This is a genomic window from Curtobacterium sp. 260, from assembly GCF_030803485.1.
GTDB lineage: Bacteria > Actinomycetota > Actinomycetes > Actinomycetales > Microbacteriaceae > Curtobacterium.
In genome coordinates this window covers 57,672-114,491 of sequence record NZ_JAURUY010000009.1, presented here as the reverse complement: position 1 = coordinate 114,491, position 56,820 = coordinate 57,672, and the positions used below count along the sequence as shown (strand labels likewise).

54 protein-coding genes and 2 tRNA genes (2 of these 56 running past the window's edge) are annotated in these 56,820 nt (G+C 73.0%); 41 read left to right on the top strand and 15 right to left on the bottom strand.

Annotated features, from left to right (window positions below):
* Window positions 1–467 carry the start of a hypothetical protein gene (locus J2X59_RS11670; RefSeq protein WP_326496777.1) on the bottom strand. The gene continues 1,753 nt to the left of window position 1, outside the view, so only the first 467 of its 2,220 coding nucleotides appear in the window; its start codon is at window positions 465–467; the stop codon falls past the left edge of the window.
* Between the two features lie 230 nt (window positions 468–697).
* Between J2X59_RS11670 and J2X59_RS11665 the strand changes: the two genes are divergently transcribed.
* The 3 genes from J2X59_RS11665 (at window position 698) to J2X59_RS11655 (ending at window position 4,324) form a co-directional block, all read left to right on the top strand.
* On the top strand, window positions 698–2,038 hold the full coding sequence (locus J2X59_RS11665) for a glycosyltransferase (RefSeq protein ID WP_326496776.1): 1,341 nt from the start codon (window positions 698–700) through the stop codon (window positions 2,036–2,038).
* A 502-nt stretch (window positions 2,039–2,540) separates the two neighbouring features.
* Window positions 2,541–3,368, top strand: coding sequence for a glycosyltransferase family 2 protein (locus tag J2X59_RS11660; protein WP_326496775.1), 828 nt, complete (start codon window positions 2,541–2,543; stop codon window positions 3,366–3,368).
* Window positions 3,365–4,324, top strand: coding sequence for a glycosyltransferase family 2 protein (locus tag J2X59_RS11655; protein WP_326496774.1), 960 nt, complete (start codon window positions 3,365–3,367; stop codon window positions 4,322–4,324). The genes J2X59_RS11660 and J2X59_RS11655 overlap by 4 nt, the downstream gene beginning before the upstream one ends.
* 91 nt (window positions 4,325–4,415) lie before the next feature.
* Here the strand turns inward: J2X59_RS11655 and J2X59_RS11650 are convergent, their stop codons facing one another.
* The 4 genes from J2X59_RS11650 to J2X59_RS11635 form a co-directional block, all read right to left on the bottom strand.
* Complete coding sequence (locus tag J2X59_RS11650; protein ID WP_326496773.1) at window positions 4,416–5,957, bottom strand: lipopolysaccharide biosynthesis protein; 1,542 nt, start codon at window positions 5,955–5,957, stop codon at window positions 4,416–4,418.
* A complete protein-coding gene (locus J2X59_RS11645; protein ID WP_066654888.1) occupies window positions 5,954–6,859 on the bottom strand; it encodes a beta-1,6-N-acetylglucosaminyltransferase in 906 nt (301 codons plus the stop codon). The genes J2X59_RS11650 and J2X59_RS11645 overlap by 4 nt, the downstream gene beginning before the upstream one ends.
* A 102-nt stretch (window positions 6,860–6,961) precedes the next feature.
* Complete coding sequence (locus J2X59_RS11640; protein ID WP_066654886.1) at window positions 6,962–7,165, bottom strand: hypothetical protein; 204 nt, start codon at window positions 7,163–7,165, stop codon at window positions 6,962–6,964.
* A gap of 75 nt (window positions 7,166–7,240) precedes the next feature.
* Complete coding sequence (locus J2X59_RS11635; protein ID WP_326496772.1) at window positions 7,241–8,587, bottom strand: glycosyltransferase; 1,347 nt, start codon at window positions 8,585–8,587, stop codon at window positions 7,241–7,243.
* A gap of 102 nt (window positions 8,588–8,689) precedes the next feature.
* Here J2X59_RS11635 and J2X59_RS11630 point away from each other — a divergent pair, with 102 nt between their 5' ends.
* From J2X59_RS11630 to J2X59_RS11620, 3 genes are all read left to right on the top strand, one after another.
* The gene (locus J2X59_RS11630; RefSeq protein ID WP_066654883.1) at window positions 8,690–9,322 is read left to right on the top strand and encodes an MBL fold metallo-hydrolase; all 633 of its coding nucleotides are present in this window, start codon (window positions 8,690–8,692) and stop codon (window positions 9,320–9,322) included.
* 98 nt (window positions 9,323–9,420) lie between these two features.
* Window positions 9,421–9,496: transfer RNA gene (locus tag J2X59_RS11625), tRNA-Glu, on the top strand.
* 58 nt (window positions 9,497–9,554) lie between these two features.
* Window positions 9,555–9,630, top strand: a tRNA-Glu gene (locus tag J2X59_RS11620).
* Between the two features lie 111 nt (window positions 9,631–9,741).
* Here the strand turns inward: J2X59_RS11620 and J2X59_RS11615 are convergent.
* Window positions 9,742–10,266, bottom strand: coding sequence for a MarR family winged helix-turn-helix transcriptional regulator (locus J2X59_RS11615; RefSeq protein ID WP_251155131.1), 525 nt, complete (start codon window positions 10,264–10,266; stop codon window positions 9,742–9,744).
* A gap of 85 nt (window positions 10,267–10,351) precedes the next feature.
* Here J2X59_RS11615 and J2X59_RS11610 point away from each other — a divergent pair, with 85 nt between their 5' ends.
* Window positions 10,352–11,557, top strand: coding sequence for an FAD-dependent monooxygenase (locus tag J2X59_RS11610; protein WP_326496771.1), 1,206 nt, complete (start codon window positions 10,352–10,354; stop codon window positions 11,555–11,557).
* Window positions 11,558–11,611: 54 nt separating this feature from the next.
* Here J2X59_RS11610 and J2X59_RS11605 read toward each other — a convergent pair whose 3' ends face one another.
* Window positions 11,612–12,733: an NAD(P)-binding domain-containing protein gene (locus tag J2X59_RS11605; RefSeq protein ID WP_442781432.1), complete on the bottom strand. Its 1,122-nt coding sequence runs from the start codon at window positions 12,731–12,733 to the stop codon at window positions 11,612–11,614.
* A gap of 200 nt (window positions 12,734–12,933) precedes the next feature.
* Here J2X59_RS11605 and J2X59_RS11600 point away from each other — a divergent pair, with 200 nt between their 5' ends.
* The 7 genes from J2X59_RS11600 to J2X59_RS11570 all read left to right on the top strand — a co-directional run bounded on the left by J2X59_RS11600 (window position 12,934) and on the right by J2X59_RS11570 (window position 20,206).
* A complete protein-coding gene (locus J2X59_RS11600) occupies window positions 12,934–14,433 on the top strand; it encodes a pyridoxal phosphate-dependent decarboxylase family protein (protein ID WP_326496769.1) in 1,500 nt (499 codons plus the stop codon).
* Entirely contained in the window at window positions 14,430–15,938 is a 1,509-nt protein-coding gene (locus tag J2X59_RS11595) for a lysine N(6)-hydroxylase/L-ornithine N(5)-oxygenase family protein (protein ID WP_326496768.1), read from the top strand. Before J2X59_RS11600 ends, J2X59_RS11595 begins: the two co-directional genes overlap by 4 nt.
* Window positions 15,935–18,271 carry a GNAT family N-acetyltransferase gene (locus J2X59_RS11590; RefSeq protein WP_326496767.1) on the top strand — a complete coding sequence of 779 codons (2,337 nt, stop codon included), beginning with the start codon at window positions 15,935–15,937 and terminating at the stop codon, window positions 18,269–18,271. The genes J2X59_RS11595 and J2X59_RS11590 overlap by 4 nt, the downstream gene beginning before the upstream one ends.
* 84 nt (window positions 18,272–18,355) lie before the next feature.
* Window positions 18,356–18,763, top strand: coding sequence for a RidA family protein (locus J2X59_RS11585; protein WP_066654877.1), 408 nt, complete (start codon window positions 18,356–18,358; stop codon window positions 18,761–18,763).
* A 5-nt stretch (window positions 18,764–18,768) separates the two neighbouring features.
* Window positions 18,769–19,218 (top strand): fluoride efflux transporter FluC, encoded by a 450-nt coding sequence (locus J2X59_RS11580; RefSeq protein ID WP_326496766.1) that lies wholly within the window; start codon window positions 18,769–18,771, stop codon window positions 19,216–19,218.
* Complete coding sequence (gene crcB / locus J2X59_RS11575; protein ID WP_209682187.1) at window positions 19,215–19,604, top strand: fluoride efflux transporter CrcB; 390 nt, start codon at window positions 19,215–19,217, stop codon at window positions 19,602–19,604. The genes J2X59_RS11580 and crcB overlap by 4 nt, the downstream gene beginning before the upstream one ends.
* Window positions 19,601–20,206 (top strand): histidine phosphatase family protein, encoded by a 606-nt coding sequence (locus J2X59_RS11570; RefSeq protein WP_326496765.1) that lies wholly within the window; start codon window positions 19,601–19,603, stop codon window positions 20,204–20,206. Before crcB ends, J2X59_RS11570 begins: the two co-directional genes overlap by 4 nt.
* 379 nt (window positions 20,207–20,585) lie before the next feature.
* On the opposite strand, the gene J2X59_RS11565 is transcribed toward J2X59_RS11570, so the two are convergent.
* Window positions 20,586–21,653: an FUSC family protein gene (locus J2X59_RS11565; RefSeq protein ID WP_066654869.1), complete on the bottom strand. Its 1,068-nt coding sequence runs from the start codon at window positions 21,651–21,653 to the stop codon at window positions 20,586–20,588.
* Between the two features lie 204 nt (window positions 21,654–21,857).
* On the opposite strand from J2X59_RS11565, the gene leuC reads away from it, so the two are divergent.
* The 6 genes from leuC to J2X59_RS11535 all read left to right on the top strand — a co-directional run bounded on the left by leuC (window position 21,858) and on the right by J2X59_RS11535 (window position 28,381).
* On the top strand, window positions 21,858–23,330 hold the full coding sequence (gene leuC, locus J2X59_RS11560) for a 3-isopropylmalate dehydratase large subunit (RefSeq protein ID WP_251159671.1): 1,473 nt from the start codon (window positions 21,858–21,860) through the stop codon (window positions 23,328–23,330).
* A complete protein-coding gene (leuD, locus tag J2X59_RS11555) occupies window positions 23,330–23,926 on the top strand; it encodes a 3-isopropylmalate dehydratase small subunit (protein WP_326496764.1) in 597 nt (198 codons plus the stop codon). The genes leuC and leuD overlap by 1 nt, the downstream gene beginning before the upstream one ends.
* Window positions 23,926–25,293 carry a UDP-N-acetylglucosamine 1-carboxyvinyltransferase gene (gene murA / locus J2X59_RS11550; protein WP_066654865.1) on the top strand — a complete coding sequence of 456 codons (1,368 nt, stop codon included), beginning with the start codon at window positions 23,926–23,928 and terminating at the stop codon, window positions 25,291–25,293. The genes leuD and murA overlap by 1 nt, the downstream gene beginning before the upstream one ends.
* A 4-nt stretch (window positions 25,294–25,297) precedes the next feature.
* On the top strand, window positions 25,298–26,146 hold the full coding sequence (locus J2X59_RS11545) for a lysophospholipid acyltransferase family protein (protein ID WP_326496763.1): 849 nt from the start codon (window positions 25,298–25,300) through the stop codon (window positions 26,144–26,146).
* A 91-nt stretch (window positions 26,147–26,237) separates the two neighbouring features.
* Window positions 26,238–27,251, top strand: coding sequence for an NAD(P)H-dependent glycerol-3-phosphate dehydrogenase (locus tag J2X59_RS11540; protein ID WP_066658371.1), 1,014 nt, complete (start codon window positions 26,238–26,240; stop codon window positions 27,249–27,251).
* A gap of 32 nt (window positions 27,252–27,283) precedes the next feature.
* Window positions 27,284–28,381 (top strand): D-alanine--D-alanine ligase family protein, encoded by a 1,098-nt coding sequence (locus J2X59_RS11535; RefSeq protein ID WP_066658373.1) that lies wholly within the window; start codon window positions 27,284–27,286, stop codon window positions 28,379–28,381.
* A gap of 45 nt (window positions 28,382–28,426) precedes the next feature.
* On the opposite strand, the gene J2X59_RS11530 is transcribed toward J2X59_RS11535, so the two are convergent.
* A complete protein-coding gene (locus J2X59_RS11530; protein WP_326496762.1) occupies window positions 28,427–28,912 on the bottom strand; it encodes a DUF3515 family protein in 486 nt (161 codons plus the stop codon).
* Window positions 28,913–28,946: 34 nt separating this feature from the next.
* Here J2X59_RS11530 and thiL point away from each other — a divergent pair, with 34 nt between their 5' ends.
* Window positions 28,947–29,939, top strand: coding sequence for a thiamine-phosphate kinase (thiL, locus tag J2X59_RS11525; protein ID WP_326496782.1), 993 nt, complete (start codon window positions 28,947–28,949; stop codon window positions 29,937–29,939).
* 65 nt (window positions 29,940–30,004) lie between these two features.
* On the opposite strand, the gene J2X59_RS11520 is transcribed toward thiL, so the two are convergent.
* On the bottom strand, window positions 30,005–30,565 hold the full coding sequence (locus tag J2X59_RS11520; protein ID WP_066654862.1) for an RsmD family RNA methyltransferase: 561 nt from the start codon (window positions 30,563–30,565) through the stop codon (window positions 30,005–30,007).
* Window positions 30,566–30,688: 123 nt separating this feature from the next.
* On the opposite strand from J2X59_RS11520, the gene J2X59_RS11515 reads away from it, so the two are divergent.
* The 7 genes from J2X59_RS11515 to J2X59_RS11485 all read left to right on the top strand — a co-directional run bounded on the left by J2X59_RS11515 (window position 30,689) and on the right by J2X59_RS11485 (window position 39,805).
* Window positions 30,689–32,881, top strand: coding sequence for an ATP-dependent DNA helicase RecG (locus tag J2X59_RS11515; protein WP_326496781.1), 2,193 nt, complete (start codon window positions 30,689–30,691; stop codon window positions 32,879–32,881).
* A 26-nt stretch (window positions 32,882–32,907) separates the two neighbouring features.
* Complete coding sequence (gene coaD / locus J2X59_RS11510) at window positions 32,908–33,402, top strand: pantetheine-phosphate adenylyltransferase (RefSeq protein WP_066654861.1); 495 nt, start codon at window positions 32,908–32,910, stop codon at window positions 33,400–33,402.
* Window positions 33,403–33,472: 70 nt separating this feature from the next.
* Window positions 33,473–34,048 carry a YceD family protein gene (locus J2X59_RS11505; protein ID WP_442781431.1) on the top strand — a complete coding sequence of 192 codons (576 nt, stop codon included), beginning with the start codon at window positions 33,473–33,475 and terminating at the stop codon, window positions 34,046–34,048.
* Between the two features lie 43 nt (window positions 34,049–34,091).
* A complete protein-coding gene (gene rpmF / locus J2X59_RS11500) occupies window positions 34,092–34,295 on the top strand; it encodes a 50S ribosomal protein L32 (RefSeq protein WP_058728177.1) in 204 nt (67 codons plus the stop codon).
* Window positions 34,296–34,309: 14 nt separating this feature from the next.
* The gene (gene rnc / locus J2X59_RS11495) at window positions 34,310–35,035 is read left to right on the top strand and encodes a ribonuclease III (RefSeq protein WP_066654858.1); all 726 of its coding nucleotides are present in this window, start codon (window positions 34,310–34,312) and stop codon (window positions 35,033–35,035) included.
* Between the two features lie 4 nt (window positions 35,036–35,039).
* Entirely contained in the window at window positions 35,040–36,011 is a 972-nt protein-coding gene (gene mutM / locus J2X59_RS11490) for a bifunctional DNA-formamidopyrimidine glycosylase/DNA-(apurinic or apyrimidinic site) lyase (RefSeq protein WP_326496760.1), read from the top strand.
* A 32-nt stretch (window positions 36,012–36,043) separates the two neighbouring features.
* On the top strand, window positions 36,044–39,805 hold the full coding sequence (locus J2X59_RS11485) for a chromosome segregation SMC family protein (RefSeq protein ID WP_326496759.1): 3,762 nt from the start codon (window positions 36,044–36,046) through the stop codon (window positions 39,803–39,805).
* A gap of 165 nt (window positions 39,806–39,970) precedes the next feature.
* Here the strand turns inward: J2X59_RS11485 and J2X59_RS11480 are convergent, their stop codons facing one another.
* Complete coding sequence (locus J2X59_RS11480; RefSeq protein ID WP_066654849.1) at window positions 39,971–40,996, bottom strand: TerC family protein; 1,026 nt, start codon at window positions 40,994–40,996, stop codon at window positions 39,971–39,973.
* A gap of 214 nt (window positions 40,997–41,210) precedes the next feature.
* On the opposite strand from J2X59_RS11480, the gene ftsY reads away from it, so the two are divergent.
* The 4 genes from ftsY (at window position 41,211) to J2X59_RS11460 (ending at window position 45,028) form a co-directional block, all read left to right on the top strand.
* On the top strand, window positions 41,211–42,080 hold the full coding sequence (gene ftsY, locus J2X59_RS11475) for a signal recognition particle-docking protein FtsY (RefSeq protein ID WP_058748735.1): 870 nt from the start codon (window positions 41,211–41,213) through the stop codon (window positions 42,078–42,080).
* A gap of 74 nt (window positions 42,081–42,154) precedes the next feature.
* Entirely contained in the window at window positions 42,155–43,447 is a 1,293-nt protein-coding gene (locus J2X59_RS11470) for a hypothetical protein (protein ID WP_326496758.1), read from the top strand.
* Entirely contained in the window at window positions 43,444–44,814 is a 1,371-nt protein-coding gene (locus J2X59_RS11465) for a hypothetical protein (RefSeq protein ID WP_326496757.1), read from the top strand. Before J2X59_RS11470 ends, J2X59_RS11465 begins: the two co-directional genes overlap by 4 nt.
* A gap of 55 nt (window positions 44,815–44,869) precedes the next feature.
* Window positions 44,870–45,028: a DUF4175 domain-containing protein gene (locus tag J2X59_RS11460; RefSeq protein WP_137767577.1), complete on the top strand. Its 159-nt coding sequence runs from the start codon at window positions 44,870–44,872 to the stop codon at window positions 45,026–45,028.
* Between the two features lie 98 nt (window positions 45,029–45,126).
* Here J2X59_RS11460 and lipA read toward each other — a convergent pair whose 3' ends face one another.
* A complete protein-coding gene (gene lipA / locus J2X59_RS11455) occupies window positions 45,127–46,110 on the bottom strand; it encodes a lipoyl synthase (protein WP_326496756.1) in 984 nt (327 codons plus the stop codon).
* On the bottom strand, window positions 46,107–46,790 hold the full coding sequence (lipB, locus tag J2X59_RS11450) for a lipoyl(octanoyl) transferase LipB (protein WP_374191712.1): 684 nt from the start codon (window positions 46,788–46,790) through the stop codon (window positions 46,107–46,109). Before lipB ends, lipA begins: the two co-directional genes overlap by 4 nt.
* Window positions 46,791–46,885: 95 nt before the next feature.
* Here lipB and ffh point away from each other — a divergent pair, with 95 nt between their 5' ends.
* Entirely contained in the window at window positions 46,886–48,442 is a 1,557-nt protein-coding gene (gene ffh / locus J2X59_RS11445) for a signal recognition particle protein (protein ID WP_326496755.1), read from the top strand.
* A 72-nt stretch (window positions 48,443–48,514) separates the two neighbouring features.
* On the opposite strand, the gene J2X59_RS11440 is transcribed toward ffh, so the two are convergent.
* Window positions 48,515–49,645, bottom strand: coding sequence for a glutamate--cysteine ligase (locus J2X59_RS11440; RefSeq protein ID WP_209682218.1), 1,131 nt, complete (start codon window positions 49,643–49,645; stop codon window positions 48,515–48,517).
* Between the two features lie 79 nt (window positions 49,646–49,724).
* Between J2X59_RS11440 and J2X59_RS11435 the strand changes: the two genes are divergently transcribed.
* From J2X59_RS11435 to trmD, 5 genes are all read left to right on the top strand, one after another.
* Complete coding sequence (locus tag J2X59_RS11435; protein ID WP_326496754.1) at window positions 49,725–51,875, top strand: oxidoreductase; 2,151 nt, start codon at window positions 49,725–49,727, stop codon at window positions 51,873–51,875.
* Between the two features lie 183 nt (window positions 51,876–52,058).
* The gene (gene rpsP, locus J2X59_RS11430) at window positions 52,059–52,475 is read left to right on the top strand and encodes a 30S ribosomal protein S16 (protein WP_066654835.1); all 417 of its coding nucleotides are present in this window, start codon (window positions 52,059–52,061) and stop codon (window positions 52,473–52,475) included.
* A gap of 4 nt (window positions 52,476–52,479) precedes the next feature.
* A complete protein-coding gene (locus J2X59_RS11425) occupies window positions 52,480–52,716 on the top strand; it encodes an RNA-binding protein (protein WP_058730104.1) in 237 nt (78 codons plus the stop codon).
* Between the two features lie 19 nt (window positions 52,717–52,735).
* Window positions 52,736–53,296, top strand: coding sequence for a ribosome maturation factor RimM (rimM, locus tag J2X59_RS11420; protein ID WP_307810335.1), 561 nt, complete (start codon window positions 52,736–52,738; stop codon window positions 53,294–53,296).
* A 2-nt stretch (window positions 53,297–53,298) separates the two neighbouring features.
* Window positions 53,299–53,991: a tRNA (guanosine(37)-N1)-methyltransferase TrmD gene (gene trmD, locus J2X59_RS11415; protein WP_326496753.1), complete on the top strand. Its 693-nt coding sequence runs from the start codon at window positions 53,299–53,301 to the stop codon at window positions 53,989–53,991.
* Between the two features lie 255 nt (window positions 53,992–54,246).
* Here trmD and map read toward each other — a convergent pair whose 3' ends face one another.
* Window positions 54,247–55,038 carry a type I methionyl aminopeptidase gene (gene map / locus J2X59_RS11410; RefSeq protein WP_326496752.1) on the bottom strand — a complete coding sequence of 264 codons (792 nt, stop codon included), beginning with the start codon at window positions 55,036–55,038 and terminating at the stop codon, window positions 54,247–54,249.
* Window positions 55,039–55,202: 164 nt separating this feature from the next.
* On the opposite strand from map, the gene rplS reads away from it, so the two are divergent.
* The 3 genes from rplS to J2X59_RS11395 form a co-directional block, all read left to right on the top strand.
* Complete coding sequence (gene rplS, locus J2X59_RS11405) at window positions 55,203–55,556, top strand: 50S ribosomal protein L19 (RefSeq protein ID WP_058730094.1); 354 nt, start codon at window positions 55,203–55,205, stop codon at window positions 55,554–55,556.
* A 183-nt stretch (window positions 55,557–55,739) separates the two neighbouring features.
* Window positions 55,740–56,483: a signal peptidase I gene (lepB, locus tag J2X59_RS11400; RefSeq protein ID WP_066654826.1), complete on the top strand. Its 744-nt coding sequence runs from the start codon at window positions 55,740–55,742 to the stop codon at window positions 56,481–56,483.
* A protein-coding gene (locus tag J2X59_RS11395) for a ribonuclease HII (protein ID WP_326496751.1) crosses the window boundary here: on the top strand, window positions 56,480–56,820 show its beginning. The gene runs 364 nt beyond the window's last position; 341 of the gene's 705 nt are visible here — the first part of the coding sequence; its start codon is at window positions 56,480–56,482; the stop codon falls past the right edge of the window. Before lepB ends, J2X59_RS11395 begins: the two co-directional genes overlap by 4 nt.

Sequence of the window (56,820 nt, the reverse complement as noted above, 5' to 3'; positions counted from 1 at the left end):
CCGCCGACCGCGAGCCGGACGAGCGTACCGTCGCGGCGTGCTGTCCAGGCGGAGCGGACGGCGTGCTGCACCGACGCCCGGTCGGACGACCGGGCCGTGACGACCCCGTGCGCCATCGCCGCCCAGCCGCTGACGACGAGGACGAGGCCCGCCGCCGGGACGGGGGCCCAGCGCTGGGTCCAGACCATGGCGAGGGCGACGACGGTGTCGACCGCGGCGCCGGCGACGAGGACGAGCGCCGCCCGGCTCACCGGCTCGGTCAGACGGAGGGGCCGGACGACGGCGGTCCCGGGCACGACGAGGAGCGCCGTCAGGACCACGGCGGTCTGCACCGGACCGGTCGTCCCGGTGAGCAGCACCGCCGTCGCCGCGAACGCCAGCACCGCGGCAGCGACCGCCGGCACCGGGGACCGGTGCACCCGGTGCGCCCGGCGGAGCTCCACCCGCGTCGGCGCAGTCGCGGTCACGGGGTGACCACCGCGGTGGTGAGGGGCATCGGGCGTTTCCTTCGGGTCGGGTGCCGGCTGTCGAGGCAAGTCGACCATCGTCGACCGCCACCGACGAGGGTGCCGACGGGGTTGTGCGGGTGCCCTGCGGCATTGCGGCATCACGCACGGTCGCGTCCGCTCCTGCGGGGGAACCGCAGGCTCCGCGCGACCGCGTTGACGCCACCGCCGGGCCCGACGACGGTGGTCCCATGACCTCCACGCCGCCGCGACCGTCGTCGTCCCGCCTCGTGCTCGAGCGCACGATGGCGAGCCCCGAGCCGCCCACCTGGCCGGGTGCGGTCTGGGTCGGCGCCGTCGACGCGCACGAGGTCCCCGACGGCGACGACGCGATCCCGCTGGCGGACGCTGCCGGTCACCGGACGGCGCGGCTCCTCGTCCGTGCGGGCACGTCGCCCCGGGGCTTCGTCGACCTGCCCGTCACCGACGGGGCGGTCGACGCCACCGAGCTCCGCGTGGCCGTCGACGCGCTGCCCCCGGCCGAGCACCCGCCCGTGCCGGTGCGGCTCCCGAGCACGACCGTCGTGCTCTGCACCCGCGACCGCGCCGACCAGCTCGCCGACGCCCTGCGGTCGGTCCTCGCGCTCGACCACCCCGACCTCGAGGTCGTCGTGGTCGACAACGCGCCGTCCGACGACGCCACCCGTCGACTCGTCACCGCGCCCGGCACCGACCCGCGCATCCGGTACGTGCTCGAGCCGACGCCCGGACTGTCCAGCGCGCGGAACGCCGGTGTCCGCGCCGCCCGTGGCGAGGTCGTCGCGTTCACCGACGACGACGTCGTGGTCGACCGCGGGTGGCTCCGTGCCCTCGCGTCCGGCTTCGCCCGCGGGGAGGACGTCGTGTGCGTCAGCGGGCTCGTGGCGAGCGGCGAGCTCCGCACGCCGGCCCAGCGCTGGTTCGACGAACGGGTGACCTGGTCGCGGAACCTCACGCCGCGGGTGTTCCGACTCACCGCCCCGCCGGCGGACCGGCCGCTCTTCCCGTTCTCGGTGGGCGACTACGGCACCGGGGCGAACTTCGCGATGCGCCGTGACGCGGTGCTCGCGCTCGGGGGCTTCGACGAGGCGCTCGGCGTCGGCACCGCCACGGGCGGCGGCGAGGACATCGACGTCTTCGCCCGCGTGGTGCTCTCCGGCGCGGCCCTCGCGGTCGAGCCCTCCGCCCTGGTCTGGCACCGGCACCGCGCCGACGTCGCCGCACTCCGCACCCAGGCGGTCGGGTACGGCACCGGGCTCGGGGCGTGGCTGACGAAGACCGCCCTCCGGCCACGGACGCTCGGGATGGCGCTGGTCCGCGCGCCCGGCGCGGTCCGGCACCTGCTCGCCGGGCCGGCGGTCCCCGCAGCGGACGTCGCCAGTGGGCCGGCGCGCTCCGACACCGTCCCCGCAGCGGGTGACAGCGCCTTCGACCGCGAGGTCGCCGCGGTGCGCGGCGTCGAGCTCCGCGCCGTGCTGCGGGGTGTCGGTCGCTACGCGCGGTCCCGTCGCACGGTGCGCGCCCGCTCGGCTGCCGCCCGCCGGACCTCCTGATCCGGCACGCGGTCCGACCGCGTGCCGACCGGGAGGCGCGCCGTGCGCCCGCACCGCGGGCTGCGGCCCGGCCCGGTACCGGACCGCAGCGACCGTCGCGCGGCCGCACCACGCGCCGCGACCCGACCACGTGCGGGACGTCGGACGAACGGTCCACCCGTCCGACCCCTCCCGGTCGCCACGTGGCGCGTCGGGCGGTGCGTCGGAGCGTCAGCACGTGCCTCCCGGCCGCCGTGCCCGCACGAGCCGTACCCGCACGATCCGCACCCGCTTGCGGGATACCGTACGCGCGGTCGCGGCTGCCGCAACGCACCCCGCGCCGCGTTGACCGGTGACCACGGCGCGGACGAAGGTGGGACGGCCGCGGGAACGGCGTACCCCCGTCCCCGCGGCGAGAGCACCCCACCCGCCCCACGGACCATCCCCACACGTCCCACCGGCGCCCACCCAGCGCCGGACCGACGGGACACGACCCACGCAGCCTGAACCCGACAGGAGCACCATGAGCACCACCGTCCGACCCCGAGACCCCCGTGTCTCGGTCGTCATCCCCGCACGCAACGAGGCGCGCAACCTCGAGATCATCCTGCCGATGCTGCCGCCCGTGCACGAGGTGATCCTCGTCGACGGGAACTCGGTCGACGACACCGTCGCGACCGCGCGGCGCCTGATGCCGTCGATCACGGTCGTGCAGCAGACCCGGAAGGGCAAGGGCAACGCACTGGCCTGCGGATTCGAGGCGGTCACCGGCGACGTCGTCGTCATGTTCGACGCGGACTGCTCCGCGGACGCCGCCGAGATCCCGCGCTTCGTCGACGCCCTCGTCGCCGGTGCCGACGTCGCCAAGGGGTCCCGGTACGCGCCCGGCGGCGGCAGCGACGACATCACGGTGATCCGGGGCCTCGGCAACAAGGGGCTCAACATCATCTCGAACCTGCTGCTCGGTGCGCGGTACACGGATCTCTGCTACGGCTACAACGCGTTCTGGGCGGACACGCTGCCGACGGTCGGTCTGCTGTCCTCGACGCTCCCGCAGCCCGCCGACGGGTCGATGCGGTGGGGTGACGGCTTCGAGATCGAGACGATCCTGACGTGCCGGTGGTCCGCTGCCGGCTTCGCGATCACCGAGGTCCCGAGCCACGAGAAGCTCCGCGTGCACGGCACGAGCAACCTCAACGCCGTGAGCGACGGGATCCGCGTCCTCACCTCGATCATGCACGAGCGTCGTCGCGCCGGCGAGGTCGCCGGCCGCGCTCGTCTCGCGCCGGCGCCGGTGCGCGCCCGCGCCGTTGCGGAGCCGGTGGCCGTCCTCGACGAGGAAGCCGCGTGAGCCTGCCCACGGTCACGGTCGTCATCTGCGCCTACACCCAGCAGCGCTGGGGCGACCTGCAGGCAGCCGTGGAGTCGGCGAAGCGGCAGCCCGAGGCCACCGAGGTCGTCGTCGTGATCGACCACGAGCCCGAGCTGCTGCTCCGCGCCGCGGCCAGGTGGCCCGAACTGCGGGTCGTCCCGAACGCCGAGGAGCGCGGCCTGTCCGGCGCCCGGAACACGGGCGTGGCACTCGCCGCGTCCGACGTCGTGGCCTTCCTCGACGACGACGCCGCGGCCGACCCGGACTGGCTGATGCACCTCGTCGAGTCCCTCGAGCTGCCCGACGTCGTCGGGGTCGGCGGCCGCGCGACCCCGTCGTGGCCGGACACCACCGGTGCCGGACCGTTCCCGGACGAGCTGCTCTGGATCGTCGGCTGCAGCTACACCGGGCTGCCGACCGAGGCCGGCGACGTCCGGAACGTGATCGGGTCGAGCATGGCGTTCCGACGGGACGTCCTGCTCGCCGCGGGCGGGTTCCGGTCCGGCATCGGTCGGGTCGGCAACCAGCCGCTGGGCTGCGAGGAGACCGAGCTCTGCATCCGGATCGCCCAGATGCGCCCGGCGGCCCGGATCCGCTACGAGCCGCGGTCGAACGTCTCGCACCGCGTGTCGGCCGACCGGGTGTCGATGCGGTACGTCCGTCGTCGCAGCTACTACGAGGGGATCTCGAAGGCCGTCCTGAGCCGACGGGTCGGTGCGCGGGACTCGCTCTCGAGCGAGGGCACCTACCTGACCCGGGTGCTGCCGGGGGCGCTCCTGCGCGAGCTCGGGGCGGTCGGCCGTGGTGGTGGTGTCCGTGCGCTCGCGATCGTGACGAGCGTCGTCGCCACGGTGACCGGGTACGCGGTCGGGCGGACGTTCGGCGCCGTCGTGGTGCGGGCGGCGGCGCCGGCTCCGGAGCCCGTCGCGGTCTGACCCCGGCAGACGCAGGCCCCCGGTACCCCGAGCGGGTACCGGGGGCCGCGCGCGTGCTGCCCGGGCGGGCGTCGGTGCGCGCGGGTGCAGGTCAGCGCGAGCCGCCGCGGGCCGCCCGGAGCCGCTGCAGGAACCAGGGCAGGCAGGCGACGACGCCGACGATGCGCACGACGTCCCAGACGGCGTCCTGCGAGGCGAGCAGGGAGGCCGCAGCCAGGAGCACGGCCGGCACCACGACGAGGGGGACCCGGCGGGCGGGTCCACGCCACAGCCTCCGGTCCCGCAGCGCGGCCTGCTGCAGCACGGCGAGCAGCGCGTACGACAGCACCGTGGACAGCGCGGCGCCGGCGATGCCGAGCGGTGGGACGAGCAGCAGGTTCGCGCCGACGTTCACGGCGGCGGCGGTGGCGGCGATCACCCCGACGGCGACACCGCGGCGCTCCACGACGAGCAGTCGTCCGGTGGCGCCGCTCGCGACGACCGGGAAGGCCGTCAGGGCGACGACGAACACCACGACCGACAGCTCCTCGACCCGGTACGAGGGCGGTGCCAGCACCGGGAGCGCGACCGGCGACACGAGGGTCACGGCGAGGAGCACCGGCGCGAGGAGCAGGTACAGCTCGTCACGCGCGTGCATCGCGAGGCGCCGTCGTGCGGCGGCGTCGCGGAGCGCGGCGAAGTGCGGCGCCCACGCGCTGTTCGTGAAGGTCAGGAGCAGGACGACCGCCGAACCGACGACGTAGGCGATCTGGTAGCGGGCCACCTCGTCGGGTCCGAGGAGGCGCTGCACGACGATGCGGTCCCCGGCGTTCAGGACGAAGTAGGACAGGTTGCCCAGCGCGATCGGCACGCCGAGCCGGAAGGCGCGTGCCGTCGTCGCGTGGTCGACCAGCCCCCGCAGGCGCGGGCGGACGGCGACGACGCCGATCACCATCGCCACGCCCTGCGCGACCACGCCGCCCCAGGCGTAGGTGGTCGCGTCGGCGTGCACGAGCACGAGGAGGCCGAGGCCGATGACCGAGCCGCCCACCGACGACAGCAGACTGGTGACCGCGAAGACGCGGATCCGGTCCTGCGCCACGAGGAGCGCCAGCGACGTCTGCACGACCGCCGCGGGCAGCGTCCAGAGCACCGCGACCAGGAGGAGCGGGTGCTCGCCGACGAAGCCGGCCGCGTCACCCCACGCCGGCAGCGACCCCAGCGCCGCGAGCGTGACGAGGGTCGCGAGGACGGCACCGACCGGCACGAGCCCGCGGGCCCGACGGTCGTCGCCGTCCTCGGCGCGTTGCAGCACCGCCGCCTGGTCGAGTCCGGCCACGGCGAGGACGCCGAGCGCCTGGAAGAGCGCGATGGCGGACGCGAGCACGCCGAACTCCGACGGCGGCAGCAGGTGCGCGAGGACGGGGGAGACGAGCGAGCTGACGACCAGCTGCATGGACCAGACGACCACGTAGAGCATGCCCCGGCCGAAGAGCGCCGAGGCACCCGTGCGGACGGCGGTGCTGCCGGTGTCCGGACCGCCGGAGTCCGTGCCGGCGGTGCTCCTGGTGTCGCGGGTACGGGCGACGTGCCGCCCGGCGCGCCGCACCGTCGTCGTCCGCGTCGCACTCCCGGTGTCGGACGGGACGCTCACGGCGCGGTGGCCCCGGCGGGACGGTGCGCCCGCAGGCCGACGGCCGCGTCGACGAGGTCGAGCAGGTCGGCGCTGCGGCTCGTGGAGAACTTCCGCGCGAACAGGTACGGCGGCTGGTCGTCCGGACCGGTCCAGTGCTCCAGCAGGCGTCCGGCGTCCGGCGTCCCGAGCCACGGCGGGCTCTTCATCCGGGTACCGTCCCACCCGATGTACCAGAGCGGGTGCTCGAGGTGCTCGTCGGCGAACCCCGGGACGAGTGCGGGGGAGTTCAGGATCGAGGCCACGAGCGACTCGTCGGCGATCCACACGCGGCGCCAGAAGCGCACGAGGTCCGGGCGGGCGTCCACGACGTCGACCACGGCCTGCGCGTGCTCGCGACTGATCAGCTTCACCTGGGACCCACCGGTCAGGACGACCCCACGCGGCAGCCGACGCGGCACCGGCAGCCGCAGCATGTGCTTGCGCCACGCCCAGTGGCGGTAGCGGAACCGCGACCAGCCCCCGCCGCGCCAGTCCGGGTGCGGGAGCGGGTGGGTGACGAGGAACGAACGACCGGGGTGGCGCCCGAGCACCGCGCGCACCTCGTCGGCGGTGGCGAGCGGGTAGTCGCTCCCCGTCAGGACGGCGATGTGGCTCGCATCCGTCCCGGCGAGCGCGGCGCGGTACCCGGCGAGCTCCGCTGCTGCGTTCTCCCACCGCGCCCATCCGGTGCGCCGGCGGTCGAGCAGGTGGACGCGCGGCGGGAGCCCGTCGGTCATCGCGTCGTGCGCGGCGTCCGGAGTGCGGACGTCGCAGTGCAGGAAGACGGGGAAGGGGTCCAGCGCCTCGAGGAGTCGGCGGACCTGGGTCGGGTCCTCGTGTGCGAGGACGACGCAGGCGAGCTCCGCGGTGGGGGTGGGCATGCGAGCGACGCTAACTCCGGCCCCGGAGCCCGACAAGGAACCGCCGGGGCGGCTGCGGGGATGCAGCGGTTTCCCGCACGCGGTACCGCTCGAGCGCGGCGGTCAGCCCCGGCGACGGAAGCGCGGGCAGTCGCAGAGCGCGCAGTCCGAGCCGCGTCGGTAGTGCTCGTGCGCCTCCCGCTGGTGGCCGCACGCGCACGTGGCGGCGTCCGTCGCGCTCGGCGCGACGAGGTGCAGCACCGGCGCTGGACCCGTGGCGTCGTCCGCCGGGACGTCACGGCGCTCGGTGTCGGTACCCAGCAGCATGCGCCCTCCTCGCGCCCGACGCAGTCGTCGGGACGTGACCGATCCTACGGTCACGCGTGGCGCCGCGCCCCGGGGTCACCCGGCGAGGGGACGTCCCGCCCTGACGGCGCGCCAGCGTCGACGACTGCGGAGCCATGCGGACGGTCCTGCGGGGAACCCCCGGAGCTCGTGGTACGCCAGCGACCGCGGCACCGGTGTGCTCGCCGGAGCCGGGAGGGTCGGGTCCGCGGCCCGTCGGTGGTCGGCGCCACGGCCGCGGAACAGGGCCGCGGCCGCGACCCGGGCCTTCGCCGTCGCCGCGAGGGGGACGAGCCGAGCGAGGACGGCGACGTGTCGTCGGTCCCGGGCCACGAGTGCGCAGAGCAGGGCGGCGAACCCGACGCCGTTGCCGTGCAGCTGCGCGTGCAGCTCCGCGACGGTCCGGCGGTGCCGGTGGTGCACGACGGCGCGGGGTTCGAAGCCGATGCGTCCGCCGCGCCAGAGGGTCTCGACGAACATCGCCAGGTCCTCGCCGCCGCGTGCGGGGGACCCGGCGCCGAGGGTCGGGTCGAACCCACCGACCGACTCGAGCAGTGTCCGGCGGAACGCCATGTTCGCGCCGGCGCCGTACGCACCGACGCCGTACACCGGGAACCGTCGCCGGACCGAGCCGTCCGGTCGCACCGCGGCCACGCGGGCGAAGCGCATCGCGCCGGGCACGTCCTCGGGGACGATGGTCACCGGCTCGAAGGAGCGCTCGCCGCTGAAGCCGCCGTAGTACGCCTCGTACCAGACCTGCGCGGGCGTCGCGAGCTCGGTCGGCAGGACCACGCCGACGACGGCGTCGAGCTCCGGCTCACGGACGAAGCGCTCGCCGAGGGCACGGAGCCAGCGCGGGTCGACCTGCACGTCGTCGTCGGTGAACGCCACGACCTCGCCACGTGCCGCAGCGACCCCCGCGTTCCGCCCGGCGGACAGCCCGGGGCGCCGTTCCTCGACGAGTCGGACACGGCGTCCCGCGAGCAGGGCCGGCAGCGGGTCGTCCTCCGGGACCCGGACACGGTTGTCGACCACGATGACCTCGTGCTCCGGGTGGTCGTGGCGCTCGAGGGCGTCGAGCAACCGACCGAGGCCCTCGACGCGGTCGACCACGGTGGACACGACGACGGAGACCGACGGAAGGTCGTCGTCGTGCACGGGGGCCGGCGCGGTCGGGGTGGTCCCGGACGACGATGCGGCGAGCGCCCGCAGCACCCGCGCGGCGTCGGACGGGTCGGCCGTCAGCGTCAGCCCGGCCGTGCAGACGGGGTACCCGTCGCGGCGTCCGACGACGAGGGCCTCCGTACCGGTCCCGTCGGCGACGAGCTCCGGCAGCGCGGCGTCGAGGTCGACGTGCACGACGCGCCGGGGTCCGGGCAGGGCGACGGCGGTGGTGGTGGCCATGTCCCGGACGCTACGGGCACGCATCGACCTCCGACAACGGCGTGCCAGGACCGTGGCGGGACCGGTGCGGAACCCCGCAGCCACGCGCGTAGGGTCGCCCGCATGGAGGTCACCAAGCTCGAGCATGCGTGCCAGGTCGTCACGAAGGACGGGGCACGGCTCGTCCTGGACCCCGGCGGGTTCACCCGCCCGGTCGACGTGACCGGGGTCGTGGCCGTCGTCGTGACGCACGAGCACCCGGACCACGGCACCCCCGAGCAGCTGCACGGGATCCTCGACCGGAACCCGGACGCGGTGGTCCTCGGGCCGTCGGGCGTGGCCGCGGCGCTCGCCGACGCGGGCATCACGGTCGAGGTGGTCGGCGACGGTGACCACCGCGAGGTCGGCCCCTTCACGCTCGACCTGCACGGCGCGCGGCACCAGCGCATCCACTCCTCGGTGCCCCTCGTCGACAACACCGGGGTGCTGGTGGACGGTCGTCTCTTCCACCCCGGGGACGCGTACACGGTGCCCGGCGTCCCCGTCGAGGTCCTCGCTGCTCCGGTCGGCGCACCGTGGCTCAAGGTCGAGGAGATGATGGACTGGATCGCCGCGGTCGGTCCGCGGCGCGCCTACCCGGTGCACGAGGCGACGCTGTCCGAGATCGGCTTCGCCATGCACACCGACCGGCAGCGCGAGGCGCTCGGGGACGGGGAACTCGTCGTGCTCCGGCCCGGCGAGTCGCTCACGATCTGAGACGCTGCGGGTCCGCCCGGAGGCGCGGCACACCCGGGCGACACGCCCCGTTTTGGCAGCGTGCGCGCGTTGTGCCATACTTATCGGGTTGTCGGAACGGCCCCATCGTATAGCGGCCTAGTACGTCGCCCTCTCACGGCGGTAACGCGGGTTCGAATCCCGCTGGGGTCACCACAGGTGGCTAGCCTCCGAGTCCGACAACGAGTGTGTCCCGCTCTCGAGCGGGGCGTGCGGCCCCATCGTATAGCGGCCTAGTACGTCGCCCTCTCACGGCGGTAACGCGGGTTCGAATCCCGCTGGGGTCACCACACCCGAGAACCCCTCCGAGCTCCGGCCCGGAGGGGTTCTCGTCGTTCGCGGCGATGCAGTGCTCTCGGGGATGCGGAGCCCGTCGCTCCCGGCGAGGCGCCGCCCGTCGATCAGTGGGCGGTCGCGGTGGTCGAGCCACCGTTCCGACGCGCCGCGAGGCGCGTGTTCGCCGCGGTCGCCGCCGTCGTCATCCGCGCGAGGAACCGCAGTGCGGCCCGGAGCTCGGCGGGGTCGCTCTCCCGGAGGGCGCCGGCGATCTCGCGCCCGGCGAGCGCGAGGAACGCCTCGTTCGCAGCCCGCGCCGCGGCGGTCGCGCGCAGGGTCACCCGCCGGCGGTCCGTGCTCTCGCGGTGGCGGGTCACGTGCCCTGCCGTCTCGAGCCGGTCGACGAGCACCGAGGTCGCACCGGAGGTCATGCCGATCTGCCGGGCGAGCTGCGCGGGGGAGAGCGGCTCGCCTGCCTGCTCGGCCCACAGCACCTGACCGAGGGCGTTCGCATCCGTCGTCGACATCCCCATCCACACGCCGAGGTGCCGGTCGAGCTCCTCGAACGCCACGGCCCAGTCCCGGAGGTGGTGCATGACGGCGACCTCGTCGTCCTGCCAGTCCGTCGTGAGCGGGTCGATGTCGGGCATCCAGGTTCCTCCACAGTCAAGTCGCTTCACTGTAAAGCACGAGCGGTCGGTCCCAGCCGACCGCGCAGCACACGAGGAGCAGGACATGTCCGCACCACACGCAGTGATCTCGGGAGCGAGCATCGCAGGTCTGTCCGCCGCCTGGTGGCTCCGGCACACCGGTTGGGACGTCACCGTCGTCGAACGGGCTCGGGCCTTCCGTGACGGTGGGCAGAACGTCGACGTCCGCGGCGTCGCGAAGCAGGTGCTCGAGCGGATGGGGCTGACGGATGCGGTCCGTGCCGCGAACACCACCGAGACCGGGACCGTCCTGGTCGACACCGAGGGACGGGTGACCGCGACCCTGCCCGAGGGGCCGGACGGCGCGACCGCCGAGCTCGAGGTGCTCCGGGGCGACCTGGCCCGCACGGTCCGCGACGCGCTGCCCGACGAGGTGCCCTTCGTCTTCGGTGAGCGGATCACTGACGTCGACGACACCGCGCTCGGACACGTCGCCGTCACGACGACCTCCGGTCGGACGCTCCGAGCGGACCTGCTCGTGGTCGCCGAGGGTGTCCGGTCGACCACCCGGGCGCTGGTGTTCGACCACCCGGGCGACGTCGCCGAGCGGGACCTGGGCGTCACGATGGCGTTCGGGACGATCCCTCGGACGGACTCCGACGACCGACGGTGGCGCTGGTACAACGCCGTCGGTGGACGCCAGGTGCACCTGCGCCCCGACCCGTACGACACGACCCGCGCGATCCTGGCCTGGGCCGGCGACGACGACGGGGTGACCGGCGCCGAGCGCACGGGGGTGCAGGCGGGGCTCGAGGAACGGTTCGCCGACGCCGGGTGGCAGTCGCGCCGTGTGCTCGACGGCTTCGCGACGTCGGACGACGTCTACGTCGACCGGCTCACCCAGGTGCGGATGCCCGTCTGGCGACGGGGCCGCGTGGCCCTCGTCGGCGACGCGGCGTGGTGCGTCACGCCCATGGGTGGAGGAGGCGCGTCGCTCGCCCTCACGAGCGGGTACGTGCTCGCCGCATCGGTCACGGGTCGCTCCTCGGACCGTGCGGACCTCGACCGTGCGCTCGCGGCGTTCGACGACTGGATGCGACCGCTCGTGGACGACGTGCAGGGCATCCCGCGCGGGATCGTCCGGTTCGCCTACCCCCGGACCCGGCTCGGGCTCGCGCTCCGCCACGTCGCCGACAGGGTGCTGCTCGAGGGGCCGCTGCGGGGCCTCGCGGCGAAGGCCACCCGCGTCGCCGAGACCGACCGCGAGCTCCCGCCGGTCCCGGTGGCCTGAGGCTGTTCGGCGGCACCGCTCGGCGAGACGCTGATCGGGTCCGGGGTCCGGCGGTCAGCGCTCGACGTCGGCCCTCGGCGGTCGACCGTCCCCACGGGCGCCCTCGTGGGTGTCGAGCCAGCGGTCCAGGTCGCGGGCGGCGGCCCGACCCGCGCGGTTCGCCCCGACGGTCGACTGCGACGGGCCGTACCCGACGAGGTGCACGCGCGGCTCGTCGGTCACCTGCGTACCGGCGACCGGGACACCGCCGAGCGGGCCGCGCAGGTGCATCGGTGCCAGGTGGTCGAGGTCCGCGCGGTACCCGGTCGCCCAGAGCAGGACGTCCACCGAGGTGTCGGTGCCGTCGGCCTCCACGACGCCGTGCGGTCGGACCCGCGTGAACATCGGCCGCCGCTCGAGCACACCGCGCCGAGCGGCGTCACGCAGCACGCCGGTCCAGATCAGTCCGGTGTACGACACGATGCTCGCCGGCGGTCGACCGGCCCGGACGTCGGCGGCCACGCGTCGTTCCACGTCGACGCCGTCGACCTCGTGGACGAAGCCGCCCGGCAGGAACACCGGTTCGCGCCGGGTGTACCAGACGGTCGAGGTGACGAGGCTGATCTCCCCGAGCAGCTGCACCGCGGAGATCCCGCCGCCGACGACGGCCACGCGCCTGCCGCGGAAGTGCTCGGCGTCGACGAAGTCGCGACTGTGCAGCTGCTCGCCGAGGAAGGACGCGGCACCCGGCACGTCCGGGACCACCGGGGTGTCCCACGTGCCGGTGGCGTTCACCACGGCGCGCACCAGCCACGAGCCGTGGTCCGTGTCGAGACGGAGTGCCCCGTCGGGGCGGTCGTCGACCGGGGTCACCGACCGCACGCGGACGGGCCGCAGCACCGGGAGGGCCTCGCGCGCCTCGTGGTCGGCGAAGTAGCGGGGGACCGCGGTGCGGGCCTCCTCCGCGGGGTCGACGGGTGGGAGCGGTGTGCCGGGCAGATCGTGGATGCCGTTCACCGTGGCCATGCGCAGCGACGCCCACCGGTGCTGCCACGCGCCTCCCGGCCGCGGGTTCGCGTCGAGCACGACGACGGTCCTGCCGGCCGGCCCGCCGCGGTCCCCGGCGCCGGACACGGCGCGGAACCCGCGTCGGCGCAGGTGGTGCGCGACCGACAGCCCGGCCTGCCCCGCGCCGATGACGGCGACGGTCGCGACGGCGTCGACCGCCGCGACTGCATCGGCGGTCGCGTCCGCGTCGGCGTCGGCGGCGGACGGAGGGCAGGTCACCCGGCGAGCGTACCGGGGCAGGCCGGGTCAGGCCGAGCACGACAGAACGACCGGTCTTCCCCCGGGTGCGACTTCCGTTCCACGGCTGAGTGAGGTTAGCCTTACCTAACGTGAACAGCTCCACGCCATTGCTCGAACTCCTCACGTCCGACCGCTCCGACCGGTACCGCAGCGTCGTCCGGGGCGCGGTCGACCGGACCGCCGACCGACTCGCGACCGTCACCGCGCCGACCACCGACACGCCCGCCGCCGTCCTCCGGCAGCGGATCGCGGCGGTCGACCTCGACCGGCCGCTCGGGTCGACCGAGGCCGCCGTCGCCGAGGTCGACGACCTCTTCACCGCGGAGGCCGTCTGGTTCCACGACCCCGGCTACCTCGCGCACCTCAACTGTCCGGTGGCGGTGCCGGCGGTCGCTGCCGAGGCGGTCCTCGCGGCGGTCAACCCGTCGGTCGACACCTGGGACCAGTCGCGGATCGGCACCGAGATCGAACGTCGGACGGTCCGGTGGGTCACGGACGCGATCGGCTTCCCGACGGGGGACGGGGTCTTCACCTCGGGTGGGACGCAGTCGAACCTGCACGCCCTGCTCCTGGCGCGCCAGGCCGCGACCGCACCGCTCCGCGCGGGAGACCGTGCGCACCGCTCGCCGACACTCGACGACCTCGTCGTGTTCGCCACCGCGTCGAGCCACTTCAGCGTCCGGAAGTCCGCGATGCTGCTCGGCCTGCCGGAACGTGCCGTCGTCGACGTCGCCGCCGACGCAGCCGGCCGGATGCGACCGGACGCCCTCGCCCACGCGATCGCCGACGCCCGGCGCGAGAGCCGGACGCCCGCGGCCGTCGTCGCGACCGCGGGCACGACCGACCGCGGCTGCATCGACCCGCTCGAGGCGATCGCCGACGTCTGCGACCTCGAGGACGTCTGGTTGCACGTCGACGCCGCGTACGGCTGTGGCCTGCTCGTGTCCCCGACCCGCCGACACCTGCTCGCCGGCATCGGACGAGCGCGGAGCGTCACCGCGGACTTCCACAAGTCGTTCTTCCAGCCGGTGTCGTCGAGCGCGCTGCTCGTGCGGGACCCGGAGGACCTCCGCCGGGCCTCGTGGCACGCGGACTACCTCAACCCCGAGGACGCCGACGAGCCGAACCAGGTCGACAAGTCCCTGCAGACCACCCGGCGGTTCGACGCGCTCAAGCTCTGGGCGACCCTCCGGGCGAGCGGCGCCGAGGCGATCGGACGGGCCTTCGACGCGGTGCTCGACGTCACGGAGCGGGTGCACGAGCACGTCGCGGCACACCCGGACCTGGTGCTCGTCGCGCCGACGCAGCTGAGCACGGTGCTCTTCCGCTGGCAGCCGGACGGGGTGTCGGACGCCGAGGCCGACGCACTCGTCGCGCCGCTGCGCGCGGCCCTGCTCGCCGAGGGTCGGGTGCTCGTCGCGAAGACCGTGATCGACGGCCGTCCGTGCAGCAAGCTCACCCTGCTCAACCCCACCACGAGCACGACGCAGGTCGTCGCGGCGCTCGACCACGTGGTCGACACCGCGGCACGCCTGCACGCCAGCGGCGTCCCCAGCACGGCCGGCACGACGACGGGAGCAACCCGGTGACCACCAGCACCAGCACCACCAGCACCAGGACCAGCGACACCGGCACCAGGACCAGCGACACCGGCGACGGTGTCGGCCGCGTCCTCGACCTGGTCGGGATCGGGATCGGCCCGTTCAACCTCGGGCTCGCCTGCCTGACCGACCCGATCGACGACCTCGACGCCGTGTTCCTCGACCAGGCCGACGGCTTCGCCTGGCACCACGGCATGATGCTCGACGACGCCACCATCCAGGTCCCGTTCCTGGCCGACCTCGTGACCATGGCGGACCCGACGTCGCCGTTCTCGTTCCTCGCCTGGCTCAAGGAGACCGGGCGGCTCTACCCCTTCTTCATCCGCGAGGACTTCCACCCCCTGCGCGTGGAGTACGACGCCTACTGCCGCTGGGCCGCCGAACGGCTCGACACGCTGCGTTGGGGCCGTCGGGTCGTCGCCGTCGAGCACGACGAGGACACCGACCTGTTCACCGTGCACGCCGAGACCCCGAGCGGGTCCGAGCGGTACGTCGCCCGGCACGTCGTGCTCGGGATCGGTACGGAACCCGCGGTGCCCGAGGCGCTCCGCGACCTCGACGGACCGGTCGTGCACTCCGCGGGGTACCTGCCGGCGCGTGACGCGCTCCGGAGCGCCGACTCGATCGCCGTGGTCGGGAGCGGGCAGTCCGCGGCCGAGGTCTACCGCGACCTGCTCGAGGGCATCCGCGACGGCGGCTACCGCCTCGACTGGATCACCCGATCGCCCCGGTTCTTCCCGATGGAGGACACCAAGCTCACGCTCGAGATGACGAGCCCGGAGTACACCGACCACTTCCACGCCCTGCCCGGCGAGGTGCGAGACCGGCTCGGTCGCGAGCAGCGGGGGCTGTACAAGGGCATCAGCGCCGACCTGGTGGACGAGGTCTACGACACGCTCTACCGGATCAGCGCCCGCGGGCCGGTCCCGACGACGCTCCGGACCGACACCAGCGTCGTCGCGGCTGCGTGGCTGCCCGAGCGGGACCGCTTCCGACTGACCCTCCGACACGCGCAGCTCGGCACCGCGGCGGTGCACGAGGTCGCCCGGCTCGTCCTCGCGACCGGGTACCGACCGCGGGACCCGGACTTCCTCGCCCCGGTCGAGCACCTCGTCCGCCGCGACGACCGCGGTCGGTTCGCCGTCGCACGCGACCTGCACGTCGACACCCTCGGCGGCCGGATCTGGGTGCAGAACGCCGAGGAGCACACGCACGGTCTGACCGCCCCCGACCTCGGGATGGGGGCGTGGCGGAACGCCTCGATCATCCGCTCCGTCACGGGGCGGTCCGTGTACGGCCTGGAGGAGCGGATCGCCTTCCAGGAGTTCGGCCTGCCCGGTGGACGGCCGGTTCCGGACGCTGCTGCCGACACCGGAGCGGCCGCTGCGGCCGGCACCGTGCCGGACGCTGCGGCCGGTCCCGTCGCCGACGCCCCGGCGAGCGCCGTAGCCGCGGCAGCCCGCCGGACCGCGACCGCCGGGGCCGCGTCGTGAGCGCCCCGGCGACCGTCGCCGCACGGGCGGACGCGACCACGGGCCTCCCGTCCGTCCACCCGGTGGTCCCGGACCGCGACGCCGCCGTCGTGCAGGCGTGGCTCGCCGCCCCGGCGTCCTCGTGGTGGGCGATGTCCGACCACGACACCGACGCGGTCCGCACGTACCTCCGTTCGGTGCAGGAGGACCCGGCGCAGGCGGGGTGGGTGCTCCGGTGGGAGGGTGAGCCCGTCGCGTACGCGGAGACCTACGACCCGGCGGTCGTGCTGCTCACCGACGTGTGGGACGCGGAACCGGGCGACGTCGGCATGCACCTGCTCGTCGCTCCGCCGCCCGACGAGGGACGTGTCCACGGGCTGACACGTGCCGTGATGCGAGCGGTGGTCGAGCACTGCCGCGACGCCCTCGGCGCGCAGCGGGTCGTCGTCGAGCCGGACGTGCGCAACACGGCGGTGCAGCGGAAGAACGCCGAGGTCGGGTTCCGTGTCCTGCGCGAGGTCGACGTCGACGGCAAGCGCGCGCTGCTGTCGGTCCTGGACACCGGCCGGATCGGCACGCCCGACGACGACGGACCCGCCGCGCACCTGCGGCCGGAGCACCTCGAGCCGGCCGAGCGGCACCTCGTCGCCAAGGCGATCGCGGAGTTCACGCACGAACGGTTGGTCGCCCCACGGCCCGACGGTGCGGGCTGGGTGCTCGACGCCGGGGACTCGACCTACCGCTTCCGCGCGCGGGTGCACACGCTCGAGCACTGGGTCGTCGAGGAGGCCTCGCTCACCCGCAGCCGCGCGGGCGTCCCGGCGCCGCTCGATGCACAGGACCTCGTGCTCGCGCTGCACGAGCAGCTCGGGATCCCCGACGCCCTCCTCGGGACGTACCTGGAGGAGATCGCCTCGACGCTCGCCAGCGCCGCGGCGAAGCACCGGCGCGGCGGCCCCTCCGCCGCGCAGCTCGCCCGCGGCCGGTCGGACGGCGACGTGGTCGCGGGGTTCCAGGACGCCGAGGCCGCGATGACCGAGGGACACCCAGCGTTCGTCGCCGCGAACGGGCGGATCGGGTTCGGGCTCGACGAGTACCGCGCGTTCGCCCCCGAGTCCGGCGGGCGCTTCCGGTACCGGTGGCTCGCAGCCCGTCGTGAGCACACGCACCTGGCGCTCGCCGCGGACCGGTCCGAGCACCAGCACTGGGACGCCGAGCTCGACGCGTCGACGGTCGCGCGCTTCCACGAGGTGCTCGACCGACGCGGGCTCGACCCCGCGGAGTACACGTGGTTCCCGGTGCACCCCTGGCAGTGGCAGCACCGGATCGCGGTGACGTTCGCCCCGGACCTCGGGCGGCAGGACCTCGTCGACCTCGGCGAGGGGCCGGACGACCACCAGCCGCAGCAGTCGATCCGCACCGCGTTCAACCGTTCCCGGCCGGAGCGGTCGTACGTGAAGACGGCGCTCGCCGTGCAGAACATGGGGTTCCTGCGGGGGATGTCACCGGCGTACATGCGGACCGCGCCCGCGGTGAACGACTGGGTGGCCGACCTCGTGGGGGCCGATCCGGTCCTGGCCGACGCCGGCTTCGGGGTGCTCCGCGAGCACGCGGCGATCGGGTACACGGGGGACGTCTGGCACCGGATCGGGGCCGTGCCCGCACAGCAGGGCGCGCCGCAGCGGAAGATGCTCGCGGCGCTCTGGCGGGAGAGCCCGGTGCCGCGCCTGCTGCCGGGGGAGCGGCCGATCACCATGGCGGCGCTGCTCCACCGGGACGCGAGGGGGCGGTCGGTGGCTGCTGCGCTCGTCGCGGAGTCGGGGCTCGACGCCGCGTCGTGGGTCGAGCGGTACCTTCACGCGTACCTCCGCCCCGTCGTGCACTGCCTGACCGAGCACCAGCTGCTGTTCATGCCGCACGGCGAGAACCTCGTGCTCGTGCTGCGCGACGGTGCGGTGTCCCGCGTGTTCATGAAGGACATCGGGGAGGAGGTCGTGGTCGTCGGGGACGTCCCGGTGCCCGCCGGGATCGAGCGGATCGTGCACCCGGTCGACGACGACGAGGCGGCGCTCGGGGTCTTCACCGACGTGTTCGACGGGGTGCTCCGGTACCTCGCGGCGATCCTCGACGACGACGGAGTCCTGCCGAGCAGGGTCTTCTGGCGGCTCGTCGGCTCCTGCGTGGACGACGCCGCGGCGGGACGGGCGCGGCCGATCGACCTCCGCGTGCCGGACTTCGAGCACTCGTGCCTCAACCGGCTGCAGCTGCGGAACACCCTGCAGATGGTCGACCTGTCGGCGCAGACCGACTCGCTCATCCGCGCCGGCCGCACGGCGAACCCCGTCGCACGCTGAGGGTCCGCTCACACGGGCGGCTCCGGGCCGGTCCCGCGGGCGGCGGGCACGCTCCCGCGGGTCCGGTCGTGGCAGGCTGGCAGGGTGACCAGCGCCGTGCAGCTCATCCGCTCCGACCGACTCAGCTCCGTGGCGGAGTACGCGTACGCCGCCACCGCGCCTGCCGGTGCCCGACTGGTGTTCCTCGCCGGGGCCTGCCCGCTCGACGAGCAGGGTCGCACCGTCGCCGTGGGGGACCACCGTGCCCAGGCCGCTCGGTGCATGGCCAACCTCGAGACGGCGCTCGCCGCGGCCGGCGCCGGACTCGGCGACCTCCTGCACACCCGCGTGCTCGTGGCGTCGTCCGACCGGGCCGACCTCGTCGCCGCGTGGGAGGTCGTCCGGGCCGCGATGGGGGACCACGACGTGCCCAGCACGCTGACGGGCGTGACCGTCCTCGGCTACGACGACCAGCTCGTCGAGGTCGAGGGCGTGGCCGCCCTGGTGGACTGACGTCCGTGGACTCCCGCACGACCGACCGGCCCCCGCACCTGCGCTGGCGGTACCTCGGACTCGTCGCGCTCGGCGGTGCGATCGGCACCGGGGTGCGGGCTGCGCTCGCCGCAGCGTTCCCCGCGGTGGACGGCATCAGCTGGACGATCCTCGGCATCAACGTCGTCGGAGCGTTCTGCCTCGGGGTGCTCCTGGAGGCACTCGCGCACGCGGGTCCGGACCTCGGCCGACGTCGGGCGCTCCGCCTGTTCGTCGGCACGGGCGTCCTCGGTGGTTTCACGACCTACTCGACCCTCGCCGACGACACCGCCCGGCTGCTCGACGTCGGGCACTGGGGCGCCGGCGCCGGGTACGCGCTGCTGTCGGTGGTGCTCGGGCTGGCCGCCGCGGCAGCGGGAGCGTGGGTCGCCGGCGCTCGGCGCTCCCGCGGCGCTCGGAGCGGGGGTGCCCGGTGACCCTGCTCGGACTCCTGCTGGTCTCCCTCGGCGGCGGGGTCGGCGCGGCGCTGCGCTGCTGGCTCGACGGCACCGTCAAGGCCCGGGTGGACGGCACCGCGCTCGGACGCTTCCCGCTCGGCACGCTCGTCATCAACGTCACGGGATCGCTCGTGCTCGGGCTCGTCACCGGGCTCGGGGAGACCGGCGCCCTCGGCCCCTCGGTGGTCGCCGTGCTCGGGACGGGCATGATGGGCGGGTACACGACGTTCTCGACGGCGAGCGTCGAGACCGTGCAGCTCCTCCGATCCGGCAAGACCAGGACCGCCGTCCTGAACGGCCTCGGGATGCTCGTCGTCTCGGTCGGCGCAGCTGCGCTCGGCCTGCTCATCGGAAGGAACACATGACCTCGGAACGCCCCGGCGAACTCGTCCTCGTCCGCCACGGAGAGACGGAGTGGTCGAGGAGCGGTCAGCACACCGGCCGCACCGACATCCCGCTCACCGACGAGGGCATCGAGCAGGCGAAGCGCGCCGGCCGGTACCTCGCCGACCGCACCTTCGCGCTCGCGCTCTCGAGCCCACTGCAGCGCGCGCGGGACACCGCTGCGCTCGTCGGCGTCGACCCCGAGCTCGACGAGGACCTGTACGAGTGGGACTACGGCGCGTACGAGGGCCTGACCACCCCGCAGATCAAGGTCAAGCGGCACGGCCCGTGGGACCTCTGGACCGACGGGGTCCCTGCCGGCGACACCCCGGGTGAGAACGCCGCCGAGGTCCGGGTCCGCGTCGAGCGGGTGCTGAACCGCGTCCGTCCGGTCCTCGCCGAGGGCGACGACGCGATCGTGGTCGCGCACGGACACGTGCTCCGCGCGCTCGGTGCCGCCTGGATCCGCCTCGCGCCGCAGGACGGAGCCGTCCTCAAGCTCGGCACCGCCACCGTGAGCTCGCTCGGCTACGAGCACGGCCGCCCCGTCATCGACTCCTGGAACGTCGCCCCGCGCGACTGAGGCGCGCCCGCTGGCGCGTCCTGCTCCCGCACGGCCCGGGGCACGTTGCGCCACGTGTTCCCGCGGCGCGACGTGCTGGCGGCTGTGCGCGTGACAGGCGACCCGGTTGCGGTCGGGAGGCGCGGTGCGGGCTGACCACGCGCCTCCCGTCCGGCGCGCGCTCGCTGGTGCGTCCTGCTCCCGCACGACCCGGGGCACGTCGCGCCACGTGTTCCCGCGGCGCGACGTGCTCGCGGCTGTGCGCGCGACAGGGCGCGGCACCGGCGCGGCGCGGCGCGGCACCGGCGCGCCGCGTCGGCGCCGCGCCGCGTCCGCGCCGCGCCGCGTCCGCGCCGCGCCGCGTCCGCGCCGCGCCGCGTCGGCGCCGCGCCGCGCCCCGTCAGACGGTGCGGATCGCGCTCGTCGCGCCGAGCGGCCGACCTCGTCGACGCTCGACGAACCGCCCGACCACCAGGAGCGCGACGCTCACGAGCGCACCGAGCAGCGTCTGCGCGATGCGGTCGAGCGCGAGGAGCTCCGGCGCCTCGGGCAGGCTCAGCCACGACACGGCGAGCGCGAGCGGCGTGAGGAACAGCAGGGTCACGGCGTAGTGCCGCGCGACGAAGATCTCCGCGAAGAACTGCCCGACGACGGCGATCACGACGATCCACCAGACGCTCGGCTCGAGCAGCAGGATCCCCACGGCCACGACCGTGCCCCCGACGGTGCCGACCACCCGCTGCCAGGCGCGACGCAGCGTGTGCCGCTGCCGGAGCGCGGGCAGCGTCGACACCACAGCGATCACCGCCCAGTACGGGTGTCCGAGCCCGGGGATCGTGACGGCGACCGCTCCGGCCACGACGGACCCGACGACGTTGAGGGCGACGGTCTCCCGCAGCGCCGGCGTGCGCAGGACGTCGAGCGTGCGGTGCTTGCGTGCCGCCAGCGGCCGGAAGCGGTGCGGTGCCCGCGGGTGCAGGAGTCGACGGAGCACCGCGCCCGACATCGCCACGAGCCACGCCCACGCGACCGAGCCGACGATGATCAGCAGGACCGTCGGCAGGTCGGCGGGCCGCAGCGGGACGAGCGAGGAGACGACGAACGCGAAGACCGGGAAGATCGGCTGCGCGGGGATCGTCTGCAGCGCCGTGAGCGTGCACACGGCGACGACGAGCACCACCACGAGCCCGACCGCCTGCAGCCACAGCGGGTGCCCGAGCAACGCGACGCCGATGCCCGCGAGCATGCACGCCGCCTGGAGCGCGCCGGCGACGCCGGTCGTGACGGCACGCTGGCGGTACGGCTCGGTCGCGCCGAAGATCGCCGTGAACCCGGCGAACATCGCGAACGCCGCGTAGCCCGGCATCCCCAGGGCGATGAGCAGCGCGAGCGGTGCGCCGCCCGCGATCGCGGCGCGGGCTGCGCCCTCGAGGTTGGTGGTCCGGGTCGAGTGCGCAGGCGTCGTCATGTCGTCACCATCTTCCCACCGCGACGGGTGTCGCCGACGCGGGTCGCCTCGTCCGGACCACACCACGGCCGGACGGGAGGCGCGTGGCGGTGCCGCGCCGCGCCTCCCGTCCGTCCCGGCCCGCATTGGTATACCAAGCTGCTAGACTCGCCGGACCGAGCCGCGAGAGCGGTGCCGCAACGTCGATGAGGAAGGGCCGGGCCGATGGGAAAGACGCTCGCCGAGAAGGTGTGGGACGACCACGTCGTGGTCAAGGGCGAGGACGGGAGCCCGGACCTCCTCTACATCGACCTCCACCTCGTGCACGAGGTCACGAGCCCGCAGGCCTTCGACGGCCTCCGCCAGGCCGGCCGCCCGGTGCGTCGCCTCGACCTGACCATCGCGACCGAGGACCACAACACCCCGACCCTCGCGATCGACCGGCCCATCGCCGACCCGACGAGCCGCACGCAGATCGAGACCCTGCGTCGCAACTGCGAGGAGTTCGGCGTCCGTCTGCACTCCCTCGGTGACAAGGAGCAGGGCATCGTCCACGTGGTCGGCCCGCAGCTCGGCCTGACGATGCCCGGCATCACCGTCGTGTGCGGGGATTCGCACACGTCGACCCACGGTGCGTTCGGCGCGATGGCGTTCGGCATCGGCACGAGCGAGGTCGAGCACGTCCTCGCCACCCAGACCCTGCCGCTGAAGCCGTTCAGGACGATGGCGATCACGGTCGAGGGCACCCTGCGCCCCGGCGTCACGGCGAAGGACATCATCCTCGCCGTGATCGCGAAGATCGGCACCGGCGGCGGGCAGGGCTACGTGCTGGAGTACCGCGGCTCGGCGATCCGCTCGCTCTCGATGGAGGGGCGCATGACGATCTGCAACATGTCGATCGAGGCCGGTGCCCGCGCCGGCATGGTCGCCCCCGACCAGACCACCTACGACTACGTGCAGGGCCGCGACCACGCGCCGACCGGTCAGGACTGGGACGACGCCGTCGCGTACTGGGACACGCTGGCGACCGACGACGACGCCGTCTTCGACGCCGAGGTCTTCATCGACGCGGACGAGCTCGAGCCCTTCGTCACGTGGGGCACGAACCCCGGCCAGGGCGTGTCACTGTCCGAGACGGTCCCGGACCCCGCGGGCTACAGCGACCCGAACGACCAGGCCGCCGCGCAGCGTGCGCTCGAGTACATGGACCTCGAGGCCGGCACACCGATGAAGGACATCGCGGTCGACGCGGTCTTCATGGGGTCCTGCACGAACTCGCGCATCGAGGACCTCCGGGCCTTCGCGTCGGTCATCCGGGGACGGAAGAAGGCGGACGGCGTGCGGGTCATGGTCGTGCCGGGGTCCGCCCGGGTCCGGCTCGAGGCCGAGGCCGAGGGGCTGGACAGGGTCTTCACCGACTTCGGCGCGGAGTGGCGGTTCGCCGGCTGCTCGATGTGCCTCGGCATGAACCCCGACCAGCTCGCACCGGGGGAGCGGTGCGCGAGCACCTCGAACCGCAACTTCGAGGGGCGGCAGGGCAAGGGCGGCCGCACGCACCTGGTGTCGCCGCTCGTCGCCGCCGCCACCGCGGTCCGGGGCACGCTGTCGAGCCCGTGGGACCTGGAGACCGACGACGCGATCGCGACGGTCACCGACGACACCGCCGCGACGGCAGCGACCGCTGAAGGAGCCAACTGATGGACAAGATCACCGCCGTCACCGGAATCGCCGCGCCGCTGCAGCGCTCGAACGTCGACACCGACCAGATCATCCCCGCGGTCTACCTCAAGCGCGTCACGAAGACCGGCTTCGAGGACGCCCTGTTCGCCGGGTGGCGCCAGGACCCCGACTTCGTGCTCAACCAGCCCGTGTACCAGGGGGCGCAGGTGCTCGTCGCCGGCCCGGACTTCGGGACCGGGTCGAGCCGCGAGCACGCGGTCTGGGCGCTCCGCGACTTCGGCTTCCGCGTGGTGGTGTCGAGTCGTTTCGCGGACATCTTCAAGGGCAACGCGGGCAAGCAGGGTCTGGTCACCGCGATCGTGACCGAACCGGAAGTCGAGGCACTCTGGGCCGAGATCGCGGCGAACCCGGGCATCGAGGCGACCGTCGACCTGGTCGCGCAGCGCGTGTCGCTCGGCGCGGTGGACGTGCCCTTCGAGATCGACGCCTACACTCGTTGGCGGTTGATGGAAGGGCTCGACGACATCGGGCTCACCCTCCGTGACGAGTCCTCGATCACGGAGTTCGAATCCCGCCGCTCCCGATGGCGGCCGAAGACATTGCCGGTGAAGTAGTGAACTCCCTCGTACAGGACGCAGCAGCAGCAGGGGCCCGCGTCGGCCTCAAGTCGGACGAGATCGTCATCCGGGGCGGCAAGCCGCTCGTGGGGCGCATCGAGGTCCGCGGCGCGAAGAACCTCGCGACCAAGGCGATGGTCGCCTCGCTGCTCGGCGACACCCCGTCGATCCTCAAGGACGTGCCGGACATCTCCGACGTGAAGGTCGTCCGCGGCCTGCTCGAGGTGCACGGTGTGCGGATCACGGACCCTGCACGAGGCGAGCTCATCCTCGACCCGGCGAACGTCGAGTCGGCCCACTTCGCCGAGATCGACGCCCACGCCGGCTCGAGCCGCATCCCGATCCTGTTCTGCGGTCCGCTGCTGCACAAGCTCGGCGAGGCCTTCATCCCCGACCTCGGCGGCTGCCGCATCGGCGACCGTCCGATCGACTTCCACCTCGACGCCCTGCGCGCGATGGGTGCCGTGGTCGACAAGCAGCTCAACGGCATCCACCTCACGGCCCCGGACGGTCTCAAGGGTGCGAAGATCGAACTGCCGTACCCGAGCGTCGGGGCGACCGAGCAGGTCCTGCTCTCGTCGGTCCTGGCCGAGGGCGTCACCGAGCTCCGCAACGCGGCGATCGAGCCCGAGATCATGGACCTCATCGCGATCCTGCAGAAGATGGGCGCGATCGTCACGGTCGAGCCGAGCCGCACGATCTTCATCGAGGGCGTCGAGTCGCTCCGCGGGTACACGCACCGCGCGATCAACGACCGCAACGAGGCCGCGAGCTGGGCCTCCGCCGCGCTCGCCACCAACGGCGACATCTTCGTCGAGGGTGCCGACCAGCAGGACCTCATGACGTTCCTCAACGTCTTCCGCAAGGTGGGTGGCGGGTTCGACATCCAGGAGGACGGCATCCGCTTCTACCGCGAGCGCGAGACCCTGCGCCCGGTCGTCGTCGAGACAGACGTCCACCCCGGCTTCATGACGGACTGGCAGCAGCCGCTCGTCGTCGCGCTGACCCAGGCCGAGGGCACGAGCATCGTGCACGAGACCGTGTACGAGAACCGCTTCGGCTTCACCGACGCCCTGAACGAGATGGGTGCCGACATCGTCGTGCACAAGGAGGGGCTGCCCGGGCACGACCGCCGTGTCGCCCGCCGCCCGTTCGAGCAGGCCGCGGTCATCACCGGCCCGACGACGCTGCACGCCGCGAACGTCCGCGTCCCCGACCTCCGCGGCGGCTTCAGCCACCTCATCGCCGCTCTGACGGCCGAGGGCGAGTCGCACATCACGAACGTCGGCATCATCAGCCGCGGGTACGAGCACTTCATCCCGAAGCTGCGCAAGCTCGGCGCCGACTTCGACTTCGCGGGTTAGGCGCGTGGAGGGCACGACGGGCGGCGACGGCACGGCGAGCGGCGGGGGCGACGGCCTGGAGGCACGGCGTGCGTCCGCCTCGGACGTCACCACGGGTCTCCCGAACCCGGGGCGCCGGTGGCGGCGCGGCGAGCTGAACACCGCCTTCCGCATCACGGCGTCCGTGGTGATCCCGGTCTTCCGGTTCACCGCCCGCTACCACTGGCACGGACCGAAGCGCCTGCCGGAGGGCGGCGCCTTCGTGCTCGCCCCGAACCACTTCACGAACATCGACCCGCTCGTGGTCGGCACCGCCGTCTGGCTGTCCCGCCGTGCGCCGCGGTTCCTCGCGAAGGCGTCGATCTTCCGGGTCCCGGTCGTCGGCAAGCTCATGGCCGGCATGGGGCAGATCCCGGTCGAGCGTTCCGGCCGCACGCGCCTGAACGACCCGCTCGGCGGCGGCAGGTCCGTCATCGAGCAGGGTGGAGCGATCATCGTCTACCCCGAGGGCACGCTCACCCGTGACCCCGACCTGTGGCCCATGCGCGGCAAGACCGGCGCGGTGCGGATCGCGCTCGAGAACGACGTCCCGCTCATCCCGATGGCCCACTGGGGCACGCAGCGGATCATGGGCCGGTACGCGAAGAAGCTCCGGCTGTTCCCGCCGTCGCGCGTCGACGTGATCGTCGGCGACCCGGTCGACCTGTCGGCGTACCGCGGGAAGCCGCTCGACCAGAAGACCCTGCTCGCGGCGACCGACCTGCTCATGCGGCGGATCACCGAGCTGCTCGAGGAGCTCCGTGGCGAGCAGGCACCGGCGACCCGGTGGGACCCGGCCGCCAACGACCAGAAGGAGACCGGGAAGTTTGAGTAGCGACCGCTCGGGCCTGCGCCCGCACGACGACCACCCGGACCCCGCCGTGGCAGCCCCAGGCGCCGTCGACACCGCGGCCATCCGCGTGGTCATGCAGTCCACCGACAAGCCGCGCGTCGCCGTCATCGGTGCGGGCAGCTGGGGGACCACCTTCGCGAAGGTGCTGGCCGAGGGCGGTGCCGACACCGTCGTCTGGGCACGTCGGCCCGAGGTCGCGCGGGAGATCACCGAGACGAAGCGGAACTCCGACTACCTGCCGGGCATCAACCTGCCGCGCACGCTGACCGCGTCGACGTCGCTGTCCGCGGTGCTCGACGGCGCCGAGCAGGTGTACGTGTCGGTGCCGTCGCAGACGCTCCGGTCGAACCTGTCCGCGATCGCGCCGCTGCTGCCCGAGGGCGTCCCCGTCGTCAGCCTGATGAAGGGCGTCGAGAAGGCCACGGGCCTGCGGATGAGCGAGGTCCTGCACGAGGGCCTCGGCATCGACCGCGACCGGATCGCGGTCGCGAGCGGACCGAACCTGGCGCTCGAGATCGCCCGTCGGCAGCCGACCGCCGCGGTCGTGTCGTCGACGTCGCTCGAGACCGCCACCGCGGTGGCCGCGGTCGCCACGAACCCGTACTTCCGCTCGTTCACGAACACCGACGTCATCGGCACGGAGTTCGGCGGCGTGCTGAAGAACCTCATCGCGGTCGCGATCGGCATCGTCGACGGCGTCGGCTACGGCGAGAACACCAAGGCGTCGATCATCACCCGCGGGCTCGCCGAGATGACCGACTTCGCGGTGTCGCTCGGTGCGCAGCCGTCGACGCTGTCCGGGCTCGCCGGCCTCGGCGACCTGATCGCGACCTGCCAGTCCCCGCTCTCGCGGAACAACACGGCCGGCCGCCTGCTCGGTCAGGGGTACCGCTTCGACGAGGTCGTGCGCCAGATGAACCAGACCGCGGAGGGCCTGGCATCGGTCGCCCCGATCCTCGAACTGGCGGCGGCGAACGGCGTCGACATGCCCATCGTCGGCCAGGTGGCCGAGGTCCTCGCCGGTAGGCTCGACCCGCGCAACATCGCGCCGCACCTCACCGAGACCGACGAGCCGCAGGGCGAGTGACCGGTCCGGTCCCGACCACCAAGGGGACTGCCATGCCCACGATCGCTCCCGCTCCCACGACCGTCGCCGTGCTGTTCGGCGGCCGGTCCAGCGAGCACGAGATCAGCTGCGTGACCGCCGGCGGGATCATGGACGTCGTCGATCGCTCGGTCTACGCGGTCGTGCCGATCGGCATCACGAAGGAGGGCGCCTTCACCCTGCAGTCCGACGACCCGGCACAGTGGGCGCTCCGGGACGGTGCGCTCCCCGTCGTGCCGGACAACGGCACCCGTGTGGCGTTCCCCACGTCGCCGGCCACGAACGAGCTGGTCGTGTCGCACCCGGACGGCTCGGTCACGACGATCGCGGTCGACGTGGCGTTCCCGATCCTGCACGGTCCGTTCGGTGAGGACGGCACGGTCCAGGGGCTCCTCGAGGTCGCCGGGCTGCCGTACGTCGGCGACGGCGTCCTCGCGAGCGCCCTGGCGATGGACAAGCACACCGCGAAGGCCGTGCTCGAGCACGCCGGGCTGCGGGTCGCGCCCTGGACGACCGTGCTCCGCCGGCAGTGGTCGGCCGACCCCGACGGCGTCGCCGAGGCCGTCGCGGTGCACGGGTGGCCGCTCTTCGTGAAGCCGGCCCGCGCCGGGTCGAGCATGGGCGTGTCCCGGGTCGACGAGCCGTCGCAGCTCGCGGCCGCGATGGACCTGGCGTTCGAGCACGACGCGAAGGTGATCGTCGAACCGCGCGTCGTCGGGCGCGAGGTCGAGGTCGCGGTGCTCGAGGGCCGCGACGGTGTCCCGCGCACGAGCCTGCCGGGCGAGATCGTCGTGGCGGAGGACGGTTTCTACGACTTCGCGTCGAAGTACCTGGGCGGCGACGAGGCGCTCCTCTGCCCCGCGCCCCTGACCGCCGACGAGACCGACGCGATCCGGTCGATCGGTGCACGGGCGTTCGAGGCGATCGGCGGTGCGGGTCTCGCGCGCGTGGACTGCTTCCTGACCGACGACGGCTTCGTCGTGAACGAGGTCAACACCATGCCGGGGTTCACGCCGCTGTCGATGTACCCGCGCTGCTGGGCGGCGTCCGGGATGTCCTACGGCGAACTCGTCGCCGAGCTCATCGAGCTGGGACGGGTCGCCGTCCGCTGACGGCCGGCGTCGCGTGCGGCTGGCCGTGCGCACCGCACGCGGTCGTCAGCCCTGGACGTCCGAGGGGTCGAGGCAGCGGTGCCCGTCCTCCGGCAGCGTCGACACGACGTCGGACAGGTCCTGCACGACCTGGTCGGTGGTCTTCGTCGAGTCGATGACGACCTGCACTGCCGGGGACCGGCCGAACGTCGTGTAGACGACCTGCGCCCCGCGGTCGTCGCGGATCCAGTCGACCCCGCCCTTGCTGAAGCACGGCAGGTCGGACACCGTCGGCACCGCGACGCCGCAGTGGTAGAGCGCTGCGGCCGGGTCGCCCCACGCGGCCGTCGACTGCGCGTTCGTGTTCCGCAACGTCAGGTCGTTCCCGACGGTCGTGGGGAGGCGGACCTGCACGGCTGCGCACGCGGTGGTGTCGGCGGACGGAGCGGGTGCCATCGACACGGCGTTCGTGCACCCTGTCAGCCCGGCGGCGAGTGCCACGGCGACACCCACGATCGCGGTCCAGCGGAGGGGTCGGCGCACGGTGTCCATCGACGTGCAGGATACCGTTGCGGACGTGGACGAGATGGACGACGCCTGGACCGGACCGACCGTGGGACAGCTGGGGGAGCTCGCCGTGCTGGACCGGATCGTCCGTCGACTGCCGGCGGGTGCTCCGGACGTCGGTCCCGGCGACGACTGCGCCGTCGTCGCGGCCCCGGACGGCCGGTTCGTCGTCACGACGGACATGATGGTGCACGGACCCGACTTCCGGTGGGCGTGGTCGTCGCCGGCGGACGTCGGGTGGAAGGCGGCAGCGACGAACCTGTCCGACGTCGCAGCGATGGGCGCGACGCCGAGCGGACTCGTGATCGCCCTCGCCGCGCCGCAGGAGACCCCCGTCGCGGTGCTCGAGTCCTTCGCGGACGGGGTGCGGGCGGCCGTGGACGCGCTCTCCCCGGGCTGCGGCGTGGTCGGCGGGGACCTGTCGACCTCGGCCGTCTTCACGGTCTCGGTGACGGCGTTCGGCGACCTCGGTGGGCGAGCGCCGGTGCTCCGCTCGGGTGCACGTCCCGGCGACGTCCTCGCGGTCTCGGGGGAGCTCGGCCGCGCCGCTCGTGGCCTCGCACGGCTGTTCCGCGACGGCGTCGACGCGCACGGGGAGCCCTCGCGGTCGGCGACCGTCGCGAGCGGCGCGGACACCGACCCCGACGTGGACCGGCAGCGACGCCCGGTCCCGCCGATCGCCGACGGTCTGCTCGCGGCCACGGCCGGGGCGACCGCGATGCTCGACCTGTCCGACGGGCTGGCGATCGACGCCGGGCGGCTCGCCCGGGCCAGCCGGGTGACGCTCGACCTCGATGCCGACGGTGTCGCGGGCGCCGACGACCTCGCACTGCACGGCGGCGAGGACCACGGCCTGCTCGCCACCTTCCCGCCCGGCGTGGCGCTGCCGGGCGGCTTCCGGCGCATCGGCGCGGTCGTCGCCCGCGGCGGCGCGGACCTCGTGCGCGCCGGCGAGCCGGTCCCGACGACCGGGTGGGACCCGTACGCCGACTGGGACGGCGCCGCGGGCTGACCGTCGGGGCCGCGCCGGGCCTCCCGACCGCCCGCGTCCGACCGCCCGCGTCCGCACGCCCCGCGTCAGGCCGGGGTGACGGCCTCCCACGCCACGGTCTCGCCGTAGCTGCGCTTGCTGAAGGGCTCCAACCCGGCCGGCCACGTCGGCTCCGGCGACCGCTTGCTCCGCTCGACGACGACCACCGCGCCCGCCGTCAGGCGCGGCACGAGTGCCTCGAGCACGTCCGCGATCTCCTGCTCGGCGACCTCGTACGGCGGGTCGACGAAGACGAGGTCGAAGGTCCGCACCGTGCTCCGCAGGTAGCCGAGCGCCGGCTGCGGCTGCACGTCGATGCGCACCCCCGGCACCCGCTGCTGCACGGCCTTCGCGTTCGCCCGGCACGCCTGCGCGGCGGCGGACGCGCGGTCGACGAGCACGACCTCCGCCGCCCCACGGGACGCCGCCTCGAGCCCCAGGGCGCCCGTCCCCGCGTAGAGGTCCGCGACCGAGGTGCCCTCCACGAGCCCGCGCGCGCCGAGCGACGAGAACAGGGCCTCGCGCACGCGGTCGCTCGTCGGCCGGGTGCCGGACTTCGGCACCCGGAGCGTCGTGGAACCGGCGGCGCCGGCGATGATGCGGGTCATGCAGCCACCGTAGCGGCGTGCACGCTCTCCACAGGCCGGACGGGAGGCGCGCGGTGCGTCGGACCGGCCCGGTACCGTGGTCGCGTGGTCACCTCCGACACCCCCGACACCGAGGCGCCGCCGGTGCGGCCCGACCTCGGCCCCGCGCCCCTCGACGCCCGGCTGGGCGGGGTCCTCGGCGGACGGACGGCGAAGGCGATCGAGAAGGCCTTCGGGTACCGCACCGTCGGTGAGTTCCTCGAGCACGCCCCCCGGCGGTACGCGGAGCGCGGCGCCCTGACGGCGCTCGACTCGCTCGCGATCGGCGAGTCGGTCACGATCGTGGCCGAGGTCATCGACGTGCGCGAACGGACCATGCGCGCTCGACGCGGGTCGATCCTCGAAGCGAAGATCGGTGACGGCAAGGGCCTGCTCACGCTCACCTTCTTCAACCAGGGGTGGCGCACGAAGGACCTCGTGCCCGGTGCCCGTGGGATCTTCGCCGGCAAGGTCGGCGACTACCGGGGTGCGCGGCAGCTGGCCCACCCGGACTACGAGCTGTTCGACCGCGACGACCCCCGCGCGACGGCGGACCCCGAGGACGAAGAGGCGATCCGCTGGTCACGGCAGCCCATCCCGATCTACCCGGCGACGGCGTCGCTGACCTCGTGGCAGATCGCGAAGGCGATCGCCGTGGTCCTCGACACCCTGCCCGACGTGCCCGACCCGATCCCGGCACCCGCGCGCACGCGACTCGGCCTGGTGCCGTTCCGCCGCGCACTCGAGCTCCTGCACCGTCCGGAGAAGGTCACCGACTTCAAGCGCGCGCAGGACGCGCTGCGCTACCGCGAGGCGTTCGTGCTGCAGACCGCTCTGGTGCAGCGGCGCATCGCTGCCCGGGCGACCGCCGCCACCCCGCGTCGGGCGGCGCCCGGCGGGACCCTCGAGCGCTTCGACGCCTCGCTGCCGTTCACCCTGACCGACGACCAGCAGGCGGTGGGTGCCGAGATCGCGCACGACCTGGCGGGGGACTGGCCGATGCACCGGCTGGTGCAGGGCGAGGTGGGCTCCGGCAAGACCCTGGTCGCGATCCGGGCGATGCTGACGGTCGCCGAGTCCGGTGGGCAGTCGGCCCTCATCGCCCCGACCGAGGTGCTCGCGGCGCAGCACCTCCGGTCGATCGTGAAGTTCCTCGGGCCCGACCTGGCGGCCGAGCTCCGGCCGGTGATCCTGACGGGCTCGCAGTCGACCGACGAACGACGGCGCGCCCTGCTCGCGGCGGCGTCCGGCAGCTCACGGCTCGTCGTCGGCACGCACGCACTCCTGGGCGACCGCGTCGACTTCGCGGAGCTCGGTCTGGTCGTGGTCGACGAGCAGCACCGGTTCGGTGTCGAGCAGCGCGAGGCCCTGCGGACCAAGGGCGCGACCCCACCCCACGTGCTCGTCCTCACCGCGACGCCGATCCCGCGCACGGTCGCGATGACGGTGTTCGGCGACCTCGACGTGTCCACCATCACCGGGCTGCCGTCGGGCCGTGCCGGGGTCGAGACCTTCGCCGTCGGGCTGGCCGAGCACCCCGGGTGGGAAGGGCGCATCTGGACCCGGATGGCCGAGGAGCTCGCCGACGGGCGCCAGGCGTTCGTGGTCTGCCCGGCGATCGACGACGCCCACGCCGAGGACGACGGCGGCCCGGAGCCCGCCGAGGGTGACGCACCGAAGCACGCCCCGGCGACGGTGCTCGCGACGGCCGAGCGGATGCGCGCCATGCCGGTCCTGCAGGACCGGCGGATCGAGGTCCTGCACGGGCGGATGACCGCGGACGAGAAGGACCGCGTCATGACGTCCTTCGCGGCCGGCGACGTCGACGTGCTCGTCGCGACGACCGTGATCGAGGTCGGCGTGGACGTGCCGAACGCGTCGATGATGGCGGTGCTCGACGCCGACCGCTTCGGGGTCTCCCAGCTCCACCAGCTGCGCGGTCGCATCGGTCGTGGGCAGTACGCCGGGGTGTGCCTGCTCGTGACGACGGCCGAGACCGAGACGACCGCACGCGAGCGCGTCGACGCGGTGGCGGCGTCCGACGACGGCTTCGAGCTCGCCCGCGTCGACCTGGAGCTCCGGCGCGAGGGCGACGTGCTCGGCGAGCGGCAGTCCGGCGGCCGGTCGTCGCTGAACCTGCTCCGCGTCGTCGAGCACGCCGACCTCATCGTCGACGCACGCGGCGAGGCCGAACGCGTGCTCGAGCCCGACCCCGAGCTGCGGGACCACCCCGCCCTGCGCGAAGCCCTGGCACGGCGGCTCGACGAGTCGGACGCCGCGTTCCTCGGGAAGAACTGACGCCGGCGGCCGGTAGCGTGACGGACATGGCCCAGATCGCCGTCGTCCCCGGATCCTTCGACCCCGTGACCCTCGGGCACCTCGACGTCATCGGGCGTGCTGCTCGGCTGTTCGACGAGGTGCACGTGCTCGTCGTCCACAACCCGGACAAGCAGCCCGCGATGTTCGCCGCCGCCGACCGGGTGCGGTTGATCGAGCAGTCCCTCGTCGAGACCGGGGCACCGGACAGCGTCCGGGTCGGGGAGTGGACCTCCGGCCTGCTCGTCGACTACTGCCGACAGGTGGGTGCAGGTGTGCTCGTGAAGGGTGTGCGCTCGGGCGAGGACGTCGCGTACGAGACACCGATGGCCATCATGAACCGGCACCTGGCCGACGTCGAGACGGTCTTCCTGCTGCCCGAGGCCTCGCGTGCGCACGTGTCGAGCTCCCTCATCCGCCAGGTCGCGACGCTCGGGGGCGACGTGACGCCCTACGTGCCCGTCGTCGTCGCGGACGCGCTGGCCGAGCACCTCGGGCGCTGACACGCCGCGTCCCGGGCGTCCTCGACGTCCGCAGGAGATCGCGGTAGACTCGTCGATCGTGTCTTCCCCCGTGAACAGCCCCTTCGCCCTGCGCGTGCGCGACCTCGCGCACCGGCCGGGCGAGATGCGCGAGCACTCGCTCGACGTCGAGGTGCCGGACGCGATGGGCGCCGGCGTCATCGCCGTGCGCGAGGGCGCCACGCTGCAGCTCGACGTGAAGCTCGAGGGTCTGCACGAGGGTGTCCTGGTCTCCGGACACGCCTCGGCCGAGGCCACGGGGGAGTGCTCGCGCTGCCTCATCGACATCAGCGAACCGGTCGAAGTCGACTTCGCCGAGCTGTTCGCGTACGATGTCTCGGAGGATTTCGACTTCTTCGTTCACGATGACCACGTGGATTGTGAACCGGTCGTTCGAGATGCGGTAGTGCTGGCGCTGCCGTTCCAGCCGGTCTGCCGGCCGGACTGCCCCGGCCTCGACCCCGTCACGGGTGAGCGGCTGGCCGACCTCGGCGAGGTCACCCCGCGCAAGGTCGTCGACCCGCGTTGGGCCGCGCTGAGCGGCTTCCGGGGCGCCGACGCGGACAGCACCGACGCCGACGACAGCACCCCCACCCAGAGCCCCGAGGGCGACGGCCGCACGGCCTGACGCACCTCGACCCTGACCACCGACCAACCGAAAGAGAACCACCATGGCCGTTCCCAAGCGCAAGCAGTCCCGTGCCAACACGCACGCCCGTCGTTCGCAGTGGAAGGCCGCGCCGGTCCAGCTCGTGAAGACGATCGAGAACGGCAAGGTCACCTACAGCCTCCCGCACCGCGCGAAGGTCGTCGAGGACTCGGCCGGCACCGCCCTGTACATGGAGTACAAGGGCCGCAAGGTCGCCGACGTCTGATCGGACCGGACCACATGACAGCGACGTCCGGCGCCACGGGGTCCCGCCCCGTGGGGCCGGACGTCGTTCGTCTGCAGGGCATCCTCGACGTCCAGATCGACGCCGAGCTGCTCCAGCTCGCCCTCACGCACCGCTCGTACGCGTACGAGCACGGGGGCATCAAGCACAACGAGCGCCTCGAGTTCCTCGGGGACTCCATCCTCGGCCAGGCCGTGACCGTGAAGCTCTTCCGGTCCTTCCCCGACCTCGACGAAGGTGAGCTCGCCAAGCGGCGCGCCAGCCTCGTCTCGACGGTCGCCCTGGCCGAGATCGCCCGGATGATCGGGCTCGGCTCCTACCTGCGCCTCGGCAAGGGCGAGGAGCAGACCGGCGGCCGGGGCAAGGCGTCGATCCTGGCCGACACGGTCGAGGCCGTCATCGGTGCGACGTTCCTGTCCGCCGGTCCCGACGCCGCCACGGACCTGGTGCTGCGACTGGTCGAGCCGCTGCTCGTCGACCCGGACCGCTTCGGCGCCGCCATGGACCCGAAGACGAGCCTGCAGGAGCTCGCCGCGAGCCTGTCCCTCGGCAACCCGGCCTACCGGGTGACCGAGGAGGGCCCCGACCACGACAAGACCTTCCACGCGACGGTCGTGCTGCAGGGCGAGGACGTGTCGACGGGGTCCGGTACCAGCAAGAAGACCGCCGAGATGGCCGCCGCGCTCGAGGCGTGGACGCGGCTCTCCGGCCGGGCGGCCTGACCGCGTGCCCGAACTCCCCGAGGTCGAGGTCGTCCGCGCCGGCCTCGAACCCGCCGTCAGCGGTGCCCGCGTGCTGCACGTCGACGTGGTCGACGACCGCGCACTCACCCGGCACGACGGCCCGGCCGAGGACTTCGCCGAACGCCTGACCGACCGCACGATCGCCGCGGCCGTGCGCCGTGGCAAGTTCATGTGGTTCCCCCTCGTCCCCGAGCGCGACGGCGACCGACCCGAGGCACTCGTCACCCACCTGGGGATGTCCGGTCAGGTCCTGCTCGGCCGCGACCGACCGGCCGCGAGGCACCGCCGCATCCTGATCGACGTGCAGCCGACGGGGACCGACCGCGACGGCCGTCCCGAGCAGCCGGTCGCGCTGGAGTTCGTCGATCAGCGGACCTTCGGCTCGATGGCGATCGATGCCATGATGCCGACCGTCGACGGCGCCCCAGCCGGGTCCGCCGGTGCGGTCGACGCCCACGACCCCGACGCGCCGTGGCGGAGGAGCATCCCGACCCAGGTGTCGCACATCGCGCGGGACCCGCTCGACCCGGCGTTCGACGACGACCGCTTCGTCGCGATGGCGCGGAAGCGCTCGAGCGGCATCAAGCGTGTCCTGCTCGACCAGGGCGTGGTGAGCGGCATCGGCAACATCTACGCCGACGAGTCGCTCTGGGCCGCGCAGCTGCACTTCGACCGTCCGGCCGACCGTCTGCCGCGGGCCGACCTGCACCGGCTCCTGGCCGAGGTCCGCAGCGTGCTCGCCCGTGCCCTCGAGGACGGCGGCACGAGCTTCGACGCGCAGTACGTGAACGTCAACGGGCAGTCCGGGTACTTCTCGCAGCGTCTCGCGGTGTACGGGCAGCAGGGGAAGCCGTGCCCGCGCTGCGGCACGACCATCGTGCGCGAGGCCTTCATGAACCGGTCGAGCCACCGGTGCCCCGTGTGCCAACCGGCTCCGCGCCGACGCAGGCGTTAGCCTGACGCGCAACCGAGCACCCGGAGACCCGCATGTACTTGAAGAGCCTGACCATCAAGGGGTTCAAGTCCTTCGCGCAGCCGACGACGTTCGCGTTCGAGCCCGGTGTCACCTGCATCGTCGGCCCGAACGGCTCGGGCAAGTCGAACGTGGTGGACGCCCTCGCCTGGGTGATGGGGGAGCAGGGCGCGAAGACGCTCCGCGGCGGCAAGATGGAGGACGTCATCTTCGCGGGCACCTCGACGCGCGGTCCGCTCGGTCGCGCGCAGGTGCTCCTGACCATCGACAACACCGACGGCCTGCTGCCGATCGAGTACTCCGAGGTGACGATCTCCCGCACGCTCTTCCGGAACGGCGGCAGCGAGTACGCCATCAACGGCGAGAACTGTCGGCTGCTCGACGTGCAGGAACTCCTGAGCGACACCGGGCTCGGTCGCGAGATGCACGTGATCGTCGGGCAGGGCCAGCTCGACAAGGTGCTGCACGCCACCCCGGAGGACCGCCGCGGCTTCATCGAGGAGGCCGCCGGGATCCTCAAGCACCGGCGTCGCAAGGAGAAGACGCTCCGCAAGCTCGACGCCATGCAGACGAACCTGACGCGGTTGTCCGACCTCGCGGGTGAGATCCGTCGACAGCTGAAGCCGCTCGGTCGGCAGGCCGAGGTCGCGCGCAAGGCGCAGTCCGTCGCCGCGGTGGCCCGCGACGCCAAGGCCCGCCTCCTGGCCGACGAGGTCGTCCGGCTGCGCCGTGAGCTCCACGAGCACCAGGAGGTCGAGACGGGCCGCAAGTCCGAGCGCATCGTCCTGCAGGAGCGCCTCGACCAGACCCGTGCCCGGCAGCAGCAGGTCGAGCAGAGCATGGTCGGTGACGCCGTCGACCGCGCCCGGACCGTCGTGCACCGGCTGGAGAGCGTGCAGGAGCGGCTCCGCGGGCTGTCGAGCCTGGCGAACCAGCGCCTGATGTTCCTCGCCCAGCAGGCCGACGCGCCGCAGCAGGGCCCCACGATCACGCCGGAGCGAGTGCAGGGCGTCCGTGCCGAGGCGGACCGGCTCGAGGCCCGTGCCGCCGAGATGGCAGCCGGGTCCGGGGCAGCGGCGGCGGCCGTCGAGCAGGCGCGGGCCGGCCTGGACGCCCTCGACGAGCAGATCGCCGCGCAGGCCGCGCTCGTCTCGCAGCACGACCTCGAGGCGCAGCGCCTCCGCAACGCCGTTGACGTGCAGCGGTCGCGCCGCGCCTCCGTCGTCGCGGACCGCGAACGGCGGGCCCGGGCACTGGCCGAGGCCGAGGACCGAGCGGCGCGTGCCGCCGCGGCCCTGCACGACATCGGGGACGACCCCTCCGCCGGGGTGGACGTGGACGCACTCGCCGCCGCGCACGACACGGCGCGGCAGCGGCTCGAGGCAGCGCAGACGGCGCGCGAGACCCTGCGTGACCGGCTCCACGCCCTGGAACGCGAGCGCGACGCACTCGATGCCCGGGTCGCGGCCCTCGGCATGTCGATCGACGTCCGGGACGGGTCGCAGGCGGTGATCGACGCCCGGCGCGACGGCGTGCTCGGTCGCCTCGCCGACGCGCTGACGGTCGAGCCCGGGTTCGAGGCCTCGATCGCCACAGCGCTGGACGGGCTCGCCGATGCAGTCCTCGCCACCGACCGCGGCACCGCCCTTGCCACGATCGCCCACGCGCGCGGCGCCGACCTCGGCCGCGTCGACGTCGTCGTCGCGGACGCGGAGCTCGACGGACCAGGGCTCCCCGCGTCGCTGCCGCCGGGCGTGCGTCCCGCCCTCGACGTGGTGCAGGGGCCGACCGCGATCACCGCGGTGCTCCGCGGGACGTTGGTCGCCGTGGCGGACGACGTCGACCTGGAGGCCGTGCTCGCCGCCGCCCCGCACGCGACGGTCGTCACGCGGTCGGGTGACCTCGTCCGCACCGTCCGGGTGACCGGCGGTGGCGCGCGCACGGTGTCCCGCATCGAGCTCGTGGCGGAACGCGACGACGCGCAGGCCCGCCGTGACGCGGTCGCGGCGGACGTGGCGGACGCGGCCACGGGCCTCCAGGCCGCTCGCCAGGAGGTCGAGGACGTGCGCCGCCGTGCCGACGAGGCCGATCGCGCGCTGCGCGCGCACACCGCGGCGGTCGCCGACTACGACCGCTCCAGTGCCGCGGCCCGCGCCGGGGCGGAGAACGCCGCGGCCGAGGTGGAACGTCTGCGCGCCGCCCTGGGCGAGACGGACGGTGCGGTCGAGGCGGTCGACGCCGCGCTGGCCGAGGCCGAGGACGCGCTGCGGGGGTTCGAGGAGCGACCGCGACCCGTCGTCGACGCGTCCGGGCGCCCGGCGCTGCAGGACACCGTCGAGTCCGCGCGGGCCGCGGAGATCGAGCAGCGCATCCAGGTGGAGACCGTGCGGGAGCGGGCCAGGTCGGAGCGGAACCGTGCGGCCGGTCTGCAGCGGCAGCTCGAGGCGGAACGTGCGGCTGCGGAGGAGGCAGCGCGGCTCGCGGTGATCCGGCGCGGACAGATCGGCGTCGCCGAGGGGGTGCTCGCCGACCTGCCGGGCGTGCTCGGCGCGGTCGACCGGTCGCTCGCCGAGGCCCGGGTGCAGCTCGCGACCGAGGAAGCCGAGCGCACGAAGCGGAACACCGAGCTGCAGGTCGTCCGCAACGAGGAGCGCGAGCTCCGCGAGCGGCTGCAGACCATCACCGACGGCGTGCACTCGCTCGAGATGGAGATCTACGAGAAGAAGCTGCACGTGTCCGGCGTGCTCGACCGCGCGCAGAGCGACCTCGGGCTGAACGAGGCCGTGCTCGTCGCGGAGTACGGGCCGGACGTGCCGGTGCCGGTGGACGTCCTGGTCGACCCACGGGTACTCGCGCGTCGGCACCGCGAGGCCGACCGGGCACGGGCGGCGGCGGAGGCCGCAGCGGCGCCCGACGCGGACGCTCCCGAGGGCGACGCCGCCACGACCGCCGTCGCCGATGTCGACGCCGATGTCGATGTCGACGCCGACCTGCCCGGGCTCGTCGACGCCGAGTCGACACTGCCCGGCGGTCCGGCGCTGCCCGAGCTCGACACCACCGACGAGGTCGACCCCGCCGACGTCGCAACGGTGCCGTACGTCCGCGCGGAGCAGGAGCAGCGGCTCGCGGCGGCGGAGCGTGACCTCGGCCGGCTCGGCAAGGTGAACCCCCTCGCGCTCGAGGAGTTCCAGGCGCTCGAGCAGCGGCACGCCTTCCTCGCGGAGCAGCTCGACGACCTGCAGAAGACCCGGACCGACCTCCTCACCATCATCGAGGAGCTCGACACGAAGATGCAGACGATCTTCGAGGCGGCGTACAACGACACGAAGGCCGCGTTCGACGTGATCTTCCCGATCCTGTTCCCGGGCGGCACGGGATCGATCACGCTGACGGACCCCGACGACATGCTCGCGACGGGGCTCGACGTCCAGGTGAAGCCCGCGGGCAAGAAGATCGACCGGTTGACGCTCCTGTCGGGCGGTGAACGCTCGCTCGCGGCGGTGGCCCTGCTCGTGGCGATCTTCACCGCCAGGCCGTCGCCGTTCTACATCATGGACGAGGTCGAGGCGGCGCTCGACGACGCCAACCTCGGGCGGCTGCTCACCGTGTTCGAGCGACTGCGGGAGTCGTCGCAGCTCATCGTGATCACGCACCAGAAGCGCACGATGGAGATCGCCGACGCGCTGTACGGCGTCTCGATGCGGCAGGACGGCGTGTCCGCCGTGGTCGGCCAGCGCGTGCAGCGGCGCGAGCCTGCGGACGCGGCCGTCGCGTAGCGCGCGGCGCGGTCAGCCCGAGTCTCGGGCTCAGCGACGGTTCTCGCGCGCCTGAGCCCGAGAACCGTCGCTCAGTACGAGACTCGAGCACCCGACTCCGCCGCGGACGGACGGGAGGCGCGGTGCCAGTCGGCACCGCGCCTCCCGTCCGCCACGTGGTCGCGACTACTTCGCGTCGGCCTCCACGGCCTCCTTCGGCTCGCCCGTCGGGGTCAGGCCGCGCTCCTGGCGCTTCTTCGAGACGATGAGCGAGGCGGCCGTGGCCACCGCGATCGTCAGCGCGATGAAGCTCAACGAGAACCAGATCGGGATCTCCGGGGCCCACTCGATGTGCTCGCCGCCGTTGATGAAGGGCAGCTCGTTGACGTGCATGGCGTGGAAGACGAGCTTGACGCCGATGAAGGCGAGGATGACCGCCAGGCCCTGACCGAGGTAGATGAGGCGCTCGAGCAGCCCCGCGATGAGGAAGTACAGCTGACGCAGCCCCAGCAGGGAGAACGCGTTCGCGGTGAACACGATGAACGCGTCCTGCGTCAGACCGAAGATCGCGGGGATCGAGTCCAGGGCGAACAGCACGTCGGTGAGGCCGATCGCGACCATGACGAGCAGCATCGGGGTGAACAGGCGCTTGCCGTCGACACGGGCCGTGAGCTTGTCACCGTGGTAGTCGTCCGTGGTCGGGATGATGCGACGCAGGACGCGGATGAGCTTCGAGTCGCCCTCGGTCTCGTCGTGCCCGCCGCCCTTCGCCTGCGACCAGGCGAGCCAGAACAGCAGCGCGCCGAACAGGTAGAAGACCCACGAGAAGTTCTCGATGATCGTGACGCCGAGGGCGATGAAGACGCCTCGGGCGACGAGGGCGATCGCGACGCCGACCAGCAGGACCTTCTGCTGGAACTCCTTCGGCACCGCGAAGCTCGACATGATGATGAGGAAGACGAACAGGTTGTCGACCGACAGGGCCTTCTCGGTCAACCAACCGGCGAAGTACTCGCCACCGGCCTGACCGCCGCCGAAGACCAGGATCCCGACACCGAACAGGATCGCGAGCCCGACGTAGAACGCCGACCAGAACGCGGACTCCTTGATGTGCGGGACGTGCGGGGTCCGCACGTGCGAGTAGAAGTCGAACACCAGCAGCGCGAGGATGCCCGCGATGGTGAGGAGCCAGACGAAGAGGGGAACGTCCAATGGATGTCCTTCAGGTTCGGGGCGTCCCGCGGAGCGGGTACGCCGATGCCTGAAGGTCTCCTCCGCCGTGTCGACCGACTGGTCGGACACGACCGGCGTCCCGGGTCTGGATCGTCCCAGACCGTACTGACGGGTGCGCCGCGCGGGAGTACTCCCCTTCAGGAACCGAGGATACCGGGCGCAGCGCCCACTGGTCGCGCCCTAAGCTGGGAGCATGGCGAGTTCCTGGTCACTGTCCACCCGTCTGCGCGGCCTGTTCCAGCGGAAGACCATCGACGAGACCACGTGGGACGATCTCGAGACCGCGTTGATCGGTGCGGATTTCGGCCCCGACATCGCGGACGAGGTCATCGAGGACCTGCACGCCCGCGTCGACCGGTACGGCACGACGGACCCCGCCGACCTGCAGCGCATGCTCCGCGAGGTGCTCGAGGAGCGCCTGTCGAAGCTCGACACGACCCTCAAGCTCAGCAACCGCCCGGCGGTCGTGCTCGTCGTCGGCGTCAACGGCGTCGGCAAGACCACGACGATCGGCAAGTTCGCGAAGTTCCTCAAGACGTACGACCGCACCGTCGTGGTCGGCGCGGCGGACACGTTCCGCGCGGCGGCGGTCGAGCAGGTCGCGACGTGGGCGCAGCGCGCCGGGGTCGAGGTCGTCCGACCGGCGCAGCCCGGCCAGGACCCGGCCTCGGTGGCGTACCAGACGGTCGAGAAGGCCATGCGCGACGGCACCGAGATCGTGGTGATCGACACGGCCGGCCGACTGCACACCAAGGCCGGCCTGATGGACGAGCTCGGCAAGATCAAGCGCGTCGTCGAGAAGCAGACCGAGATCGCCGAGGTGCTGCTCGTCCTGGACGCCACCACCGGGCAGAACGGTCTCGCCCAGGCGCAGGCCTTCATCGAGGGTGCCGGCGTCACCGGACTCGTCATCACCAAGCTCGACGGGTCGGCCAAGGCCGGGTTCGTGCTCAGCGTGCAGGAGAAGACCGGCATCCCGATCAAGCTCATCGGGCAGGGCGAGGGCATCAACGACCTCACCGGTTTCACCCCGCACGTCTTCGTCCAGAACCTGGTCGGCTGAGCGCCGCGGTGTCGTCCGCGTCCGGGACGTCCGCGTCCAGCAGACGAGGAGGACGACGCCCGGGTACCGTCCCGGTGCTCGAGGTCGTCGTGATGTGCGTGGTCGCGGTCGGGCTGACGATCGGCAGCCTGCTGCACAAGCTGCAGTGCGCCGCCCCCGGTGTCGACTTCGTGACCGCCACCCGCAAGGCCTGCTTCGCGGACACCGTGAGCCTGTTCTCCAGTCGAGCGCTCGCGTCGCACGACTTCCCGTACGTGCAGCCGCTCGGCGAGGACGGGCTGCCGCCGGGCAGCCTCGAGTACCCGACGCTCAGCGGGATCTGGGCATGGCTGAGCGCACTGCCGGTGAGCTCGCTGCACGGCTTCCTCGTGGTCACCGCGCTGACCTTCGTGCCCGTGGTCGTCCTCACCGTCGTGACCCTGGCCCGCGTCGCCGGGCGCCGGGCGTGGTTCTTCGCGGCCACCCCGCCGCTCTTCCTCTACGCGCTCTACAACTGGGACCTGCTCCCGGTGACCTGCACCGTCGTCGCGATCGCGGTGGCGGTCTGGTGGCCCGCCGGGCGGTCGCACGTGTGGCGGGCCGTCGTCGTCGGTGCGCTGTTCGGTCTCGGCGGTGCCTTCAAGCTGTACCCGCTCGTCTTCGTCGCGCCGTTCGTCCTCGCCCTGCTCGTCGACACGACCGCGTCGTGGGGCGATCGAGCGCGCCGTGCCCTCGGCGCGGTGGCCGGCTCGGTGGGCGTCGTCGTCGTGGCGAACCTGCCGTTCGTGCTCGTCAACGCCGAGTCGTGGTTCTCCGTGATCCGCTACCAGGGCGTCCGGGACATCGACGGGGCGACGCTCTCGGTCTGGTACTACGCCTTCCAACCGTGGTCGGCCGAGGACTCGCCCGCGTTCCAGCACACGCTGAACCTGCTGGCGACCGGGACGACGGCGGTGGCACTGCTCGCGGTGCTCGTCACCGGGTTCGTCCTCGGTGTCCGTCGTGGTCGCATGCCCTGGATCGAGACCAGCGCGGCGCTCCTCTGCGCCTACCTGGTCGCGAACAAGGTGGACTCGCTGCAGTACGCGCTCTGGCTCGCGCCGTTCTTCGTGCTCGTCCGGATCCGCCTCGGTTGGGTGATCGCCTTCCTGGCCGCGAACACGCTGCTGTTCGCCGGGTGGTTCCGCCACATCTACCTGCAGGCGATCGGCACCACCGTGCGGACCTACGCGGACGAGGCGATGTCGATCGGCCTCTGGGCGCAGATCGTCCTGCTGCCGATCCTCGCGGTCGTGTTCCTGCGCAGTCGAGCAGTCGACCGTGACGACGAGGTGTCAGCAGTGCGCGGAGCGTCGGAGCCGCGACGGGCGCCCGCGGCCAGCGCATGAGCGTCCCCCGGGCCGTCGGCCGCAGCAGCGTCCGACCGGCAGGCGGCGTCGCCCCCGTCGAGCTCGTCGTGATGTGCCTGGTCGCCGTCGGCCTGACCGTCGGGAGCCTGTTCCAGAAGCTGCAGTGTGCGGGCGAGGGCCTGGACCTGGCGTACGTGACGCGGCACGCCTGCCTCGGTGACACCCTGAGCCTGTGGGGGAACCGCGACCTCGCGTCGCACGTCTTCCCCTACGTCGGGCCGCTGACCGACCGCGGTCTGCCGCCCGGCACGCTCGAGTACCCGACCCTCACCGGCCTGTGGGCCTGGCTCAGCGCCCTGCCGGTCGGGTCCAGCCGCGGGTTCCTCGTGGTGACGGCGCTCACGTTCGTGCCGGTGGTGGTGGTCGTGACCGTCCTCCTGGCCCGGATGGCCGGCCGGCGCGCGTGGATCTTCGCCGCGACACCGCCGCTGTTCCTCTACGCGCTCTACAACTGGGACCTGCTCACCGTGATGTGCACGACCGCGGGCGTCTTCGCCGCGGTGCGGTGGCCGGCCGGACGTGCGCCGGTCTGGCGTGCCGTCGTGGTGGGCGCGCTGTTCGGACTCGGCGGAGCGTTCAAGCTGTACCCGCTCGCGTTCGTGGCACCGTTCGTCCTCGCACTCCTCGTGGACGCCGGGCCGTCCTGGCCGGACCGGGTCCGTCGTGCCGCCGGGGCGGTGGGCGGCGCGCTCGGTGTGGTCCTCGCCGCGAACCTGCCGTTCGTGCTCGTCAACGCCACGTCGTGGTTCTCCGTGATCCGGTTCCAGGGCACCCGGGACATCGACCCGAGCACCATGTCGGTCTGGTACTGGGCGCTGCAGCCGTGGTCCGCGCAGAGCAGCCCGGAGGTCCAGCTCCGACTCAACCTGCTCTCGACGGCGGCGACCGCCGTGGCCGTGCTGGCCGTGCTCGCCGTCGGTCTGGTCATCGGGCTCCGGCGCGGCCGCATGCCCTGGATCGAGACGAGCGCGGCGCTCCTGTGTGCGTACCTCGTCGCGAACAAGGTCGACTCGCTGCAGTACGTGCTCTGGTTGACGCCGTTCTTCGCCGTCGTGCGGATCCGCCTCGGGTGGGTGGTGGCCTACGTGACCGCGAACCTGCTGCTCTTCGTCGGGTGGTTCCACTCGTTCGCGCTGAAGGCCGTGGGCGTCTCCGCCCGGACCTGGGCGGACGAGGCGCAGACCATCGGGATCTGGGGGCAGATCGTCCTGCTGCCGATCCTGGCGGTGGTGTTCCTGCGGAGCCGTGCGGTGGATCGCGACGCGGACCTCCCGGGGCCGGATCCCCGACCGGGGGCAGCTGCCGGGCCCCGTGCTCGGGGAACGGCGTCGCCGGCTCGCGAGTAGTGTCCGCTTCGGCCCGGGCGTCCGCTCGGTCTCGTTCCAGGGATTGGAGACCCTCATGCCCGCACTGCTGATCATCGCGATCATCGTCGGCCTCGTCCTGCTCTTCAGCGGCATCTTCGTCGGTGCGCTGAAGTTCCTGCTCTGGGTGGGCATCGTGCTCATCCTGCTGGCGGTCATCGGCTGGCTCCTCCGGAGCATCCGCGGTCGCGCGTAGCGACGGCCGGTCACGTCGGACGTGACCACGCGAGGACGGCAGGCCCGGTACCAGCTGGTACCGGGCCTGCCGTCCGTCCGTCGGTCGCCGGATCGGCGCTACACGGCCTGGCGACCCGGCGTCGCCTCGAGCAGGTGGGCCAGGTGCGGCGGCACCGTGCCGCCACGCGTGACGGTCGCGCGTGCCCACAACCGTCCCGCTCGGTAGGACGAGCGCACGAGCGGACCGGCGAGCACACCGGCGAAGCCGATGTCCTCGGCGATCTCGCGCAGGTCGACGAACTCCTCCGGCGTCACCCACCGCGCGACGGGCAGGTGCCGCGGCGACGGGCGGAGGTACTGCGTCAGCGTGATGATGTCGGTACCCGCCTCGTGCAGCTGCTCGAGTGCGTCGACGACCTCGTGCCGTTCCTCGCCCATGCCCAGGATGAGGTTCGACTTCGTCACCAGGCCCGCGTCGCGGCCCTGCGTGAGGACGTCGAGCGAGCGCTCGAAGCGGAACGCGGGGCGGATGCGCTTGAAGATGCGCGGCACGGTCTCGACGTTGTGCGCGAAGACCTCCGGGCGGGCGTCGAACACCTGCCCGAGCTGGTCGGGGCGGCCGTTGAAGTCCGGCACGAGGATCTCGACGCCGGTGCCGGGGGAGTGCTCGTGGACCTGTCGGATGGTCTCCGCGTAGAGCCAGGCGCCGCCGTCGTCGAGGTCGTCGCGGGCGACCCCGGTCACGGTCGCGTACTTGAGGCCCATCGACACGACGGAGTCCGCCACACGCCGGGGTTCGCCCCGGTCGAGCGGGCTCGGCTTGCCGGTGTCGATCTGGCAGAAGTCGCAGCGCCGGGTGCACTGCGAGCCGCCGATCAGGAAGGTGGCCTCCCGGTCCTCCCAGCACTCGAAGATGTTCGGGCAGCCGGCCTCCTGGCAGACGGTGTGCAGCTGCTTGTCCCGGACCAGTGCGGAGAGGTCCCGGAACTCCGGGCCCTGCGTCGCGCGGGTCTTGATCCAGGCGGGCTTCGTCTCGATGGGTGTCGCGGCGTTGCGCGCCTCGACCCGGAGCATGCGGCGGCCGTCGGGGGCGAGGGTCATGCGGCGACCTCCTGTCGCGTGGTGCTGCTGATGCGGTGACCGGCGTGCATGCCGTCGACCGCCTGCTGGATCCGTGGCCCGACGAGGGCGGCGACCTCGTCGACCGTGACGTGGCGGCCGGTCGCGCGGCTGAGGGTGGTGACGCCCGCGTCGGCGATGCCGCACGGGACGATCGCGCCGTAGGGGGCGAGGTCGTTGTCGCAGTTGACCGCGATGCCGTGGCTCGAGACGTGCTCGGCGACGTGCAGGCCGATCGCGCCGACCTTGTCGTGCGGGCCGCCGCCCGGTCGGGGCACCCAGACACCGCTGCGCCCGTCGACCCGTTCGGCGGTGACCCCGACCGAGGCCGCCGCGTCGAGGACGACCTGCTCGAGGTCGCGGACCCACGCGACGACGTCGAGCGGATCGGCGAGCCGGACGATCGGGTAGGCCACGAGCTGCCCCGGCCCGTGCCACGTGATCCGTCCGCCCCGGTCGACGTCGACGACCGGGGACCCGTCGGTCGGTAGGTCAGCGGGTTCGGTGCGGCGCCCGGCCGTGTAGACGCTCGGGTGCTCGCAGAGCACGACGACGCCGGGGGAGCGGCCGGCGACGACGTCGGCGTGGAACGACCGCTGTACGGCGAGGCCCTCCTCGTAGTCGAGGAGCCCGGGCCAGCGGATGATCTCGAGCTGGGGCACGTCGAGCACGCTACCCCGGTTCCTGGACGCAGTCCAACAACCGGTGGGCGGGCGGTCCGGGGTGGTCGGAGGTGGCCCTGTAGAATCGTCGGACCATGGCACAATTCGGCTCACTCTCCGATCGGCTGACCGAGACCTTCCGCAACCTGCGGAGCAAGGGTCGTCTGTCCCCGTCCGACGTCGACGGCACCGTCCGCGAGATCCGCCGGGCCCTGCTCGACGCGGACGTCGCGCTCGAGGTCGTCAAGGCCTTCACCGCCTCGGTGCGGGAACGTGCGCTCTCGGACGAGGTCAACAAGGCACTCAACCCCGCGCAGCAGGTCGTGCAGATCGTCAACGAGGAACTCGTCGGCATCCTCGGCGGCCAGCAGCGCCGACTCGAGTTCGCGAAGCGACCGCCGACCGTGATCATGCTCGCGGGCCTCCAGGGTGCCGGCAAGACGACGCTCGCGGGCAAGCTCGGCAGGTGGCTCAAGAAGGACGGCCACACGCCGATGCTCGTCGCGGCGGACCTCCAGCGTCCCAACGCCGTGCAGCAGCTCCAGGTCGTGGGCGAGCAGGCCGGCGTGCACGTGTTCGCTCCCGAGCCCGGCAACGGCGTCGGCGACCCGGTCAAGGTCGCGAAGAACGCGATCAAGGCCGCGGTCGACCAGCAGTACGACACCGTCATCGTGGACACCGCCGGTCGACTCGGTGTCGACGCCGAGCTCATGAAGCAGGCGGCGAACATCCGCAAGGCCGTCGACCCGGACGAGGTCCTGTTCGTCATCGACGCGATGATCGGTCAGGACGCCGTCGCGACCGCTCGCGCCTTCCAGGAGGGCGTCGACTTCACCGGTGTCGTCCTGTCCAAGCTCGACGGCGACGCCCGCGGTGGTGCGGCCCTGTCGGTCGCCAGCGTCACGGGCCGCCCGATCATGTTCGCGTCCACGGGCGAGGGGCTCGACGACTTCGAGCCGTTCCACCCGGACCGCATGGCGAGCCGCATCCTCGACCTCGGCGACATCCTGTCGCTCATCGAGCAGGCGCAGTCCGCGTTCGACGAGGACGAGGCGCGCAAGGTCGCCGAGAAGATCGCGACCGACTCGTTCACGCTGAACGACTTCCTCGCGCAGATGCAGCAGCTCCGCAAGGCTGGCTCGATCAAGGGCATGCTCGGCATGCTCCCGGGCGCGAAGGGCATGCGCGAGGCGCTCGACAACTTCGACGAGAGCGAGATCGTCCGGACCGAGGCGATCATCCAGTCGATGACGAAGCAGGAGCGCGAGCTCCCGAAGCTCCTCAACGGCTCGCGACGTCTCCGCATCGCCAAGGGCTCCGGCACCACCGTGACCGAGGTCAACGCGCTCGTCAACCGCTTCGAGCAGGCAGCGAAGATGATGCGCACCGTCGCCCGTGGTGGCGTGCCGCAGATGCCGGGCATGGGGCCGATCCCGGGCATGCACGGCGGCAAGAAGAAGCAGCAGCAGGGCGGCGCCAAGAAGAAGAAGGTCGGCAACCCCGCCAAGCGCGCGGCGCTCGCGTCGGGTGCGGCGGCGCAGCCGCAGCAGCAGGCACCCACCGGGTCCGGTCTCGGACTCGGCGGTCCGAAGGGCGGCAAGGCGCCCACCGAGGAAGAGCTGGCCAGCCTGCAGAAGTTCCTCGGCCGCTAGTCGCGACCCCATGACCGACGGGAGGCCCGGTACCAGCTGGTACCGGGCCTCCCGTCCGTTCCGTGGTGTCGTCTAGAGCGACTCCCGCAGCTCCGTCACCAGGTGGCGGACCACCGCTCGGAGGTCCCCGCCGTTCTCCTGCGCCACCCGCAGCTGCCGCTGGTACGACGCGCCGTCGGCGATCATCGTGTCCAGGTGGTGCAGCTCCTGCTGGCAGCCCAGACGGTCGGCGATCGGGTCGAGCCGCTGGACCAGGTCGTGGACCTCGTCGGTGACCAGGCGCTCGTGGCCGGCGGCGTCGGTGATGATCTCGGCCTCCATGCCGTAGCGGGCCGCGCGCCACTTGTTCTCGCGGATGAACCACGGCTGCATCGACGGCAGCGTCTCGCCGCGGTCGAGGCGGTCCGAGAGCGCGGTGACGAGGCACTGGACGAACGCGGTCACGGCACCGACCTCGTGGAGGGTCGAGATGCCGTCGGACACGCGGTTCTCGAGCGTCCCCCACCCCGGCGACGGGCGGATGTCCCAGCGCAGGTCCTTGAACCCGTCGATCACACCGGTCTTCGTCAGGTCGTCGACGACGGTCTCGAAGCCGGTCCAGTCGTCGATGCCCGGCGGCAGGCCGCCGGTGGGGAGCTGCTGGAACATGAGGGCACGGTTCGAGGCGTACCCGGTGTCGGTCCCGCCCCAGAACGGGCTCGACGCGGTGAACGCCTGCAGGTGCGGGACGTACGCGAGCATCGCGTTCATGATCGGGACCGCCTTGTCGCGGTCGTCGATCCCCACGTGCACGTGCACGCCCCAGATGAGCATCTGCCGACCCCACCAGCGCGTGCGGTCGATCAGCGTGGTGTAGTGCTCGCTGTCCGCCGTGATCTCCTGCTGGTCCCACTGCGCGAACGGGTGGGTGCCGGAGCACATCACCTGCGCGTCGAGCGGTTCGGCGGCGTCGATCACCTCGCCGATGATGCCCGCGAGCTCGCTCGTCGCCCCACCGACGGTGTCGTGCACCCCCGTGACCACCTCGACGGTGTTCGTGAGGAGTTCCTCGGTCACCCGGTCGGGATCGCCGAGGCGCTCCTGTACGGCGGAGAGCACGGCGGGGGCACGGGGCGCGAGGTCGCCGGTGCCGCGGTCGACCAGCGGGAGCTCCCACTCGACGCCGAGGGTCGACGGGCGGGACTCGGTGAAGCGGATGTCCATGGGGCCATCCTGCCCGTCGGCTTGGAGGGTCGGCACAAGGAGTTCGGTCCCGGGCACGTCGTCCGGCAGAGTGGTCGCCATGAGCAGCGTTGCCGTGCCCGACCTCGCAGTCCTCTCCTCGTCCTGGAACCTCGGACCGCTCCACCTGCGGAACCGGGTGGTGATGGGGTCGATGCACACCGGGCTCGAGGTCCTCGACGACGGCGGTGCCGCGATGGCCGCGTTCTACCGCGAGCGCGCGGCGGGCGGCGTCGGCTGCATCGTCACCGGCGGGATCGCGATCAGCGACGAGGCCCGTGGTGGTCCGGACTTCGCGGTGTTCGGCACCGGGGGCGCGGACGAACGGTTCCGGGTCGCCGTCGCGGCCGTGCACGACGAGGGCGGAGCCGTGCTCGCCCAGCTCTTCCACGCCGGCCGGTACGCCCTCGCGAACGGCCTGGTCGACCGGCACGGCCGACCCCAGCGCGTGGTGGCTCCGTCGGCGCTGCCGTGGGCGGCGGCGCGCGGGGTCCAGCCGGTCGCGCTCACCGACGCCGAGGTCCGCCGGACGATCGACGACTTCGCCGCCGCCGCCCGGTCTGCCGCGGCGATCGGCTTCGACGGTGTCGAGATCATGGCGTCCGAGGGCTACCTGGTCAACCAGTTCCAGTCGCCGCTGACGAACCTCCGCGACGACGAGTGGGGCGGGGACGCGGTCCGACGCCGTCGCTTCGCGATCGAGGTCGTCCGGGCCGTCCGCACCGCCGTGCCCGACCTGGCCGTCACGATCCGGTTGTCCGGCGCCGACCTCATGCCCGGGTCGACGACGGACGCCGAGGTCGACGCGCTCGTGCACGACCTGCTGCCGCTGGGACTCGACGGGATCTCGGTCGGCATCGGCTGGCACGAGTCGCGCACGCCGACCGTGCAGGCCGCGGTGCCGCACGGCGCGTGGCTGGCGTACGCCGAGCGGGTCGCGGGGGTGGTCCGGGCGTCGGGGCACCCCGGGGTCCGGGTCATCGCCTCGAACCGGATGACCGATCTGCGTGACGGCGAGGCGGTGCTCCGCGGCGGGCAGGTCGACGCCGTCGCGCTCGCCCGTCCGTTCCTCGCGGACCCGGAGATCGTCCGCCGATCGCTCGACGGCCGCTTCGACCTGGTGAACACCTGCATCGGCTGCAACCAGGCGTGCCTCGACCACTCCATCGTCGGACGGCCCGTGTCCTGCCTCGTGAACCCCCGTGCCGGCCGCGAGCTGACCATGCCGCTCCGGCCGACCGTCGAGCCGAAGCGCGTCGACGTGGTCGGCGGTGGCCCGGCCGGGCTGGCCGCCGCGGTGGACGCCGCACGGCGCGGGCACGCCGTGACGCTGTGGGAGGCGACCGACGCCCTCGGCGGGCAGTTCGCCCTGGCCGCGGCGATCCCCGGCAAGGAGGACTACGCCGCGACCGTCCGGGCGGCGCGCGCCGAGCTCGACGACCGCGGGGCGACCGTGCACACCGGCCGTGCGGCCACCGTCGCCGACCTGCTCGACAGCGACGCCGTGGTGCTCGCGGCGGGGGTCGTGCCCCGCGTGCTGGACGTCCCGGGCGCCGAGCTGCCCCACGTGGTGTCCTACGAGGACGCCCTGCGCGACGGGGTCCCGCCCGGCACCGTCGCGGTGGTCGGCGGCGGGGGCATCGGGGTCGACACGGCGGCCTTCCTGGTCGAGTCGCCCGACGAGGCGGTGCGCGCGGCGGAGTTCGCGGCGCGCTGGGACGTCACCGTCGCTGACGACCTGGTCGGCGACGTCCCGCAACGGCTTCCCGCGGTGGCACGGACGCTCCGCCCCGGAGCCGACGTCACGGTGCTCCGTCGGTCCGGGAAGTTCGGCCAGGGGATCGGCATCACCTCGCGCTGGGTGGCGGTCGGACGACTGCGCGACGCCGGGGTGCGGATGGTCGGCGGGGTGCAGGAGTACCTGCGCATCGAACCCGGGACGCTGTGGATCCGGGACGAGGACGGTCGGGAGACCGCGGTACCGGCCGACCACGTCGTCGTGTGCGCCGGGCAGGAACGCGCACCCGCGGTCGAGGGCGACGAGGCCGAGGACACGTCGGGGGTCGCCGTCGCAGGGGGAGGGCTCGCACCGGGCCTGGCTGCCGCGGGGGTGCCGTACGCCGTCGTCGGCGGTGCCCGGGACGCCAGGAGCGTCGACGCGGTCCGTGCCACGAGCGAGGCGATCGAGGCCGTGCGCGCCCTCGCACCGTGACGACACGGCGGCCACGGCGCGTCCCGGCTCGCTTCTCCGGCGGAAACCTGCAAGAATGAACGGTCGAATCGCGTCTGCTCGACCCTCTATCCAGCAGGTCGCGACTTCCTTCGAGCTTCCACCGCGCGTGCCCCCACGCCCGCGGTTCCGGTTCAACCACAACAACACGCAACAGGAGTAATTGTGGCTGTCAAGATCCGTCTCAAGCGTCTCGGCAAGATCCGTGCGCCCTACTACCGCATCGTCGTCGCCGACTCGCGCACCAAGCGCGACGGTCGTGTGATCGAGGAGATCGGTCAGTACCACCCGACCGAGGAGCCCTCGGTCATCAAGATCGAGTCCGAGCGTGCGCTCTACTGGCTCGGCGTCGGCGCGCAGCCGACCGAGCAGGTCGCGGCGCTCCTCAAGCTCACCGGCGACTGGGGCAAGTTCAAGGGCGAGGGCAACACCGAGTCCACCGTCAAGGTCGCCGAGCCGAAGCAGGCCTTCGTCGCGGACACCGCCAAGAAGGCCGTCCTGAAGCCGAAGTCGGAGAAGACGGCCCCCGCCGCCGCTCCGGCCGAGTCGGCCGACGACGCCGCCGAGACGACCGAGGCCTGATTCCTTGCTCGACTCTGCGCTGACGCACCTCGTCAAGGGGATCGTCGATCACCCGGACGACGTCCGCGTCGCCAGTTCCACCTCTGCGCGTGGCGAGGTCCTCGAGGTGCGTGTGCACCCCGAGGACCTCGGTCGCGTGATCGGTCGCGCCGGACGGACCGCAAAGGCGCTCCGCACCCTCGTCTCGGCTCTCGCCGACGGCAAGCGGGTGCGGGTCGACGTGGTCGACACCGATTCCTAGGGAGACGACCCAACTCCGGGTGGGTCGCATCACGAAGGCGCACGGGCTCAAGGGCGGCATCAAGCTCGAGCTCTACACCGACGACCCGGATCGTCGGTTCACGCCGGGGGCGGAGTTCACGCTCCAGGTCCCCTCGGACTCGCCGTGGTCGGGCAAGACCCTGACCATCGACGAGCTCCGCTGGTACAACGGCCACCCGGTCGCCTTCTTCGAGGGCGTCGCGGACCGCACTGCCGCTGAGTCCCTCGCGCGGGCGATCCTCTGGGTCGAGCAGGACGCCGACGCCGAGACCGGTGAGGACGACGCCTGGTACGACCACCAGCTGGTCGGCTTGCGCGTGCTCCGCGACGGCGTCGAGGTCGGCACGGTCGCCCGCGTCGACCACCTGCCCGCGCAGGACCTGCTCGCGATCGACACCCCGTCGCGCGGCGAGGTCCTGGTGCCGTTCGTCTCGGCGATCGTGCCGACGGTCGACATCACGGCCGGGACCGTCACGGTGACGCCCCCGACGGGACTGTTCGAGGACCCCGAGGACACCTCGCGGCCCGAGACGGTCACGCCGACCGACCGCGAGGGCTGATCGTGCGGATCGACATCGTCACGATCTTCCCGGAGTTCTTCTCCGTCCTCGACGTCTCGCTGCTCGGCAAGGCCCGCTCGGACGGGCTGCTCGACGTGCACGTGCACGACCTGCGTCACTGGACGACCGACCGGCACCGCACGGTCGACGACACCCCGTACGGCGGTGGCGCGGGCATGGTGATGAAGCCCGAGCCGTGGGCGCAGGCGCTGTCGTCGATCCTGCGCGAGGACGGTTCGTCGACGCTCGTCGTCCCCACGCCGGCCGGCACCCCCTTCCGTCAGTCGATCGCCCGGTCGCTCGCGTCCGAGCACGACCACCTCGTGTTCGCCTGCGGGCGGTACGAGGGCATCGACGCCCGCGTGTTCGCGTGGGCTGCCGGGCGGTGCTCGGTCGTCGAGCTCTCGCTCGGTGACTACGTGCTGAACGGCGGCGAGGTCGCGGCCATGGCGATGATCGAGGCGGTCGGCCGTCTCGTCCCCGGGGTCGTCGGCAACCCGGAGTCGCTCGTCGAGGAGTCCCACGAGGACGGCCTGCTCGAGTACCCGTCGTACACGAAGCCGGCCCTCTGGCGGGACCTCGAGGTGCCGGACGTCCTGCTCAGCGGGCACCACGCGCGCGTCGCCGCCTGGCGGCACGAGCAGCAGGTGGAGCGGACCCGTCGCGTCCGCCCGGATCTGCTGCCCGACGCGTAGCGCCGGCCGCGTCGCCGCGCGCTCTGCGCCGGCTGGTCCGGCAGCGGTGCTCCGTGCACGTTCCGGTCGCACGATGTGCCGTTCCTGCGCGTTGCGGTCGCACGACGTGCCGCCGGCGCACGTTCCGGTCGCGCGACGTGCCGCCGGGCTGGATCGTGAGCGGCAGGTCGCGCGACGAGGGCGCCCGCGTCCCGACGGATGGATGGACGAACGGACGGGAGGCGCGGGGCGGGGTCGCGCCGCGCCTCCCGGCAGTCAGGCGGTCGCCTCGGTGCGCTGGGCGCGTCGCAGGGTGAGCACCTCGGGACCGTCGTCGGTGACCGCCACGGTGTGCTCGACGTGCGCGGCACGGGATCCGTCGACGCTCTTCAGCGTCCAGCCGTCCTCGTCCTGCACGAGTTCGTCGGTGCCCTGCATGAGCCACGGCTCGATCGCGACCACGAGGCCCGTGCGGAGCTTCAGGCCGCGGCCGGGGCGGCCGTCGTTCGGCACGTGCGGGTCACCGTGCATCGTGCGGCCGACGCCGTGCCCACCGAACTGCGTGTTGACGCTGTAGCCGGCGTCCTTCGCCGCCCTGCCGATGGCGTAGGAGACGTCGCCGAGCTTGTTGCCCGGTCGGAACTGCTCGATGCCGGCCAGCAGCGCGCGCTCGACCGTCCCGACGAGTCGCTGGTCCTCGTCGCGGGCCGTGCCCACCTGCACCGTGACGGCGGAGTCCGCCACCCAGCCGTCGACGCTCGCGGCGAAGTCCAGGCTGACGAGGTCGCCGTCGACGAGCACGCGGTCGTACGGCAGGCCGTGCAGGGCCGCGTCGTTCACCGACGTGCACAGGTTCCGGCCGAAGGGGGAGTTGCCGAACGAGGGGTGGTAGTCGACGTAGCAGCTCACGGCGCCACGGTCGGCGATCATCCGAGCGGCCACGCGGTCGAGGTCGAGCAGGTTCACGCCCACGTCGACGGTCTCGAGCAGCTCGTCGAGGACGTCGGCGACGAACCGTCCGGCGGCGCGCAGGCCCTCCAGCTCGGCGGGGGTGCGGAGTTCGATCATGCGTCCATCCTGGTCGTTTTGCGAGCGGGCTTCCCTGTGGCATGATGGACCGCTGTGCCCTGGCTGGACTCTGCCACGGGGGAGTCGCCGATTCCGGGCACGCACACTTCTTTCCACACACCGATCCGCGGCGACCCGTGCGCGTCCGCAGAGAGTGAACGAACATGCAGCTCCTCGACCACGTCGACGCAGCGTCCCTGCGCACCGACGTCCCGGACTTCCGCCCCGGCGACACCATCAAGGTGCACGTCAACATCATCGAAGGCACGCGCTCGCGTGTCCAGGTGTTCCAGGGCGTCGTCATCGCCCGCCAGGGCCACGGCCTCGGCGAGACCTTCAAGGTCCGCAAGGTGAGCTTCCAGGTCGGCGTCGAGCGCTGGTTCCCCGTGCACTCGCCGATCATCGACCACATCGAGGTCGTCACCCGCGGTGACGTCCGTCGCGCGAAGCTCTACTACCTGCGCGAGCTCCGCGGCAAGGCGGCCCGCCGCAAGATCAAGGAGAAGCGCGACGCCTGATCGCCTTCACAGTGAGGGCCCGCGAGCCGGGTTCCACTGGACGCCCCCCGCCGATGTACGGTTGTGCATCGACGGGGGGCTTTCCCGTTGTGCGCGCTCCACGGAGCGCAGGGTCTTCCACGTCCGACGAGTGCGGGTGTGGGTCGGCACGCTGGTCGAGCGTGCATGTGAACGAGAGCGGACATGACGGACACCACCGAAGGATCGGGACGCCGCCCACGGGCTGAGCACAAGGGCAACGGCGTCCTGACGTTCCTGCGGGACCTCGTCATCATCTTCCTCGCGGCACTGCTCGTCTCGTTCCTCGTCAAGACGTTCCTGATCCGGTCGTTCTACATCCCGTCGGAGTCGATGGAGAACACCCTGCAGGTGAACGACCGGGTGATCGTCAACGAGCTCGTGCCGGACGTGGTGTCGCTCAAGCGCGGTGACGTCGTGGTCTTCAAGGACCCGGGCGGCTGGTTGACCGGCACGAACGTGCCGGGCGTCGCGCCGACCACGCAGCCGGCGAAGGCGATCGACTGGCTCCTCACCCAGGTCGGTCTCGGGACCGGTGACAGCGACGACCACCTCATCAAGCGGGTCATCGGCCTGCCGGGGGACAAGGTCACGTGCTGCAACGACCTCGGGCAGATGTCCGTGAACGGCGTGCCCATCAAGGAGCCGTACACGCTGCTGCCGAGCGGCGCCCCGGCGTCGGCCGACCCGTTCTCGGTGACCGTCCCCGAGGGCACGATCTGGGTGATGGGCGACAACCGCAACGACTCGAAGGACTCCCGCTACAACCGCGACACCCCGTCGAAGGGCTTCGTGCCGCTGTCGGATGTCACCGGCAGGGCGTTCGTCATCTCGTGGCCCACGAGCCGCTGGACGTGGCTCGACGACTACCCCGACGTGTTCGCGGGTGTGGAGGAGAAGGACCGGTGACCCCGGTCCGGCCCTCGCTGCGGGTCGAGAAGAAGCTGCTCGGCTCCGGTCGGGTGACCGTGATCGGCATGGACGAGGTCGGCCGCGGGGCGATCGCCGGTCCGGTGGCCGTCGGGGTCGCGGCGGTCACGATCGACATCGGACGCGTGCCCCAGGGGCTCGCCGACTCGAAGCTGCTGTCCGCCGCTCGGCGCACCGAGCTCGAGCCCGTCGTCCGACGGTGGGCACGGACCGCCGTGGGCATGGCGACGGCGGACGTGGTCGACCAGCAGGGCATCGTCCCTGCGCTCGGCCAGGCCGGTGCGGCGGCGCTCGGCGCGCTCGTCGACGACGGGCT

Excerpts from the sequence above, each read along its gene's own strand:
- J2X59_RS11665 (WP_326496776.1), top strand. The coding sequence starts at position 698 with ATGACCTCCACGCCGCCGCGACCGTCGTCGTCCCGCCTCGTGCTCGAG.
- J2X59_RS11660 (WP_326496775.1), top strand. The coding sequence starts at position 2,541 with ATGAGCACCACCGTCCGACCCCGAGACCCCCGTGTCTCGGTCGTCATC.
- J2X59_RS11645 (WP_066654888.1), bottom strand. The coding sequence starts at position 6,859 with ATGCCCACCCCCACCGCGGAGCTCGCCTGCGTCGTCCTCGCACACGAG.
- J2X59_RS11640 (WP_066654886.1), bottom strand. The coding sequence starts at position 7,165 with ATGCTGCTGGGTACCGACACCGAGCGCCGTGACGTCCCGGCGGACGAC.
- J2X59_RS11635 (WP_326496772.1), bottom strand. The coding sequence starts at position 8,587 with ATGGCCACCACCACCGCCGTCGCCCTGCCCGGACCCCGGCGCGTCGTG.
- J2X59_RS11630 (WP_066654883.1), top strand. The coding sequence starts at position 8,690 with ATGGAGGTCACCAAGCTCGAGCATGCGTGCCAGGTCGTCACGAAGGAC.
- J2X59_RS11615 (WP_251155131.1), bottom strand. The coding sequence starts at position 10,266 with ATGCCCGACATCGACCCGCTCACGACGGACTGGCAGGACGACGAGGTC.
- J2X59_RS11610 (WP_326496771.1), top strand. The coding sequence starts at position 10,352 with ATGTCCGCACCACACGCAGTGATCTCGGGAGCGAGCATCGCAGGTCTG.
- J2X59_RS11570 (WP_326496765.1), top strand. The coding sequence starts at position 19,601 with ATGACCTCGGAACGCCCCGGCGAACTCGTCCTCGTCCGCCACGGAGAG.
- J2X59_RS11565 (WP_066654869.1), bottom strand. The coding sequence starts at position 21,653 with ATGACGACGCCTGCGCACTCGACCCGGACCACCAACCTCGAGGGCGCA.
- leuC (WP_251159671.1), top strand. The coding sequence starts at position 21,858 with ATGGGAAAGACGCTCGCCGAGAAGGTGTGGGACGACCACGTCGTGGTC.
- leuD (WP_326496764.1), top strand. The coding sequence starts at position 23,330 with ATGGACAAGATCACCGCCGTCACCGGAATCGCCGCGCCGCTGCAGCGC.
- J2X59_RS11540 (WP_066658371.1), top strand. The coding sequence starts at position 26,238 with ATGCAGTCCACCGACAAGCCGCGCGTCGCCGTCATCGGTGCGGGCAGC.
- J2X59_RS11535 (WP_066658373.1), top strand. The coding sequence starts at position 27,284 with ATGCCCACGATCGCTCCCGCTCCCACGACCGTCGCCGTGCTGTTCGGC.
- J2X59_RS11530 (WP_326496762.1), bottom strand. The coding sequence starts at position 28,912 with ATGGACACCGTGCGCCGACCCCTCCGCTGGACCGCGATCGTGGGTGTC.
- thiL (WP_326496782.1), top strand. The coding sequence starts at position 28,947 with ATGGACGACGCCTGGACCGGACCGACCGTGGGACAGCTGGGGGAGCTC.
- J2X59_RS11520 (WP_066654862.1), bottom strand. The coding sequence starts at position 30,565 with ATGACCCGCATCATCGCCGGCGCCGCCGGTTCCACGACGCTCCGGGTG.
- coaD (WP_066654861.1), top strand. The coding sequence starts at position 32,908 with ATGGCCCAGATCGCCGTCGTCCCCGGATCCTTCGACCCCGTGACCCTC.
- rpmF (WP_058728177.1), top strand. The coding sequence starts at position 34,092 with ATGGCCGTTCCCAAGCGCAAGCAGTCCCGTGCCAACACGCACGCCCGT.
- rnc (WP_066654858.1), top strand. The coding sequence starts at position 34,310 with ATGACAGCGACGTCCGGCGCCACGGGGTCCCGCCCCGTGGGGCCGGAC.
- J2X59_RS11485 (WP_326496759.1), top strand. The coding sequence starts at position 36,044 with ATGTACTTGAAGAGCCTGACCATCAAGGGGTTCAAGTCCTTCGCGCAG.
- ftsY (WP_058748735.1), top strand. The coding sequence starts at position 41,211 with ATGGCGAGTTCCTGGTCACTGTCCACCCGTCTGCGCGGCCTGTTCCAG.
- J2X59_RS11465 (WP_326496757.1), top strand. The coding sequence starts at position 43,444 with ATGAGCGTCCCCCGGGCCGTCGGCCGCAGCAGCGTCCGACCGGCAGGC.
- J2X59_RS11460 (WP_137767577.1), top strand. The coding sequence starts at position 44,870 with ATGCCCGCACTGCTGATCATCGCGATCATCGTCGGCCTCGTCCTGCTC.
- lipA (WP_326496756.1), bottom strand. The coding sequence starts at position 46,110 with ATGACCCTCGCCCCCGACGGCCGCCGCATGCTCCGGGTCGAGGCGCGC.
- ffh (WP_326496755.1), top strand. The coding sequence starts at position 46,886 with ATGGCACAATTCGGCTCACTCTCCGATCGGCTGACCGAGACCTTCCGC.
- J2X59_RS11440 (WP_209682218.1), bottom strand. The coding sequence starts at position 49,645 with ATGGACATCCGCTTCACCGAGTCCCGCCCGTCGACCCTCGGCGTCGAG.
- J2X59_RS11435 (WP_326496754.1), top strand. The coding sequence starts at position 49,725 with ATGAGCAGCGTTGCCGTGCCCGACCTCGCAGTCCTCTCCTCGTCCTGG.
- map (WP_326496752.1), bottom strand. The coding sequence starts at position 55,038 with ATGATCGAACTCCGCACCCCCGCCGAGCTGGAGGGCCTGCGCGCCGCC.
- rplS (WP_058730094.1), top strand. The coding sequence starts at position 55,203 with ATGCAGCTCCTCGACCACGTCGACGCAGCGTCCCTGCGCACCGACGTC.
- lepB (WP_066654826.1), top strand. The coding sequence starts at position 55,740 with ATGACGGACACCACCGAAGGATCGGGACGCCGCCCACGGGCTGAGCAC.